This window comes from Pseudomonas brassicacearum, from assembly GCF_003732265.1.
GTDB lineage: Bacteria > Pseudomonadota > Gammaproteobacteria > Pseudomonadales > Pseudomonadaceae > Aquipseudomonas > Aquipseudomonas brassicacearum_D.
Genome location: NZ_MOBK01000005.1, coordinates 114396 through 171243, shown reverse-complemented (window position 1 = coordinate 171243; position 56848 = coordinate 114396). Strand labels below are relative to the sequence as shown.

Sequence of the window (56848 nt, the reverse complement as noted above, 5' to 3'; positions counted from 1 at the left end):
AATCACTCCCTCTTCAAAGCCAATCGTGCGGCAACGCCAGGCAATGTCGTTCTCGTTGGCAAAGCGTTTGCGGCTGGTCTTGTCCTCGGCCAGTTGCAGCGCCGCGACCATACCAACCCCCTGAATATCGCCCACCAACGGGTGATTGCCGAACACCTCGCGCAAGCACTGTTGCAGGTACGGGCCGATGTCATCCTTGACCCGCATCACCACCCTTTCATCACGCAACGCCTTTAGGTTGGCAATCGCCACCGCCGCCGCGACCGGGTGCCCGGAATACGTCAGGCCATGGGCAAACACCCCGCCCTGCTCCACCAGCACGGTAGCCATTTTCTTCGACAGGATCAGCCCGCCCATCGGGATGTAACCGGAGGTCAAACCCTTGGCAATCGACAGCGTGTCCGGCTCGAAACCGAAATACTCGTGGGCGAACCATTCGCCAGTGCGACCGAAGCCGCCGATCACTTCATCAGCGCACAGCAGCACGTCGTACTTGCGGCAGATGCGCTGGATTTCCGGCCAGTAACTCTCTGGCGGAAAGATCATCCCGCCCGCGCCCTGGAACGGTTCGGCAATGAAGCCGGCGACCTTGTCCGCGCCCAGTTCGAGAATCTTCGCTTCCAGTTGCTGCGCTGCCCGCAGGCCGAATTCCGCCGGGGTCAGGTTACCTTCGTGAGCGAAAAAGTACGGCTCGTCGATGTGCTCGATGTCCGGAATCATGCCGCCCATTTCGTGCATGAACTTCATACCGCCGAGCGCCGTCGCGGCCAGGGTCGAGCCGTGATAACCGTTCCAGCGACCGATCATGATTTTCTTCTCGGGCTTGCCGAGGATCGTCCAGTAACGGCGCACGGTGCGGATCAGCACCTCGTTGGCTTCAGAGCCGGAGTTAGTGTAGATCGCGTGGCTGTAGTGCCCTGGCAGCAGGCTGAACAGCAGCTCCGACAGCTCGATCACCTGCGGGTGAGTGGTGTGGAAAAACATGTTGTAGTACGGCAGCTGCTCCAGTTGCCGGGTCGCTGCCGCCGCCAGATCCTTGCGTCCGTAACCGAGGTTAGTGCACCACAGCCCGGACATGCCATCGAGGTAGCGCCGACCGTCGTTGTCCCACAGGTGCAGGCGTTCGCCACGAACCATCACCCGGGGGCCTTCGTCGTTGAGTGCCTTTTGATCGACGAATGCGTGGATGTGATGCGCAGCGTCGGCGGCCTGGTAGTCGCGGGTTTCACGTGGTGTGGTCATCGCCAGTTCTCCGTTTCTTGTTGTTAGCGCAATTGAAACCAGGTGGTCTTCAACTGGGTGTATTTATCGAATGAATGCAGCGACAAGTCACGACCGAAACCGGACTGTTTGCCGCCGCCGAAAGGCACGGTCACGTCGAGTGCATCGACGCTGTTGACCGAGACCGTACCCGCTCGCAATTGCCGCGCCACACGGTGGGCGCGATTGAGGTCATCGGTCCACAGCGAAGCCGCCAGACCGTAGACGCTGTCGTTGGCCAGTTGCAAGGCGTGGGCCTCGTCATCGAATGCGGTAACCGCGAGCACCGGGCCGAAGACTTCGTCGCGAAACAGCGGCATCTCCGGGGTCACGCCGGTGAAAATTGTCGGCTGGATGAAGTTGTCAGAGCCGTTGAAGATCGACTGTCGGCCACCGCACACTTTTGTCGCGCCCTGGCGTTCGGCTTGCTGGATGAACTTCATGATGCGCGCGGTCTGGCGGCTGTCGACAATCGCCCCGGCACTGCTCGACGGGTCCAGTGGATCGCCCGGCAACCAGCGTTCGGCGTGCGCCATGAGGCGTTCGACAAACTCGTCGTGGATCGAGCGCTGCACCAGCAATCGCGAGTTGGCCGAGCAGACTTCGCCCTGATTGAAGAAGATCCCGAACGCGGCTTTTTCAGCGGCCAGATCGAGGTCCTGACAGTCGGCGAACACCAGGTTCGCGCTCTTGCCGCCACACTCCAGCCACACCTGCTTGAGGTTCGACTGCGCAGAATACTGCATGAAGTATTTGCCGACTTCGGTAGAGCCGGTGAACACCAGGCAATCGACATCCGGGTGCAAACCGAGGGCTTTGCCGGTCTGCTCGCCGAGGCCCGGCAGCACGTTCAATACGCCTGCCGGCAGGCCGGCTTCCAACGCCAGTTCGGCCAGGCGCAGGGCGGAAAAGGGTGATTGCTCGGCGGGTTTCAGAATCACCGAGTTGCCGGCGGCCAGGGCCGGTGCGAGTTTCCACGCGGCCATGTCCAGCGGGAAGTTCCACGGCACCACGGCCGCGACCACGCCGAGGGCTTCACGGGTGATGGTCGCCAGTACGTTCTGCGCGCTGGGGGCGATCTGGTCGTAGAGTTTGTCGAGGCTTTCGGCGTACCAGCGAAACACCCCGGCCGCACCCGGCACGTCGATGTTGTAGGCATCCATTACCGGTTTGCCCATGTTCAGCGAATCGAGCAGTGCCAGTTCTTCGCGGTGGTTCATGATCAGGTCTGCCAGGCGCAGCAGCACCTGTTTGCGCTCACCTGGCGAACGTGCCGACCAGGTGCCGGCTTCAAATACCTGCCGCGCATTGCTGACGGCAGCGTTGACCTCTTCATCGCCACACGCAGTCACGTTGGCCAGGCAGTGCCCGGTGGCCGGGTTGATCGCGGCGAACGTCTGGCCGGACTGCGCCGAACGGCGTTTACCGTCGATCACGGCCTGGTCGGGAAACTGCAGCGCTGCGGCTTTGTTTTGCCAATATGCAAGCTCGAACACGTTCAGATGCTCCAGGGGCTTTTCTTGTGATTGGATGGTGGCCCAGCCCCGTGTCCACGAAAAATAGTAAAAATGTTTTCGCAGACCATGAAAAAACTGGGCAGCCAACCTCCCCCGTGGCGCGGTATGTGGTTATTGTTCAAGCACAACAACACCGTCGTCAGAACGGACGCAGTCGGCGCGAATATTGCCTGGATGCCTGGATCATCCACCCCGAGGTTTGCCGTGGCTGCCTACAACTTGCGTCAACTGAAATACTTCATCACCACCGTCGAATGCGGCAGCGTCGCCGAGGCCTCGCGCAAGCTGTACATCGCCCAGCCGGCGATCTCAACGGCGATCAAAGGCCTGGAAGACAGCTTCGGCGTGCAACTGCTGATCCGTCATCACGCCCAAGGGGTGTCCTTGACGCCGAGCGGTGCGCGCTTCTACCGCAAGGCCCAGGAACTGCTGCGCATGGCCAAGGAGTTCGAACAGAACGCCCTGGCCGATAACGACGTGGTCGCCGGGCAGATCGACATCGGCTGTTTTGAAACCGTCGCTCCGCTGTACTTGCCGCAACTGATTGCCGGGTTCTCGGCGCTGTATCCGGGGGTGAAAATCCGCATTCGCGACGGCGAACAGCAAGAGTTGGTGCAAGGCCTGACGTCGGGCACCTTCGACCTGGCGATCCTGTACGAACATGACCTCGACGCCACCATCCAGACCGAGCCGCTGATGCCGGCGCAGCGACCTTATGCGTTGCTGCCGGCGGACCATCGCTTTGCCCAGCTCAAACAAGTGTCGCTGCGTGACCTGTGCCTGGAGCCGATGATTCTGCTGGACGTGCAACCGAGCCGGACGTACTTCGTCAGCCTGTTCGAGGAATTGAACCTGTCGCCGAATATCGCTTTCAGCTCACCGTCGATCGAGATGGTCCGGGGCATGGTCGGGCAAGGGTTCGGCTTTTCGATCCTGGTCACGCGACCGCACTCGGAGTGCACCTATGACGGGCAGAAAGTGGTGTGCGTGGACATCGTCGAAGACGTCACTGGATCAGGGCTGGTGGCGGCGTGGCTCAAGCGCGGGCAGTTGACCAAACCGGCGCAGTTGTTTGCGGATTATTGTCGGGAGCAGCTCACCGCGAAGGCCGGCGCCCGGCCTTAAGGAAAGTCTAAAGCCAAGTGAGTTCCCTGTGGCGAGGGGGCTTGTCGGAACGCCGCATCGCCCCGTTCGACTGCGCAGCAGTCGTAGAACCTTTGCATGCGGTGTACCTGACACACCTCTGTTGCAGGCATTGGGGCGGCTACGCCACCGAACGGGGCGATGCGGCGTTCCGACAAGCCCCCTCGCCACAGATAATCGCTTCACCACAGGATTGGTGTTTAGTCTCGGGGTCACTTGCGGGGTTTGATCCGCGCAGTCGCTTCGGCCACCAATGGATCATCCGGCCAGTAATGCTTCGGATACCGCCCCTTCAAATCCTTCTTCACCTCGGCGTAGGTGCTACGCCAGAAGTTCGCCAGGTCCTGGGTCACCTGCACCGGCCGCCGCGCCGGGGACAGCAAATGCAGCTTGACCACTTGCCGGCCACCGGCAATGCGCGGGGTCTCGGCGAGGCCAAACAGTTCCTGCAAACGCACCGCCAGAATCGGCGGTTGCTCGCTGTAATCCAGTCGAATCGATGACCCAGACGGCACGCTCAAATGATGCGGCGCCAGCTCATCGAGCCGTTGCGGCAACGGCCACGGCAGCAGGTTATGGACGATGCTCGACAGGTCCAGATTGGCGAAGTGACTGAGCCGCGAGACTTTGCCCAGGTACGGCATCAGCCAATGCTCAAGGCTTTTCAGCAGCGTGGCATCGCTGACATCCGGCCACTCACTTTCGCCCTTCCCGGCCATATCCAACTGACGCAACAAAGCCACCCGTGCCTGCCACTGACGCAGCTCCGGTGTCCACGGCAACAGCTCCAGACCTTTACGCCTGACCAGATTGACCAAGGCCTGGCTGCGCGCAGTTTCATCGAGACCGGTCAAGGGTTCGCGACTGAGGATCAGTTCACCCACCTTGCGCTGACGCTCGGCTCGCAACACGCCTTCGCGCTCGTCCCAATCCAGTTGATCGACGATGCGCACTTGCTCGGCGAGCACCGAGTCGAACAGCGCCGGATCGAAGTCCGCCGCCAGATAAATCCGTTCCTCCCGCTGGCCCTGACGACTGCCGAGATCGGCGATCACCAGCCACGCCTGCTTCATCAGGCTGTCAGCCTCGGCGAACAACGCGGCGCGGCCGTTGGCCAAGCGATATTCCGCGCCTCCGGCTCGACGCTGCTGGGCAACGCGATCGGGATAGGCCAACGCCAGCAGTGCGCCGAGCCAGCGTGGGTGATCCGGATCGCTGACCGGCTCTGAGGCTTTGCCGCGCAGATAACCGCGATACTGTCGCGCCAGTTGTCGGGCCCGTTGAACGCCACCCTGAGCACCGCGCGCGGCGCGTTCTTCGCCGGACAACAAGACCAATCGGCTGTGCAGATCGGCGCCAGCGCCGCGCAAGATATCCCGTTCACCGAGCAACGCCGCGACATCGCAGGCCATGTCAGCCAAGCCGAGCGCCTGGCCGCGCAACAACAAATGCGCAATACGCGGATGCGCCGGCAGTTCGGCCATGGCCTGACCGTGACGGGTTAGCGTTTCACCGTCCAATGCGCCCAATCGATCCAGCAAGTCCTGAGCCTGGGCATAAGCGGCGGCCGGAGGCACATCCAGCCAAACCAGCTGACCCGGCATCACGCCCCAGCGACCGAGTTGCAACGCCAGGCCGGCGAGGTCCGCCGAGAGAATTTCGGCACTGGCGTAGGCCGCCAGTTGCTCGTGCTGATCCTGCGACCACAAGCGATAACACACGCCCGGTTCCAAACGCCCTGCCCGGCCCGCGCGCTGCGTGGCGCTGGCCTTGGAGATTCGTTGGGTGTCGAGGCGAGTCATGCCGCTGCCGGGGTCGAAACGTGGCACCCGCGCCAACCCGGCATCGATCACCACGCGCACACCGTCGATGGTCAGGCTGGTCTCGGCGATGTTGGTCGCCAGCACCACTTTGCGCTTGCCGGCCGGCGCCGGATCAATCGCCGCGCGCTGGGCATTCAGGTCCAGCTCACCGTGCAGCGGGCACAGCAGCACCTGCGGGCTATCGCCCAACGCATCGGCCAGTTGCTGATGCACACGACGGATTTCCGCTTGTCCCGGCAGGAATACCAGGATGCTGCCGGTTTCATCGTTCAAGGCTTCGAGGATGGTCTGCACCAGACGCGGTTCGATGAATTCACCGGGCTGGAACGGCCGACCCCAGCGCATCGCCACGGGGTACATGCGGCCTTCGCTGCGCAGGATTGGCGCATCGTCGAGCAACCCGGCCAGGCGTTCGCCTTCCAGGGTTGCCGACATCAGCAGAATTTTCAGCGGTTGATCGTCGCGAAACAGCTCCCGGCCATTCAGGCTCAGGGCCAACGCCAGGTCGGCGTCGAGGCTGCGCTCGTGGAATTCATCGAAGATCAGGAGGCCAACGCCTTCCAGCGCCGGGTCGTCCTGCAAACGGCGGGTAAGGATGCCTTCGGTGACCACTTCAATACGGGTCTTGGGCCCGACTTTGCTGTCGAGACGAATGCGATAGCCGACCGTTTCGCCCACCTTCTCACCCAGTTCACTGGCCAGCCGCTCCGCCGCCGCCCGCGCTGCCAACCGGCGCGGTTCAAGCATCAGAATGGTCTGCCCGGCCAGCCAGGCCTCGTTGAGCAGGGCCAATGGAACACGGGTGGTCTTACCGGCGCCGGGTGGTGCTTCGAGCACGGCTTCGTGGCGTGTCGCCAAGGCTTCACGCAGCGCGGGTAAAACTTCATCAATCGGCAAAGAAATCATGCTGGCTCCCAAACAGAGCGGCGAGTATAACGGCGAACTGCCCGGCGTTTATCACGGTCCTAATTCATAACGGCTACGCTTCGTTTTCCAGATGACTCAGGAGATTTCATATGCGTGTTCCCTTTCGCCTGATTGGCGGTGTGTTGGTTGCAACCCTTCTGACCCAGGTGACCGCTTGCGGCTCGATTTTCTACCCCGATCGCCGTGGGCAAATCGACGGCAAGATCGACCCGGCCATCGCCGCGCTGGATGCCGTGGGCCTGTTGTTCTACATCATCCCGGGCCTGATCGCGTTTGCGGTCGACTTCGCTACCGGCGCGATTTACTTCGAGCCAGGCAAGACTGCTCAGGTCGATCCGGAAAAACTCAAGGAAGCGATCGGCGTCGACGGCAAGGTCGATAACCACAAGTTGCAGACTATTCTCGAAACTGAACTGGGCCGCAGCTTCCCGCTGGACGACCCACGCCTGATCCAGCACAAAGGCAGCACCCAGCAACTGGCCCTGCTCGGCCTGCAACCTGCCGCGTAATCGGTGCACCCAAAGGAAAAGCTGCCCCTATGACTTCCAGCTCCGAACACGCCCGCCTGCTGCGGCTGGCGACCCGTGCCTCGGTGGCGGTGGCGTGTACGCTGATCGTCGCCAAGGCCATCGCCTGGTGGTTGAGCGGCTCGGTGAGCATGCTCGCCGGGTTGACCGATTCGGCGCTCGACGGCGTCACGTCGCTGCTCAACTTGCTGGCGGTGCATTACGCCTTGCGCCCGGCCGATGACGACCATCGTTATGGGCATGGCAAGGCCGAGTCGCTGGCGGGTATGGCGCAGGCGTTGTTCATTGGCGGCAGTGCGGTGTTGATTACCATGCAGGCGATTGAGCGGCTGCAACACCCGGAACCGGTCGGCGCGCCGTGGATCAGCATCGGGGTGATTGTGTTTTCCCTGGTGCTGACGCTGGCGTTGCTGATCTTGCAACATCGCGTGGTCAAGGCCACCGGCTCCAATGCGGTACGCGCAGACTCGCTGCATTACCGCTCGGACCTGCTGCTCAATGGCAGCATTCTGGTGGCGCTGGTGCTGGCCGGGTTTGGCTGGCATCAGGTCGACCCGTGGTTCGGTCTGGGAATTGCCGCGTACATTCTCTGGAGCGCAATTCAGATCGCCCGGGAAAGCTTCACGGTGTTGATGGATGAAGAATTGCCGCCGGATGTCAGTCAGCACATGCTGGAACTGGCGTGCAGCGTGCCGGGTGTTCTGGGGGCGCATGATTTGCGCACGCGGATTTCCGGAAACCAGTGGTTCGTGCAACTGCACCTGGAATTGCCGGGGGATTTGACGCTGTCAGTCGCCCATGGCATCAGCGATCAAGCCGCCGATGCCATCCACGCCGCTTACCCGCGAGCCGAAGTGCTGGTGCACGCCGACCCGCAGGAAGTGGTGAAAGCCGCCAAGGCTCAAAACTTGACCTGATAACCGCGACTGCCCAGGCAGTTGCCCTGGGCCTGTCGGTAGGCTTGCACTACCGAAGGGTCGGGTTGGTACGTGTCGGCGCGTGGATCAAAACCGCTCTGCTGCACCGCGTATTGGTAGCACTCGTAACCGTCCTGACTGACCTGTTCAGGGGACTGCCCGTTGGCCGGGTACGCCTCGACGTCATAGCCGTTGCTGGACGATTGCGGCAGCGGTTGCCCCGGCGGTTCGACCACGACGTAATCCTGAGTGTTCTCTTGATAGGCGTAATACGAACCGGCAGCGAGGAACAGCAATGCCCCGCCAATCCACACTTCACGGGCGTAATCAGGCAAGTAATTGACACGAATCCCGCGCGGCGGCTGCACCACCACGTAACGCGGACCTTGCGGGCGATACCAGTAGCCGCCGGAATAGAAATAATCCCGACCGCCGTAAGGCACGCGGTAATCGCGATCCGGGAAGCGATCGATCACCTGACCGGGCCGATACTGCGGACCGGGTCCCCAACCGTTGCCGTGCCCATTCGGGCGACCGGCCCAGTAATGATCATTGGGCCGTGCGCCCATGCCGCCGGTTTGCCACTGCTGGTTGTATCCGTTGTTGCGCGGATTGTCCTGATAGTAACCACGCTGCGGTTGCTGGGTCTGGCGCACGGTATCGGGCCGGCCCTGGATCGGCAGGTCGTTGGCGGGTAATTGCGGAGGTGGTGGCGGCGAGCGAACCGGGTTGTTGTAGTCGTGCTGCGGCCGTGGCTGGTTCTGGTTCTGCCATTGACCGTTGTTTTGGTTCTGGCCATTGTTTTGATGACCGTCGCGTTCGAACTGGCGGCTGTTTTCGCCACGAATGATCTCGTTGTTCTGCGCACGCGGCTGATTATTCTGCTGATCGTTTGGCGGGCGTTGCTGATTGTTGCCATGCCCCTGACCGTTGCCCTGATGGCCATCCGGCCCATGCTGTCCGCCATCGTTTCCACGGTTTTGCTGATCATCGGCCAGCGATTGCGCAGCGACACCAACACACAGCAAACCAACACCGGCCAAACGCCAGATGCGCGACTTCATGCTTTTCCTCACTGCGGGTTAGGGCCTGTACGTAAGACTGGAAAAGCACAGGCCGGTTCTGCAACAGGTTATCAGTCGCGAAACTTATTTATTGAGGGCAGAACAGAAATCGCGGGCAAAAGAAAAGGGAGACCCGTCGGCCTCCCTTTGAGAACTTCGTCCGTGCTCGACGCTTATGACGTCGGCTCACCTCACGCCGTCTTCTGGACAGTGTGCAGCTCGGGGGCCGGCACATCCCCGGTGGGGGTGGCGGCCGCGACTGGCCTGATTGGGCGAGTCGCTGCGGACTGTTTGTCCGAGCAGTGATTCTGGTGATAAGAATAGGCCTGGGGCACCGGCAGAGGATTGCGAAGATTGCTCAAATAAACATCACTTGCGCAATTTTTAACCCTGGATAGATAATCCTCCGCAATAGTTACGACAAAGGCCTGATTGATGAGCAAACTCGACCGATACGACTTGAGCATTTTGGCGGAATTGCAGCGTGACGCGCGCATCTCCAACCAGGAACTGGCCGAACGCATTGGCCTGTCGCCCTCGCCATGCTCGCGCCGGGTCAAGCAACTGGAAGATGACGGCTACATCACCCGTCAGGTCGCCCTGCTCGATCGAAAAATGCTCGGCTTGAGCCTGACCGCCTACGTGCTGATCGGCATGGACCGACACACCCCCGAGCGGTTCGAGAACTTTGAAGCGGCGATTCGTACCTTGCCGCAGGTGCTGGAATGCAGCCTGGTGACGGGGATGGATGCGGATTATCAGTTGAAGGTGGTGGTGCCCGATATGGATCACTATCAGAAATTGCTGCTGGGGCACCTGACCCGGATTGAAGGGGTGACGAGTGTGCGGTCGAGCTTTGTGTTGAATCAGGTGCTCAATAGCACTGAGCTGCCGTTAACTCATTTGCGCAGCTGAAACCGCCTTCGCGAGCAAGCCCGCTCCCACATTTAACTTCTGGCGATCACAAATGCTGTGTTCACAGAGGATTCAGTGTGGGAGCGGGCTTGCTCGCGAAGGGGCCGGCACAGGCGACGAATGACTGCGACACACCGACGCAGGTCAATACTTCGCCAATCCCCCGTGGCGTATACTCGCCGCGCCCTTTTAGCCGCGCCTGCGCTGGAGATGTTCGATGGATCCTGCAGTATTTGAAGAGTGGATGATGACTGGCCTTGTCAGCATCCTGATCATTTTCATGGGTTTCATCGTCTGGGATCTGGCGAAGAAGTCCAAGGCCGGGCGCTTTGGCTCGATGATTCTGTTCTTTGTGCTGGGTCTGGGCGTGGCCGCGTTCGTGATCAAAAGCGTGGTGATCGGCCTGATCGAATCCGGCACGTTATAAACGCGCCGGCACTTCCTTCCACTGGCCCTGATCGAGCCCTTCGATCGTCCAGTCGCCGATTCTGACCCGCACCAGCCGCAACGTCGGCAAGCCGACCGCCGCCGTCATGCGCCGCACCTGACGGTTTCGCCCCTCGCGAATCACCAATTCCAGCCAACTCGTCGGTACGCTTTTGCGAAAGCGTACCGGCGGATTGCGTGGCCACAGCTGCGGTTCTTCAAGCTGCCGCGCCTCAGCCGGCAGCGTCATGCCGTCGTTCAGTTCAACGCCATCACGCAAACGCTGCAATTGTTCGGCACTCGGCTCGCCTTCCACCTGCACCCAATAGGTCTTGGCCAGTTTGTGTTTCGGGTCGGCGATCCGCGCCTGAAGCTGGCCATCGTTGGTCAGCAGCAGCAAGCCTTCGCTGTCGCGGTCCAGCCGTCCTGCCGGGTAGATTCCGGGAATCTCGATGTAATCCTTGAGCGTCGCCCGCCCTTCGCCGTCACTGAATTGGGTCAGCACGTCGAACGGTTTGTTGAACAGGATCAGCTTCGGTTCGGCCGGCGGCGCTTTGGCGACACGGCGCGGGGCTGAGGGGGATAACGCAGGCTTCGCGCCAGGGCGGCGAGAAACGGGACGTGGTGGACGAGGCATGGGGAAAAAACATCTAACGGTCAGGGCTGCTAATGCTAGTGCCCTGACCGCCAAATGACCATGACAACCGTTAGCGGAACGGCGGCTCGTCGAAGCTGCGCAGTTTGCGCGAGTGCAGCGAGTTGAGTTCGGTGCGCAACAGGTCCACCGCCTCGATGCCGATCTTCAAGTGCTGGCTGACCGCGCGCTCATAGAAGGCGTTGGCCGAGCCCGGCAGCTTGATTTCGCTGTGCAACGGCTTGTCCGAAACACATAGCAACGTGCCGTAAGGCACCCGCAAACGATAGCCCTGAGCGGCGATGGTGCCGCTTTCCATGTCCACGGCTACCGCGCGGGACAGGTTGATCAACGGACGCTCCTGCGCCCAACGCAGTTCCCAGTTACGGTCGTCATACGTCAGTACCGTACCGGTGCGCAGGCGTTTTTTCAGCTCGTCGCCTTTTTCGCCGGTGATGTTGGCCGCCGCTTGCTGCAACGCCATCTGCACTTCAGCCAGCGCCGGAATCGGAATGTTCGGCGGCACGACCCGGTCGAGAATCCCGTCGCGGCGCATGTATGCGTGCGCCAGCACGTAGTCGCCAATGGTCTGCGACTGACGCAGGCCGCCGCAGTGGCCGATCATTAGCCAGCAATGCGGACGCAGCACGGCCAAGTGGTCGGTGATGTTCTTGGCGTTGGACGGGCCGACGCCGATGTTCACCAGCGTCACGCCGTGGCCATCGCTGGCGATCAGGTGATAGGCCGGCATCTGATAACGGTGCCAGACCACACCCGCGGCAATGGCCGAAGCTTCGCCGTGGTCCATGCTTTTTTCGATGATGACGTTGCCCGGCAAGACCATGCGCACGAAACGCGGGTCGCTGCGCAGTTGCTCCAGGCCATGGACGATGAACTGGTCAACGTAGCGGTGGTAGTTGGTCAACAGGATCCACGGCTGCACATGACGCCAGTCACTGCCGGTGTAATGCACCAGTCGACGCAGGGAAAAGTCCACCCGCGCGGCGTCGAACAGCGCCAGCGGCAGCGGGTCGGTGTTTTCCCAATCGTACAAGCCATCGGCGATGCCATCGGTGGCGGCCGACAAATCGGTACTCGGGAACACCCGCGCCAGCACGGCAGCGGTCACGCCGGAGCCGGCCAGTTCATCGCCCTGCTCGACCACGTACGGATAAGGAATGTTCTGCTGGCTGACGCCGACTTCGACGGTCACGGTGAAGTCGTGCATCAATGGCACGAGCTGTTCCAGCAGGTATTTACGGAAAGCGGCGGGATGGGTGACGGTGACGCTGTAGGTCCCCGGCAGCTGAACCTTGGCGTAGGCACGCGTGGTCTGCGGGACTTCGCCCTGGCAGTGATAGGTCAGACGCAGTTCAGGATAACGAAACATCGCACGCTGTTCGGCGTCCGGCTCGACACGATCCTTGAGGTAACGCTTGAGCGCCTGGTTCAGCGCGGTGGTTGCACGATTGTGCAAGAGCGCAAGCCGGTCCACGGCTTGCTCGGCGGTTTGAACGACAATAAAAGCTTCGGTCACGATCAGCATCCTGTGTTCTGACTTGCAGACCTTCATCTTGCCTGCATCGTCGCTTCACGGGAACAGTGGCATGCTCAATCACAGTTCCTGAGCACACCACTGATCCAATGTGGGAGCGGGCTTGCTCGCGAAAGCGGACTATCAGCCGACATCCATGCTGAATGTTAAATCGCTTTCGCGAGCAAGCCCGCTCCCACAGGGGTTCTGTGTGGTTCATGCCACCGTGGTCAAAAACCTTGCGGGGTGGACCGGGTGACAATCGCCTCTACCTCCAGCCCACGCGGCAACGCGCCATACACCCGCCCCGCCGAACCGAGGCGGCTGGCGATGAACGCATCGCTGACAGCAGAGTTACCCGCCTCCAGCAACAGCTTGGCCTGAAGCCCCAACGCGATGTCTTCGGTCAATTGCCGCGCGCGGTATTGAATGTCGCTGGTGTCCTTGAACGCCGCCTGCAACTGACTGATGTGCACGGCCAGGCGTTTGTCACCATGACCATCACCCAGTTCGCTGAACAACACATCCAGCACACCCGGCTCCTTCGACAAGGCGCGCAACACATCCAGGCACTGCACGTTGCCGGAACCTTCCCACGTCGAATTGACCGGCGCCTCCCGATACAGGCGCGGCAGAATGCTTTCTTCGACATACCCGGCGCCGCCCATGCATTCGGCGGCTTCGTTGATCATCGCGGGCGCTCGTTTGCAGATCCAGTATTTGCCCACCGCCGTCACCAGACGGGCAAATTTCGCTTCATGGCTGTCGTCCAGATGATCCAGCGCCTTGCCCATGCGCAGGCTCAACGCGAGGGCGGCTTCGCTTTCCAGCGCAAGATCGGCGAGTACGTTTTGCATCAACGGCTGTTCGCTGAGCAGCTTGCCGCCGACGCTGCGGTGCGCGCAGTGATGGCTGGCCTGGGTCAGGGCCTGACGCATCAGCGCGCTGGAACCGACCATGCAATCGAAGCGGGTCATGGCGACCATCTCGATGATGGTCGGCACGCCCCGCCCTTCTTCGCCGATCATCCACGCCAATGCCCCACGGAACTCCACTTCACTGGAGGCGTTGGAACAGTTGCCGAGTTTGTTTTTCAGGCGCTGGATGTAGAACTGATTACGCGTGTCGTCGGGGCGATGGCGCGGCAGGAGGAAACAGGTCAAACCCTTGTCGGTCTGCGCCAGGGTCAGGAAGGCATCGCACATCGGTGCCGAGCAGAACCACTTGTGACCCACCAGTTCGTAAGCCTGGCCCGGGCCGCTGGCGCCGACCGGATAGGCCTTGGTGGTGTTGGCGCGCACATCGGTGCCGCCCTGCTTCTCGGTCATGGCCATGCCAATGGTCACACCAGCCTTGTGCGCCATGCCGACATTGCGCGGGTCGTATTCGGTAGAGAGGATTTTCGGCAGCCACTGCTCGGCCAGGTCCGGTTGCAGGCGCATCGCCGGGACGCTGGCGAAGGTCATGGTCAACGGGCAACCGCTGCCGGCTTCGGCCTGGCTGTGCAGATAACTCATGGACGCGCGAGCCACATGCGCACCGGACTGCGGATGCGCCCACGGCAACGACGTCAGCCCGTGCTCGACGGCGGTGCGCATCAATTGGTGATAGGCCGGGTGGAATTCCACCAGATCGATGCGATGGCCATAACGGTCATGGCTGACGAATACCGGTTTGTTCTGATTGGCCAGGAACCCGGCCTCCATCAGCGGCCCGCCGGCCAGTGCGCCATAGGCGTCGATCCGAGACTCGGCCCAACCGGCCCCGAACCGCCGCGACCACTCCTGCAGAGGCAGGTCGATGCGGTAGAGGTTGGTGCCGTCCAGCGACGGTGGCTGGTTGGTGACTTCGTGGGTTTCGGCGAACTGATGCAGGTTCATGACGGGGCTCCTTTGGGTCAGCCAAGGGATTCAGTTAAGCACTGCCCCGAGGCTGAACAAAGTGGCATATCCGCCTAACTGTCGGCGCTTTCGCCGTGTCTTGGGCACAACACCCGTCGATACAGTGCGGCCTGCAAGTCTTCGAATTTTACCGGTTTGTTCAGGTAATCGATCATGTCGCCGGTCGGGCAGCGTTCACGATCGACGCTGAGTGCGACCACAAACACCGGCAATTCGGCGCAACCCGGCAAATCGCGGATCTGGCAGCACAGAGAGAGGCCATCCAGAGGCGGCAGCTGGCAGTCGAGCAACACCGCGTCAAAGGTTTCACGCTGCAACTGATCGAGCGCGGCCACGCCGTTATCCGCGGAACGCACCCGAAACCCGAGCTTGAGCAACATGCCGCGCATCACCAATTGGTTGACGCTGTTATCGTCGACCAGCAACACGCTGCAATCCTGAGGCAAGCGCAAACGTGCAGGATCACCGCTCATCAACGGCACGGGCGGGCGTTCTACCACGGGCACTTCAAAGTCGACATCCAGCTGGAACCGGCTGCCACTGCCCGGCTCCGACCGGTGTGTCAGGCGCCCACCGAGCAATTCGACCAGTTGCCGACAAATCGCCAGGCCCACGCCCAGGCCGCCGTATTCGCGCGTCATCGAACCGTCGAGCTGGAAGAAACGCTGATACATCGTCGCCTCCCCCAGATCGGTGAAGCCGATGCCGGTGTCGATCACCGCAAACGACAACGACAGCCGACCGTTTTCCACCGGTTTGCCGGTCACCCGCAGCGCGAGACCGCCGACCCGGGTGAACTTGATCGCATTGTCCAGCAGGCATTCCAGGCACTGCGTCAGTTTGGTGCTGTCGCCATGCAAGCGGTCCGGCAGCCCCGACGTGACGTCGACTTTGAAGTCCAGCGACTTGCTCGAGGCATTGCCCTCGAACTGCGCCCGCAAGGCATCGACCACACCGCGCAAACTGAATGTCGCCGGGGTGGCCTTGAGCTTGCCGGCCTGCAACTCGGTCAGGGTCAGGATGCCGTTGACCATGCGCATCATGTCCCGCGCGGAACCGGCGGCGGTCTGCTGGTATTGCTCCAGTTCAGGGTCCATCTCGACGGTCTGCATCAACTCCAAAGAACCGATCACACCGTTCATGGGGGTGCGCAGTTCGTGGGTCAGGGTGGCGAGGAATTCGTCCTTGAGCTTGTTACTGTGGGCCAGTTGCTGGTTCAGCACTTCAAGCTTTTGCCCGGCATCCAACAGCGTTTGCGCCTGCTGCTCGCGCATGGCGTTGATGCGGTCGGCCAAGGCCAGCGACAGCAAGGCGACTTCGATCGCCGAGCCGATCTGGCTCGAATACATGGTCAGGAACACGTTGGGCAGGTAACCCAGGACCATCAGCGTGTTGACGATGCCGCCGAGCAAAAACGCCGACCAGGCAATGATGAAGTAACGCGCCACCCGCAGGCCGCGAAGCCAGGCGCACAGCCCGGCGGCGAAAATCACCACGGTGAAGGTCAAGGCCAACGCCGTGGCCAGGCGCAAGGCCAGGGCGTAACTGGCCATCAGTGACAGCCCGATCACCACCGCGCTGAATGCAATCAACGCCAGCAGCAAGCGATCGAGCCAGCGCCCGTAAGACCCGGTCTGCAAGAAGCTGCGGGCGAACTGGCTGCCGAACAGCCCGGCACAGCCGATGAAAAACGGCGTTGCCGCGTTGGCCCACCAGGGATTGTTCGGCCAGAAATACTCCACGGCCGCGCCGTTGACCGACAGCTGATACAGGCCGAACGAGGCAATGTAGAAGATGTAATAGAGGTAGCTGGTGTCACGCACGCTAAGGTAGATGAACAGGTTGTAGACCAGCATCCCCAGCAACACGCCGTAGATCAGTCCCAGCACATAGAGACGCACCGGTTGTTCTTCGAGGAACGCGGTGCTCGACCACAAGGTGACCGGCGCCTGAATCGAGCCTTCACTTTGCAGGCGCAAGTAGACGGTTTGCGCCTGGTCAGGGGTGAAATTCAAATCGAACAGGTAATTGTTCTGGCGGATCTCGCGAGTGGCGAACGGCAGGGCATCGCCGGTCTGCCGCACCAATTGGTAGTTGCCGGTAGCATCGGGCAAGTACAGATCAAGGTGATCGAGGGGCGGATAGGCCAATTCGAGCAACCAGGTGCGTTGCGCAGCGGGGTTGGTCGGGCGGTAATGCAGATCGATTTTCAGCCAGAACACCGAACGCGAGTATCCGGCATTGAGCGTGGCTTTGTCGTGGGGCTTGAAGTTTCCGGCCGCAGCCTGTGCACGAACATCAGCGATGGTCGCCTGACCACCCGCGTCTTCGTACACTTGCATGACTCGTCCCAGGGGAAGGCTCTGGGTGAATTCGTCGAACTCGACGGCGCTCGCCATGAGGGGCAAGCAAAGCAGCAACATCAGCAAATAGCGCATTTAAGCCCCAGCGTGGCCTGTCCGGTTATCTCAGGAAGCCCCTCATTCCCTTTGAGTAGACGTAAAACCGGCATTACCTGTTATTGGTTTGGATCCACTCTAGCATAGCCGTTGATGGCCATTGAACACCATTGAAAATTTTACTGTAGAGGCTCTAGTACGGGCGTTCCAGCGACAAATTTTGCGCAAAAACAGCTTGATTGGTCAGGTTGTATCAATGCATCGGCCGTTTTACTCATTCCTGTAGCAACCGGACGCAGGCTTCGCCAGCGGCTACAGGGTCCGTCTCATGACTCGCTGGTCGACTGGTGGTAAGCTCGCGCACCATGAATATCTACAGCTCTCGCCCCGTTGTCCTCTGTCTCTCCGGCCACGACCCAAGTGGTGGCGCCGGCTTGCAGGCAGATATCGAAGCCCTGCTCGCCCAGGGTTGTCATGCGGCCCCGGCCGTCACCGCCCTGACCGTGCAAGACACGGTCAACGTTACTGACTTTCGCGTCCTCGACCGTGAGTGGGTGTTGGCCCAGGCCAATGCCGTGCTCAACGACTCCGACATCGCCGCGGTCAAACTGGGCATGCTCGGTTCCCTGGAGATGGTCGACACCGTTGTCGAACTGCTCTCGGCGCACCCGCATTTGCCGGTGGTCTGCGACCCGGTGCTGCGCGCCGGCGGTGGCGGACGACTGGGCAAGGATGAAGTCGGCTACGCCATGCGCGAACGCCTGCTGCCCCTGTCCATCATTGCCACCCCTAACCTTCCCGAAGCGCGCATCCTCGCCGAACTGCCAGAAGGCACGGCCGACGAATGCGCCGAAAAACTGCTGCCGTTCGTCAAACATCTGCTGATCACCGGCGGCCATGGCGACGAACACGAAATCCACAACCGCCTCTACAGCCGCGACGGTCGCCGCGAAACCTTTACCTGCCAGCGCTTGCCCGGCAGCTATCACGGTTCCGGCTGCACACTGGCCAGTGCCTTGGCCGGTCGTCTGGCCCAGGGTGAAAACCTCACCAGCGCCGTACAGACCGCGCTTAACTACACATGGCGAACCCTGCGCGATGCGGAGCAGCTGGGCAAAGGCCAATTCGTGCCGCGCCGTCTGCCGCTGGATTTCTGTTCGTAACTTTTGATGCGTAAAGCGCCGAGGCTTGTCCGATGAAACTACGTGGCCTGTACGCCATTACCGATAGCCAGTTATTGGCCGGTAAATTTCTTTCGTACGTGGAGGCGGCGCTGGAAGGCGGCGTCACCTTGCTGCAATACCGCGACAAGAGCAGCGACGAGGCCCGGCGCCTGCGTGAGGCCGAGGCACTGCGTGACCTGTGTGAACGCTACAAGACTCAGCTGATCATCAACGACGATGCCGAGCTCGCTGCGCGCCTGAACGTCGGCGTGCACCTGGGCCAAACCGATGGTCCGCTGTCTCCTACCCGCGCACTGCTCGGCCCCAAGGCTATCATCGGATCGACCTGTCACGCGCAGCTCGAACTCGCCGAACAGGCTGCAAAGGAAGGCGCCAGCTACGTCGCCTTCGGCCGTTTCTTCAATTCCAACACCAAACCCGGCGCACCGACTTGCAGCCTCGAACTGCTTGACCAGGCCCGCAGCACACTGCACCTGCCGATCTGCGCGATTGGTGGCATCACCCTGGAAAACGCCTCGCCACTGGTAGCCCATGGGGTTGACCTGCTGGCGGTTGTCCACGGTCTGTTTGGCGCCGAGAGCCCGGCTGAAGTGACACGCCGCGCCCGCGCCTTTAACGAATTACTTAAAGTCTGATTTGAGAGCCCGACCATGTCTCGTTCCGAAACCCTGTTTGCCAATGCCCAGAAACACATTCCCGGTGGCGTGAACTCGCCAGTGCGCGCGTTCAAAAGCGTCGGCGGCACCCCGCTGTTTTTCAAACACGCTGAAGGCGCCTACGTCACCGACGAAGACGACAAGCGTTATGTGGATTACGTCGGTTCCTGGGGCCCGATGATCCTCGGCCACAGCCATCCGGACGTACTGGACGCGGTGCGTAAACAACTGGAACACGGTTTGTCCTACGGTGCCCCGACCGCGATGGAAACCGAGATGGCGGACCTGGTCTGCTCGATCGTGCCGTCGATGGAAATGGTGCGCATGGTCAGCTCCGGCACCGAAGCGACCATGAGCGCGATTCGTCTGGCCCGTGGTTTCACTGGCCGCGACAGCATCATCAAGTTCGAAGGCTGCTACCACGGTCACTCTGACAGCCTGCTGGTCAAGGCCGGGTCCGGCGCACTGACCCAAGGCGTACCGAGCTCGGCCGGCGTGCCGGCGGACTTCGCCAAACACACTCTGACCTTGCCGTTCAACGACATCGACGCGGTGGAAACCATGCTCGCCGAAGTCGGCCAGGACGTGGCGTGCATCATCGTCGAACCCGTGGCTGGCAACATGAACTGCGTACCGCCGGCGCCGGGTTTCCTCGAAGGCCTGCGGACCCTGTGCGACAAGCACGGTGTGGTGCTGATTTTCGACGAAGTGATGACCGGTTTCCGCGTCGCCCTCGGCGGTGCACAAGCGCACTTCGGCGTGACGCCGGACCTGAGCACCTTTGGCAAGATCATCGGCGGCGGCATGCCGGTCGGCTGCTTCGGCGGCAAACGCGAAATCATGTCGCACATCGCGCCGCTGGGCCCGGTGTACCAGGCTGGCACGTTGTCGGGTAACCCGCTGGCCATGGCCGCCGGCCTGACCACCCTGCGCCTGATCAGCCGTCCGGGCTTCCATGCCGAGCTGAGCGATTACACCAGTCGCCTGCTCGATGGCCTGCAACAACGCGCCGATGCGGCGGGTATTCCGTTCGTGACCACGCAGGCGGGCGGCATGTTCGGCCTGTACTTCAGTGGCGCCGACGACATCGTGACCTTCGATGACGTAATGGCCAGCGACGCGGCGCTGTTCGGCCGCTTCTTCCATCTGATGCTTGAAGGTGGCGTGTACCTAGCGCCGAGTGCTTTCGAAGCCGGCTTCACCTCGATCGCCCATGGCGAAGCCGAGTTGAAACTGACGCTGGACGCCGCTGAACGTGCATTCGCTGCATTGAAATAATCGCAGTGCCGCTGACGTTGGCGACTGCCAGCGTCAGCTTTTACCTACATTCACACCGTTATTCCTACGCTTCTGCCAAGAATCTCCCGCAAATTGGGCGATATATTCCCCGCGCAGCAGAAAAACGAGTAAAGACTTTGTAAGGTTGGCCCTGCTTATTTCATAATGCGCGCTTATTGGATCCCCTCGATGGGTCCGCGCGCCCTTCAGAGGTAAGTCGATTCCCATGAACCGCACCGGCCGCGCCCTTGCACTGGGCTGCCTGTTGCTCCTTCAGCCCCTGCTCGCGCACGCACAAGCAGGCGGCAACTCGTTGTTAATCCCAGCGATGGGTCGCTGCACCCTCAATACTCAGCCGCAAGACCTGACGCAAGCGCTCGCCGCCTGCCAGAAAGCGTCGGATGAAGGGGATGCGCAAGCGCAATACGAGTTGGGTGAGTTCTACTACGAAGGCAAAAACGCGCCTCGCGACCTCAATCAAGCCCTCAGCTATTTCGAAAAAGCCTCGCTGCAAGGCCACGCCCAGGCGCAATTCAAGCTGGGTACCATGTTCTTTCGAGGCGAAGGCGTTCAGGCCAATAACGTTCAGGCTTACATTCTGCTGAAAATGGCTGCGGTCAACGGCGCTGAAGATGCACTGGACACCGCCGACGAAGTCACCGAGAAAATGCCGCGCGAAGAGCTGGAAGTGGCGACTCAGGTGCTGGGGCAAATCTTTCGTAAATACCTGATGGAGTTGCAGAGTGCGGATGGGCGAACGCCGTTTGCACCATTGCCCTGAATCCAACTCGGCCCCCTGTGGCGAGGGGGCTTGCCCCCGTTCGGTTGCGAAGCAGCCGCAAGTAGGTCAGCGCGGTGAGTCAGTAAGAGTTAATTGAAGTATTAAGGGCCGCTTCGCAGCCCAACGGGGCGATGCGGCGTTCCGACAAGCCCCCTCGCCACAGAGGCTTACTTTTCAGGCATCGGCATCGGAAACGGCATGACATTGCCGACCGCGCCACGGGCTTCGCTGATTTTCGGCGTGCCCAGTCGCTCTACCTCGTCGATGCGCACAATCGAATGCATCGGCACAAAACTGCGCACCACGCCTTCGAACTGAGCCTTGAGCTTCTCTTCGCTCGGATCGACGACCACTTGCGTGCGCTCGCCAAAGACGAACTCTTCCACTTCCAGAAAGCCCCACAGATCACTTTGATAGATCTGCTTGGCATACATTTCGTACACCTGGCCCTGGTTGAGGAAAATCACCTTGTAGATTGGAGCTTCACGTTTGGTCATGGTGGGCGAGCAACACATTTGGGATAAAAATGAGGGCGCGAACTATAGCATAGCCACCGGACGCACAGCGGTAGGAACCTTGGGACATGTTCCCTATAATGCGCGGTTCTTTGAATCACGTGATGACTCTGTCCATGGCCAAGAAGCTTTACATCGAAACCCACGGTTGCCAGATGAACGAGTACGACAGCTCGCGCATGGTCGACTTGCTGGGCGAACACCAGGCCCTGGAAGTCACCGCTCGCGCTGAAGATGCCGACGTGATCCTGCTCAACACCTGCTCCATTCGCGAACGCGCCCAGGACCGGGTGTATTCCCAGCTCGGCCGCTGGCGTGAACTGAAACTCGCCAACCCGGACATGGTAATCGCCGTCGGCGGTTGCGTGGCCAGTCAGGAAGGCGCTGCCATTCGCGATCGCGCACCGTATGTCGACGTGGTCTTCGGCCCGCAGACCCTGCACCGCCTGCCGGAAATGATCGACGCCGCCCGCGCCACCAAGCTGCCGCAAGTCGACGTCTCGTTCCCTGAAATCGAAAAGTTCGACCATTTGCCCGAGCCGCGTATCGACGGCCCGAGCGCGTATGTGTCGGTGATGGAAGGCTGCAGCAAGTACTGCACCTTCTGCGTGGTGCCGTACACCCGCGGTGAAGAAGTCAGCCGCCCGTTCGACGACGTGATTGCCGAGATCATCCACCTGGCCGAAAACGGCGTGCGCGAAGTGACCCTGCTGGGTCAGAACGTCAACGGTTATCGCGGTACCACGCATGACGGTCGCCTCGCCGATCTGGCCGAGCTGATTCGTGTCGTGGCCGCCGTCGATGGCATCGACCGGATTCGCTACACCACGTCGCACCCGCTGGAATTCTCCGACAGCCTGATCCAGGCCCACGCCGATGTGCCGGAACTGGTCAAGCACCTGCACTTGCCGGTGCAGTCGGGTTCGGACCGGATTCTCTCAGCGATGAAGCGCAACCACACCGCGCTGGAATACAAATCCAAACTGCGCAAGCTGCGGGCCGCCGTGCCGGGCATTTGCATCAGTTCGGACTTCATCGTCGGTTTCCCGGGTGAAACCGAGAAAGACTTCGAACAGACCATGAAGTTGATCGAGGACGTCGGTTTCGACTTCTCCTACTCGTTCGTCTACAGCCAGCGTCCGGGCACCCCGGCGGCCGACCTGGCCGATGAGACACCGGAAGCGTTGAAGAAAGAGCGCCTGAACGCCCTGCAACATCGTCTGAACCAGCAAGGTTTCGAAATCAGCCGACAAATGGTCGGTTCGATCCAGCGGATCCTGGTGACCGATTATTCGAAAAAAGACCCCGGCGAGCTGCAAGGCCGGACCGAGAATAATCGTATCGTCAACTTCCGCTGCGACAATCCAACCTTGATTGGCCAGTTCGCCGACGTGCACATCGACGCCGCACAACCGCATTCGCTGCGGGGCACGCTGCTTCAGTAACACTGAATAACCCTGTGGGAGCGAGCCTTGTGGCGAGAGGGCTTGTCGGAACGCCGCATCGCCCCGTTGGACTGCGAAGCGGTCCCAAGTATTTTGCGACTGCTTCGCAGCCGGACGGGGGCAAGCCCCCTCGCCACAGATTAAGTGCCGAAATCCGGCATCTTATTTAAGAGCTTTCGCACCCAGCCCACTGGCGTTATCCTTGATTTCATCTTAATTGCCCCAGGGCGGCTAAATACGACCTTGAACGCACCCATAGAACCGCATCGTTTCATCCTCGAGCCCTTTGAGGCTCGCCGCTTCGCCAATCTGTGCGGGCAATTCGACGAGCATTTGCGCTTGATCGAACAGCGCCTGACCATCGAGATCCGCAACCGCGGAAACCAGTTCGAATTGATCGGCGATCCTAAACACACCACATCTGCGGAAAACCTCCTGCGCCGTCTGTACCGGGAAACCAAGGGTACCGAGCTGTCGCCGGACATGGTTCACCTGTTCCTGCAGGAATCGGCCGTCGAAGAGCTGGACAACGTGTCGCCCTCCGAACCTTCCGTCGCCTTGCGCACCAAAAAAGGCATGATTCGCCCTCGCGGCTTGAATCAGCTGCGCTATGTGAAGGAAATTCTCGGCAATGACATCAACTTCGGCATCGGCCCGGCCGGTACCGGCAAGACGTATCTGGCCGTGGCCTGCGCGGTAGACGCGCTGGAACGCGAGCAGATTCGCCGCATCCTGCTGGTTCGTCCGGCGGTTGAAGCCGGCGAGAAACTCGGTTTCCTGCCCGGCGATTTGTCGCAGAAGATCGACCCGTACCTGCGCCCGCTCTATGACGCGCTCTACGAAATGCTCGGCTTCGAACACGTCGCCAAGCTGATCGAACGCCAGGTCATCGAAGTGGCACCGCTGGCTTACATGCGCGGTCGTACGCTGAACAACAGCTTCATCATTCTCGACGAAAGCCAGAACACCACCGTCGAGCAAATGAAGATGTTCCTGACCCGCATCGGCTTTGGCTCTACCGCGGTCATCACCGGTGACATCACCCAGGTCGACCTGCCGAAAGGCACCAAATCCGGGCTGCACCATGTGATCGAGGTGCTCAAGGACGTGCCGGGCATCAGCTTCACCCATTTCATGCCCAAGGACGTTGTGCGCCATCCACTGGTGCAGCGCATTGTCGAAGCCTACGAGCGCTTCGAAAATCGCGTGACCGAAGAAGCACCAAAGGACAACCGCCGCGATGCTTGAGCTTGATCTGCAACTGGCTACACAAGCGTCCGCCCCCAGCGAAGCCGAGTTCCGCCAATGGTGCGAACTCGCCCTGCGCCAGCGCACTGCCGACTCCGAAATGACCATTCGCCTGGTCGACGAAGCAGAAGGCCGCGAGCTGAATCACACCTGGCGGCAAAAGGATTACGCCACTAACGTTCTGTCGTTCCCCGCCGACGTGCCCGACGAGTTTCTGGATATCCCGCTGCTGGGTGACCTGGTGATCTGCGTGGCCGTGGTCGAGCGTGAGGCCGCCGAACAAGGCAAGGCATTGAAGGCCCATTGGGCTCATCTGGTGATTCACGGCTGCTTGCATCTGCTCGGTTACGACCATATAGATGACGACGAAGCCGAAGAAATGGAAGCACTGGAACGAACGTTGCTTGCAGAGTTGGGCTATCCCGACCCGTATGCGGACGACGAAACCGAAACATCCCCTATCGTTACAACAAAGGATTCAGAGTAATCGCTATGAGCGAAGATCGATCGAGCAACGGGCAGAAGTCTTGGCTGGGTAAGCTCACCCAGGCTTTTGCCCACGAGCCGAAAAACCGTCAGGAGCTGCTGGAGCTCCTGCGCGATGCACACCAGAACAAACTGTTGGACAGCGAAGCGCTGGCCATCGTCGAAGGCGCCATCCAGGTTGCGGACCTGCAAGTACGGGACATCATGGTCCCGCGCTCGCAAATGGTCAGCATCAAGGCGACCCAGACCCCTCGCGAGTTCCTGCCCGCCGTGGTTGACTCTGCCCACTCCCGCTACCCGGTGATCGGCGAAAGCCACGATGACGTGATGGGCGTGTTGCTGGCCAAGGACTTGCTGCCGTTGATCCTCAAGGAGAACGGCGACAGCTTCAACATCAAGGACCTGCTGCGCCCGGCCACTTTCGTGCCCGAGTCCAAGCGCCTGAATGTGCTGCTGCGCGAATTTCGCGCCAACCACAACCACATGGCCATCGTCATTGACGAATACGGCGGCGTGGCTGGCCTGGTGACCATCGAAGACGTGCTGGAACAAATCGTCGGCGACATCGAAGACGAGCACGACGTTGAGGAAGACAGCTACATCAAGCCGCTGCCCAGCGGCGACTTCCTGATCAAGGCCCTGACGCCGATCGAAAACTTCAACGAGTTTTTCGACAGCGAATTCTCCGACGATGAGTTCGATACCGTCGGCGGCCTGGTGATGAGCGCGTTCGGGCACCTGCCGAAACGCAACGAAATCACTGAAATCGGCCCTTATCGCTTCCGCATCCTGAACGCCGACAGCCGTCGGATTCACTTGCTGCGCCTGACGCCCATTGCCCGTTAAGGATTGACATGCTCCGCGTAACCCGCCCCGGCTGGCCCGGTAATTTGCTGGCCGTGGCGGCCGGTGCACTCACCACCCTGGCGCTGGCGCCGTTCGATATCTGGCCGTTGGCGTTGCTGGCGGTCGGTTTCTTTTACGCCGGTTTACGCGAACTGAGCCCACGTCAGGCCTTGGGCCGTGGCTGGTGTTTCGGTTTCGGCCTGTTCGGTGCCGGCACCAGCTGGATCTACTACAGCATTCACAACTTCGGTGGCGCGTCGGTGTTGCTGGCGGGCTTGCTGATGCTGGCGTTCACCGCAGCGATTGCCTGGTTCTTTGCCCTGCCGGCCTGGATTTGGGCGCGCTGGCTCCGTCGCAACGAAGCGCCGCTGGCAGATGCCTTGGCGTTTGCAGCATTGTGGGTCGGCCAGGAAGCGTTTCGTGGCTGGTTCCTCACCGGCTTCCCGTGGCTCTATTCCGGTTACAGCCAGCTTGATGGCCCATTGGCCGGGCTCGCGCCCTTAGGCGGGATGTGGCTGATCTCCTTCACACTCGCGCTCACGGCCGCACTGATCTACAACGCGTTGCGTCTGGTGCGCACCGGGCGTAAAGGGTTTATTACTGCGGGCGCGTTGTTGCTGGTCGGCCCATGGGTGGCCGGCCTGGCCTTGAAAGAACACGCCTGGACCAGTCCGGCGGGCCCAGCGCTCAGCGTTGCGGCGATTCAAGGCAACATTGAACAAAGCATGAAGTGGGACCCGGCGCAGCTCAACGCGCAATTGGAGCTGTACCGCGACATGAGCTTCAGTTCCAAACGCGTCGACCTGCTGATTTGGCCGGAAACCGCCGTGCCGGTGCTCAAGTCGTCCGCCGAGGGCTACCTGACCATGATGGGCAACTTCGCCGCCGAACGTAATTCGGCGCTGATTACCGGCGTGCCGATCCGTCAGGAAGTGCGTCACGAGAAACGCTTCTTCAACGGTATTACGGTCGTCGGTGAAGGCGATGGCACTTACCTCAAGCAGAAACTGGTGCCGTTCGGCGAATACGTGCCGTTGCAGGATGTACTACGCGGGCTGATCGCATTCTTCGACCTGCCGATGTCCGATTTCGCCCGCGGACCGGCCGACCAGCCGATGCTGCAGGCCAAGGGCTATCAGATTGCGCCGTTCATCTGCTACGAAGTGGTCTACCCGGAATTCGCCGCCAGCCTTGCGGCGCGCAGTGATTTGCTGCTGACCATCAGCAACGACACCTGGTTCGGCACCTCCATCGGCCCGTTGCAACATCTGCAAATGGCGCAGATGCGCGCGCTGGAGGCGGGCCGCTGGATGATCCGCGCCACCAACAATGGCGTGTCCGGGCTGATCAACCCGTTTGGCCAGATTACCGCGCAGATCCCGCAATTCGAACGCGGCATCCTCTACGGCGAAGTGGTGCCGATGCACAACCTGACGCCGTACCTGCAATGGCGCTCGTGGCCGCTGATCATCGTTTGCATGCTGTTGTTTGGCTGGGCGCTGATTGCCAGCCGGATGGCAAAAACTGTCTGAAACTGCTGAGCTTTTGTGGCGAGGGAGCTTGCTCCCGCTGGACTGCGCAGCAGTCCCAATCTTTTAAGAATCAGGGGGCCGCTTCGCGACCCAGCGGGAGCAAGCTCCCTCGCCACAGGTTATCGCTCGACAGATTTATCGGTAAAACATCGAATACCCGATCTGCCCCACCGCCTCGTTCATCAATTGCCCGGACTGCCAGATCGACTTGAATTCCGGCATCCAGCCGCCCAGCGGCCGGGCATTGTCCACGCCTAAAAAGCCCACGGGCGCAGGCACCACTTCAAACCCGGCCTTCTGGAAACTCCAGACAGACCGCGGCATGTGCCACGCCTGCGTCACGACCACTACCCGCTTGATGCCCTGAGGCAATAACACTTCGGCACTGAACTGCGCGTTTTCCCACGTCGTGCGGCTACGCCCTTCCTGCCAGCGTACCGCCACGCCGAAATCATCGAGCAGCGAGTCCGCCATCATCTTCGCTTCGGTGGGTGGCGTGCCGTAATGCAGGCCACCGCTGGTCAGAACCGGCAAGCCCGAAGCCTTGGCCAGACGCGCCGCATAACGCTCGCGCTCCAGCCCCACGCCCGTCGGCTGGTCGGCGCCCCACGCCACGTCCCCGCGCTCGCGCCCGGAACCCAACAGCACAATCGCGTCTGCACGCTGGGCCAGCGTCGCCCATTCGTCGCGTGCCAGCGGTGGTTCGCGTTCAAGCGCCTTGGCGCTCCACTGCACCACCACGGGCAAACTCATCAACCAGAAGCCACCGAATCCCAAGACAAAGCACACACTCGCAAGCCTTGGTCTTGAGCGGCGCAACCACCACGCAAGAACCAGCAGCAACAAAAGAAGACCGGGGGGTAACAGGAGTTGTTTCACAAAATATCGAAAAGGCATCGAGCATCTCCAGAGATGCCCGAAGCCTAAGTGGGTTGACGCAATGCGACAACAGATATGGAAGGACTACGCTTCACAAGAGTTAAAAAAGAAGCCGGGCCATGACCTCAAGCGCCCTTACTTGAATTGCAGAGACCGGACCTTTGCCGCGTCCCTGCCAGGTACTTTGTCCTTGAGCCAGATGATTTTGGCCGAACGTGGTGCGTCGAGTTGCTTCACTGCTGCTGACAAGCATCCCTGTGTTTCACGTTCACTGCGATCCAGATAGGCTTTGACCAATTCAAACTCTGCGGGACTAAGGCCGCGCAGCTCCAGCTCCAGGGGACGCTCATCGCGCAGCCGGCCAGCGGTTTTTGCAGCGTCCAGGGCCATTCCCAGACGATCGATCAGTCTTTCGTACAGCTCCGGTTTTGTGGCTTTTTGCTGTGACTCAACCATCCCTCACCTCATTGAAGATAAGACTCGCTCCCCATTTAGAGCTTAGCTTCCATGAACAAACCGGCTGAACACTGCGACCAACGGCCCTCGCAGCCCTTTTTGGGGGACGCGCGAGCGTAATCAGGGTTTCCCTCGGTAGAGTGCGGTCATGTATGCTACGGCGCTTCCTGTAACTCCACTTCCAGCTCGTCTGGGCACCGAAACGCCGATTTGGCGTGATCACCGTCCAGCGTCGCATTGAAGAGGATTAGGCCACCCCTATTCAGTTCAAAAGTAGCCATGCACGAACAATATCAGCCCCGTGAAATCGAAGCCGCCGCCCAGTCGTTCTGGGACGAGCAAAAGTCCTTTGAAGTCAGTGAACAGCCAGGCAAGGAGACTTTCTACTGCCTGTCGATGTTCCCTTACCCCAGCGGCAAGCTACACATGGGGCACGTGCGCAACTACACCATCGGCGACGTGATCTCCCGCTATCAGCGCATGCAAGGCAAGAACGTTCTGCAACCCATGGGTTGGGACGCCTTCGGCATGCCGGCGGAAAACGCCGCGATGAAGAACAACGTAGCGCCCGCCAAGTGGACCTACGAAAACATCGCCTACATGAAAACCCAGCTGCGCAGCCTGGGCCTGGCGGTGGACTGGTCCCGTGAAGTGACCACCTGCAAGCCGGATTACTACCGTTGGGAACAATGGCTGTTCACTCGCCTGTTCGAAAAAGGTGTGATCTACAAGAAAAGCGGCACCGTGAACTGGGACCCGGTCGACCAGACCGTTCTGGCCAACGAACAAGTGATCGACGGTCGCGGCTGGCGTTCCGGCGCGCTGATCGAGAAGCGCGAAATCCCGATGTACTACTTCAAGATCACCGCCTACGCGGATGAGCTTTTGGAGAGCCTCGACGAACTGACTGGCTGGCCTGAACAGGTCAAGACCATGCAGCGCAACTGGATCGGCAAGTCCCGCGGCATGGAAGTGCAGTTTCCGTACAACGTCGATTCCATTGGCGAAGCCGGCGCGCTGAAAGTCTTCACCACCCGTCCGGACACTTTAATGGGAGCGACTTACGTCGCCGTGGCCGCCGAACACCCCTTGGCCACCCTGGCCGCGCAGAACAGTCCTGAGCTGCAAGCGTTCATCGCTGAATGCAAGGGCGGCAGCGTTGCAGAAGCCGACGTCGCCACCCAGGAGAAGAAAGGCCTGCCGACTTCGCTGTTCGTCGAGCACCCGCTGACTGGCGAGAAACTGCCGGTATGGGTCGCCAACTATGTGCTGATGCATTACGGCGATGGCGCGGTCATGGCTGTTCCGGCCCACGACGAACGTGATTTCGAGTTCGCCACCAAGTACAACCTGCCGATCAAGTCCGTGGTGCGCACCAGCTCTGGCGACACCAACCCGGCTCCGTGGCAGGACGCTTATGGCGAGCACGGCACGCTGATCAATTCCGGCGAATTCGACGGCCTCGATTTCGCTGGCGCCTTCGATGCCATCGAAGTCGCACTGATCAGGAAAAACCTCGGCGCCTCGCGCACCCAGTTCCGTCTGCGCGACTGGGGCATCAGCCGCCAGCGCTATTGGGGTTGCCCGATCCCGATCATCCACTGCACGAGCTGCGGTGATGTGCCGGTGCCGGAAGACCAGTTGCCTGTTGTGCTGCCGGAAGACGTCGTACCCGACGGCGCCGGTTCCCCATTGGCACGCATGCCCGAGTTCTACGAGTGCAGCTGCCCGAAATGCGGCCAGCCTGCCAAGCGTGAAACCGACACCATGGACACCTTCGTCGAGTCGTCGTGGTACTACGCCCGTTACGCCTCGCCGCACTATGAAGGCGGCCTGGTGGAAAAATCCGCGGCCGACCACTGGTTGCCGGTGGATCAGTACATCGGCGGCATCGAACACGCCATTCTTCACCTGCTGTACGCGCGCTTCTTCCACAAGCTGATGCGTGACGAAGGCCTGGTGAGCTCCAACGAGCCGTTCAAGAACCTGCTGACCCAAGGCATGGTGATCGCCGAGACTTACTATCGTCGCGAAGCCAATGGCGCCTACACCTGGTTCAACCCGGCTGACGTGGAACTTGAGCGTGACAGCAAAGCCAAGGTCATCAGCGCCAAGTTGATCGCGGACGGCCTGCCGGTGGAAATCGGCGGCACCGAGAAGATGGCCAAATCGAAGAACAACGGCGTTGACCCACAGTCGATGATTGACCAGTTCGGCGCCGACACTTGCCGTCTGTTCATGATGTTCGCCTCGCCACCCGACATGAGCGCGGAATGGTCCGACTCCGGCGTGGAAGGTTCGCACCGCTTCCTCAAGCGCGTCTGGCGCCTGGCTCAAGCCCACGTCACTCAGGGCCTGCCGGGCAAACTGGACGTCGCCGGCTTGAACGACGAGCAGAAAGTCATTCGCCGTTCGATCCACCAGGCCATCAAGCAGGCCAGCCACGACGTCGGCCAGAACCACAAATTCAACACCGCCATCGCCCAGGTGATGACGCTGATGAACGTGCTGGAAAAAGCCCCGCAAGGTACCGAACAGGATCGCGCACTGGTTCAGGAAGGTCTGGAAACCGTGACGCTGCTGCTCGCGCCAATCACCCCGCACATCAGCCACGAGCTGTGGAATCAGTTGGGTCACGCTGACCCGGTGATCGACGCCGCCTGGCCGGTGCTGGACGAGAACGCATTGGTGCAGGACAGCCTGACGCTGGTTATCCAGGTCAATGGCAAGCTGCGCGGCCAGATCGAAATGCCGGCCAGCGCCACACGCGAAGAAATCGAAGCCGCGGCCCGTATCAACGAGAACGTGTTGCGTTTTGTCGACGGCCTGACTATTCGCAAAGTGATCGTCGTGCCCGGGAAACTGGTCAACATCGTCGCCAGCTAATTGGATCAGGCGCCGGGCCATGCCTGGCGCCGAGTAAAACCTTTCGGGCCGCAAGATCGGCCCACATGGTTTCAAGGGGAGCAACAAAATGATCAAACGCAATCTGCTGGTGATGGGCCTTGCGGTCCTGTTGAGCGCCTGCGGTTTCCAGCTGCGCGGCACCGGCACCACTGAACTGGCGATCAAGGAACTCGACCTGAGCGCCCGTAACGCCTACGGCGACACCGTGAAGCAAATGCGTCAGGTGCTGGAAGGCAGTGGCGTCAAGGTCTACACCGGCGCACCTTACAAACTGGTGCTGACTGATGAGCAGGAAAGCCAGCGCATCATCAGCTACGCAGGCGGCGGCCATACTGGCGAGTACCAGATCACCACCGTTCTGAACTACGACATTCGTGGCGCACATGACCTGCCGCTGTTGAGCGACAAGCTCGAAGTGCAGAAAATCTTCATTCACGACGGCAACAACCTGGTGGGTTCCGACCAGGAAGCCGGCACTGCCCGTGCAGATACCCGTCGCGAGCTGATTCAGCGCATGATGCTGCGTCTGCAGCAGATTACCCCGGCTCAACTGGACCAGCTGCAGCAGACCGCCGAAGCCAAGGCCAAGGCTGAAGCCCAGGCACTGGAAGCCGCACAAAAGGCAGAAGCGAATACTCCGCGCCAGTCGCCTGTCCAGATCCCGCAACAGTAAGACTTTCGGGGCGCTCCGGCGCCCCGATGGCCCTCTCTTATGAAACTTGCCCCCGCCCAACTCGGTAAACACCTGCAAGGTGCACTCGCGCCGGTCTACATCATCAGCGGCGATGACCCGTTGCTGTGTCAGGAAGCGGCCGATGCCATTCGTGCCGCTGCCCGTCAACAAGGCTTCGATGAACGACAGGTCTTCGCCGCCGATGCCAGTTTCGACTGGGGCACTTTGTTGCAGGCGGGTGCGAGCATGTCGTTGTTCGCCGAAAAGCGCTTGCTGGAACTGCGCCTGCCCTCCGGCAAACCCGGTGACAAGGGTGCTGCGGCCTTCATCGAATACTGCTCGCGCCCGGCCGAAGACACGATATTGTTGATCAGCCTGCCCAAGCTTGATGGCAGTGCGCAGAAGACCAAGTGGGGCAAGGCGCTGGTCGAAGGTCAGCACACTCAGTTCGTGCAAATCTGGCCGGTGGATGCCAACCAGTTGCCAAGCTGGATCCGCCAGCGTCTGTCTCAGGCCGGGTTGTCGGCCAGCCAGGACGCGGTCGAACTGATTGCAGCCCGGGTCGAAGGCAACCTGCTCGCCGCCGCGCAGGAAATCGAAAAGCTCAAATTGATGGCCGAAGGTGGGCAGATCACCGTCGAAACCGTTCAGGCCGCCGTGGCCGACAGTGCACGTTTCGATGTATTCGGCCTGACCGACGCCATCCTTAATGGCGAAGCGGCCCACGCGCTGCGCATGCTCGAAGGGCTGCGCGGCGAGGGTGTCGAACCTCCGGTCATTCTCTGGGCGCTGGCCCGGGAGCTGCGTCTATTGGCCAACCTGTCGCTGCAATACAGCCAGGGTGTGCCACTGGACAAAGCCTTCAGCTCGGCCCGACCGCCCGTCTGGGACAAGCGCAAACCCCTTATGAGCAAAGCCCTGCAACGTTACTCGGCGCAACGCTGGGCGCAGTTGTTGCTGGAAGCACAGCGCATTGACGCGCAGATCAAAGGGCAAGCAGCGGGTTCGCCATGGATGAGCCTCAGCCGATTGTCACTGTTGATGGCTGGCCAACGCCTGACCCTACCCGCTGAATAACCCGCAGTCTTTGTGGCGAGGGAGCTTGCTCCCGCTGGGTCGCGAAGCGCCCCCAAAACCAGTCACCAACTTACTCAGGTAGACCGTATACAACGGATCTGCGGCTGCTGCGCACCCGAGCGGGAGCAAGCTCCCTCGCCACAAGATAGCGTTCAGCCGGGATAACAGCGAAAGGTCCTACACAATGTGGGGACTAGACAGAAGGCTAACTTCGGCCGATGATTTGCCCCGCAAAACTCACTCACTCGCGAGAATCATCATGAGCAAAAAGCCATCGAAGCATGGCCCGAACAAGGCCAAGTCCATCATCGCCCAGCCACTGTTCCGCAGCCGTCAGGAACGAGCCGGCAAGGGCAAGGGCAGCTACCGCCGCGAAGCCTTCCAGTCTAATAGCTGGGAGGCTTCTTACTTTCTGGCTGCGTAAAGCAGAACACCCCTTCTACATGTTAAGGTCTGTACCTGATTCGTATCTTCTGGACCTGTGCATGCCCCTTAGTCTTTCCCGTCGTTGGCCCGTTCGCCAACTGATCGCTGCCTCCAGCCTCATTTTGCTTGTCGCCTGCGCGGAAAAACCGACCGCCGCCGACGCCCAGCCGCTGCAAACCCTTCCCGTCGCGACAGCCCCTGCGGTCATTCCGCCCGTGGTGCCGACCGGAGAAAATCTCGACATCCAGCCCACCCAGACGTTCGCCGAATGGCAAGCGGGTTTCCGCAAAGACGCGCTGGCGGCCGGTATCCGCGCCGATCTGTTCGACCGCGCCTTTGCCGATGTCAGCTTCGACCCGAGCGTGATCCGGGCCGACCGCAGCCAACCGGAATTTTCCCGTCCGGTATGGGAATACCTCGACGGCGCCCTTTCTCCCCTGCGAGTACGTAAAGGCCAAGCGCTGCTCAGCGAAAACGCGGCCATCCTGCAAAGCATCGAACAGCGTTATGGCGTCGACCGCCAGACGCTCGTGTCGGTGTGGGGCATGGAGAGTAACTTCGGTCAGTTCCAGGGCAGCAAGTCGGTCATCAACTCGCTGGCGACCCTGGCGTACGAAGGCCGGCGCCCGGGCTTTGCCCACGATCAACTGATCGCCGCCCTGCAAATCCTGCAGCAGGGCGACATCACCCCCGAGAAAATGCTCGGCTCTTGGGCCGGCGCCATGGGCCAGACCCAATTCATCCCGACGACTTACAATACCCACGCTGTCGACTTCGATGGTGACGGTCGCCGTGACATCTGGAACAGTTCCGCCGACGCCTTGGCCTCGACCGCGCACTACCTGCAAAGCTCCGGCTGGCAGAAAGGCCAGCCGTGGGGCTTTGAAGTGCAATTGCCGGGCAGTTTCAACTACGTTCTGGCCGATGGCACGATTCGCAAAAGCGTCGCCGAATGGCTGCAACTGGGCGTTTCGATGCCCGCTGGCGCTCGGGTTCCTCCAGGCTCGGAACACCTCTCCGCAGCCCTGCTGCTGCCGGCCGGCTATCGTGGTCCGGCATTCCTGGTGCTCGACAACTTCCGCGCGATCCTTAAGTACAACAACTCGTCGTCCTATGCGTTGGCGGTGAGTCTGTTGTCCGAACGCTTCAATGGTGGGGGGCTGATCAGCGGCACCTGGCCGAAAGATGATTTGCCGTTGAGCCGCACCGAGCGCATGGAACTGCAAAGCCTGTTGAGTGCCCAGAACTACGACGCGGGCACCCCGGATGGGATTATCGGCGCCAACACCCGCAAAGCGATCCGCAGCGCACAGCAGTCGTTTGGCTGGCCGGCGGATGGGTATCCGACGCACAAGTTGCTGGAAAGTTTGCGTAACCGCTAGTTAGCCGTATGGCTGATGTCGCCTTCGCGAGCAAGCTCGCTCCCACAGGTTTTGTGTCGTTCGCAGAACCAATGTGGGAGCGAGCCTTCTCGCGAAGACTGACTACCAGGCGACGAAATCCTAGCGCCTGACCACCACATCCTGCTCCAACAGCAACTCCTTCTTCCCCGCATCCAATCGAACCAAAGCCCCCATCGGCAATGTCAGGTTCGGATCACAATGCCCGCTGCGCCACCCGGCCAGCACCGGAATCCGCAACGGCTCGAAGGTCTGCTTGAGCAACCGTTCCAGCGCGCCCGCATCAACCCCCGCCACATCCCCCACCAGAACCCCACGCAGCTTGCCCAGCGCGCCAGCAAGCCGCAGATGGGTCAGGAGCCGGTCAATGCGATACAGCGGCTCGTTGACGTCCTCGATCAACAGGATCACGCCCTCGGCTTCCAATTCGTAGGGCGTGCCCATGGTCGCGGCAATCATGGACAGGTTGCCGCCCAGCAAACGCCCGTGAGCGATGCCTGGCTCGATCGTGGTCAACGGCAAGGCCACCGGGTGGGAAATGACGCTACCGGCCTTCACCTGGCCCCTGAGCATGTTGAAAAACGATGACTCGGTAGGCTTCTGCTTGTCGCCCAGCAAATCGGCATTGAGCAGCGGACCATGGAACGTCACGAAACCGGCATAACGACTGATCGCCAGGTGCAGCGCCGTGATGTCGCTGTAGCCGATGAACGGCTTGGCGTTGTTTTGCAGCAGTTCGAAATCGATACGGTCGAGCAACCGCGGTGTGCCATAACCACCGCGCAGGCAAATGATGGCATCCACCTCGGGATCCGCGAACGCCGCATGCAGATCATTGAGCCGCACCTCGTCACTGCCGGCCAGATAACCGTCCTGCTCATACACTCCGGGAAACACCCGCAGCGCATAGCCGCGAGCGCGCATCCAGGCGATAGCCTTGTCGGTGTCCAGGCCGGCGGGGCCGGCGGGTGCAATCACGCCGATCAACCCTTCCAACGGCAAGGCCGGAACAGGTTTATGCGGATACAGCGTGTGGGTCGGTCGAACGGTCATCCATGAATCTCCCTGCGCGAAAATCTTCAACACACAGTAGTCAGGAACGGGGACAAACAGAAGAGGCTCAGTCGCCCGCAAGTTGCAGGAAAAAACACTGGCTGGCGTAGGCCAGGCAAAAAAACGCCCGCAGAGCCTGAAAAGCCATGCGGGCGCCTTTTATGTCATAGCCAGATTACAAGGACGATATCAGCTCGGCTTTAACCAGCTTCGCTTGCTCGTCGGCGTGGTACGAGGAGCGTACCAGCGGGCCCGACGCGACGTTCTTGAAGCCCATCTTGTAACCTTCCTCAGCGAACCAAGCGAAGGTGTCCGGGTGCACGAAACGCTGCACTGGCAAGTGGCTGCGGGACGGTTGCAGGTACTGACCGAGGGTCAGCATGTCGATGTCGTGTTCGCGCATGCGCTTCATGACTTCGATGACTTCTTCGTCGGTTTCGCCCAGGCCCAGCATCAGGCCGGACTTGGTTGGAATGTGCGGCATCATCTGCTTGAAGCGTTGCAACAGGGTCAGCGACCACTGGTAATCCGAACCCGGACGCGCAGCCTTGTACAGGCGCGGCACGGTTTCCAGATTGTGGTTGAACACATCTGGCGGCTCGGCGGCGGTGATTTCCAGTGCTACGTCCATACGGCCACGGTAATCCGGGACCAGGGTTTCGAGCTGTACGTTTGGCGACAGCTTGCGGATCTCGCGGATGCAGTCGGCAAAGTGCTGGGCACCGCCGTCACGCAGGTCATCGCGGTCAACCGAGGTGATCACCACGTACTTGAGTTTCAGGTCGGCGATGGCGATGGCCAGGCTTTGCGGCTCGTTGACATCCAGTGGTTTCGGACGGCCGTGGCCGACGTCGCAGAACGGGCAGCGACGGGTGCAGATGTCGCCCATGATCATGAACGTCGCGGTACCGCCGGAGAAGCACTCGCCCAGGTTCGGGCAGGACGCTTCTTCGCACACGCTGTGCAGCTTGTGTTTGCGCAGCAGGGCCTTGATGCGGTCGACTTCCGGGGACACCGGGATGCGCACGCGAATCCAGTCGGGTTTCTTCGGCAGTTCGGTGGTCGGAATGATCTTCACCGGGATACGTGCAACCTTCTCGGCGCCGCGCAGCTTGACGCCGGCTTCAACCTTGGCACGCGGGGCCGGACGCTCAGTGACATCGAGCGTCGGGATCATGGTTTGCACTGCATCAGTAGTCATATCAGTCGATTCCGCCCGTTAGGGTCGTCTGCTCAGCATAGTCGAGGTGTTTGACGAGCTGCGCGCGCAGCCGGGCACTTACCTCGGCAAATTCAATCGGTCCTGCGTGATCGCTCAGCTGGGTCATCGCCAGCCCGGCGTAGCCGCAGGGATTAATCCGTCGAAACGGTTCCAGGTTCATGTCCACGTTCAGGGCCAGGCCATGAAAGGAACAACCGTGGCGGATCCGCAGACCCAGGGACGCGATTTTCGCCCCGTTGACGTAGACACCCGGTGCGTCCGGCTTGGCGGCGGCAGTAACGCCGTAACTCGCCAGCAGTTCGATCAGGCACAGTTCCATGCGGGTGACCAGGTCACGCACACCAAACCCAAGTTTGCGTACGTCCAGCAGCAGATAAGCCACCAGTTGGCCGGGCCCGTGATAAGTCACCTGCCCGCCTCGGTCGACCTGCACCACCGGAATATCTCCCGGCAGCAACAAATGCTCGGCCTTGCCGGCCTGCCCCTGGGTGAACACCGGCGGGTGCTCGACCAGCCAGATCTCGTCGGCGGCCTCGGTGCCGCGTTCGTTGGTGAAGCGTTGCATGGCATGCCAGACCGGCTCGTAAGCCATCTGGCCGAGCTCACGAAAGCCCAGCGTGCCAGACATCACAACACCATGTGCACGAAGCCGGTAGCCCGCAGTTCGCTGTTGATGTTGTACAGCTGGTCCTGGTCGGTGGCGACGATGTGCAACTGAATGGTGGTGTATTTGCCGTTGCTGCTTTGGCGTTCGTCTACACGCTCATCATTGATTTCTGCGTGTTTCCTGACGATGTCGATGATCTTGTCCTTATTCCCCACGCCGGTGTCGCTGATCACCTTAACCGGGTAATCATTGGCAGGGAATTCGATCTTTGGCGCCTTTACTTCGGTATCGGTCATGGCGTAACGGCCTCGTAAGCGTAAGCCGTGGCGACGGGCATGCCCCCGCGCCGGATCAGCGCGGAGTCATGCAGGTGCACACTGTATTCAGTTGAAGATGCTGTAGAAGAATAGACGGATGCTATCCCACATGCGGCGGAAGATACCACCTTCCTCGACAGCGTCCAGAGCGATCAGATCAGCGCTGTGCACCACTTTGTCGTCCAGTTTCACTTCCACTTTACCGATCACGTCGCCCTTGGCGATTGGTGCAACCAGTTGCGGATTCATGGTCATGCTGGCGGCGAGCTTTTTCAGCTGGCCTTTTGGCAAGGTCATGGTCAGGTCTTCAGCCAGGCCGGCCTTGACTTGATTGGTCGCGCCTTTCCAGACAGGGGCCTGAGCCAGCTCGGCACCTTTCTGATAGAAGGTCTGGGTTTCGAAGAAGCGGAAACCGTAAGTCAGCAGCTTCTGGGTTTCAGAGGCGCGAGCCACTTCGCTGTTGGTGCCGAACACCACGGCGATCAGGCGCATGCCATCACGTACAGCCGAAGACACCATGCAGTAGCCGGCTTCGTCGGTGTGACCGGTTTTCAGACCGTCGACGGTCTTGTCGCGCCACAGCAGCAGGTTACGGTTAGGTTGCTTGATGCCGTTCCAGAAGAACTCTTTCTGCGAGTAGATCGCGTAGTGAGCCGGGTCTTCGTGGATGATCGCGCGAGCCAGCACGGCCATGTCGTGAGCCGACGAGTAGTGTTCAGGGTTTGGCAGACCAGTCGGGTTCATGAAGTGGGTGTTGGTCATGCCCAGGTCGGCCACGGTTTTGTTCATCACGTCGGCGAAAGCGTCTTCGCTGCCGGCGATGTGCTCGGAGAGCGCAACACTGGCGTCGTTACCCGACTGAATGATGATGCCGTGCAGCAGGTCGCTGACAGTCACCTGCGAGCCAACCTTGATGAACATCCGCGAACCGCCGGTACGCCAGGCGTTTTCGCTGACGGTCACCGGGTCGTTTTCGCCGATCTGGCCACGACGGATTTCCAGGGTCGCGATATACGCGGTCATCAGCTTGGTCAGGCTGGCCGGCGGCAGACGCTGATCACCATTGTTCTCGACCAGCACGTTGCCGCTGCTGGCATCCATGAGCACATAGGCCTTGGCGGCCAGTTGTGGGGGTGATGGCATCACCTCGACCGCGAACGCGGCGGGCGAGAGGAGCAGCGGGACTAACAGGAACAGGCGTTTGGCAAAGGTGGTGATGTTCATCCGTCTCTCGAAATCGCTAATGGAAACTGCCCAAGGGCAAAACTAATCAGATGACCTTCTAACGGGTCATCGCGTGTTCAGTCGTTCACTCTATAACCCTTGCCGGGCTTTTGTTCTTCATGAGCCAACAACCAGGTCCGCCCCCCAAACCGCAAGCGAACCGTCAATCAAGTACTACGTATTACTCGGCGGTGACCAGGCTCGGCGAACCGAGATTGGCCATGCGCACGCTGTTCTGCACTTGCTGGATTTCACCCGGAGAACCGATCGGCCCCAAGCGCACCCGATGCAGTGTCTGTTGGTTGCGCACTATCGAGCTGATGAACACCGGAGCGCTCACCATCCCGCTGAGCTTCGATCTCAGGAGTTCTGCAGCGTCCGGGTTGGCGAACGCGCCCACCTGCAGATACTGGCCAGAGGCTGGTACAGAAGCGTTTTTTTTTGCATCAAGCTGAACAGGCACGACGGCCGCGGCGTGTTGCTGCGGTGGCGGCGTCCATTGCTCGACGGTGCCGGCCGAAGCCGTAATCACCGGGGCGCTATTTTGCGCGACTTGCGGCTCGTTGAGCATCAAAGGCGCCGGACGGCCTTTTTGTGCCCACCACTGTTGCGGGTCGATACCCTCGACCTTGACCCGCGCCGTGCCGATTTCGGCGTAACCGAGTTTTTTCGCGGCGGCATAGGACAAGTCGATGATGCGGTCCGAATAGAACGGTCCACGGTCGTTGACCCGCAGGATCACGCTCTTGTTGTTGTCCAGGTTGGTCACCCGAACGTAACTGGGCAGTGGCAATGTCTTGTGTGCGGCACTCATGCCGTACAGGTCATACACCTCGCCATTGGCGGTGTTCTGGCCGTGAAACTTGGTGCCATACCAGGACGCCGTGCCCGAAGCGACGTAGGTCTTGGATTCTTGCAGCGGGAAATAGGTCTTGCCCAGCACCGTGTAAGGGTTGGCCTTGTAAGGACCGCTGTGCAGGGTCGGCGTGGCGTCCGGGATGCGCGATACGTCGACATCCCACCACGGCGCGCCATCTTTGTGGGCGCGGTTGATGTCCAGCCCCGGCGTAGCACGCACGGCGGTGGACGGGGATTTCTGAGTCGGCGCGCGACTGGTCGAGCAACTGGCAAGCAGCACCGCCAACGCGGCGAAAGCCATGAGCTTCAGGGGTTTATTCATAGGCAATGCCTGCATTACTTGACGCCCCGTGCTTGGACCAGCTGTTCAGACAGTTGATGTACGGCCATGGCGTACATCACGCTGCGGTTATAACGCGTAATCGCGTAAAAATTCTTCAGGCCCATCCAGTACTCGGGGCCATTGTCACCTTCCAGGCGGAAAGCCGTGACCGGCATATCATCGCGCAGCGCATCATGACTTGACCACCCCAGCGCCCGCAACTCCCCTACGGTTTTAACCGGCTCGATGCCTGTGGTCAAACCGTCGTCCACCTGCTCGCCCCGAACGTCGGCGCGGCTGACCACCGGTTCGCCGGCCACCCAGCCGTGACGCTTGAAGTAACTGGCAACGCTGCCAATGGCATCGTCCGGGTTGTTCCAGATATTGATGTGGCCGTCGCCGTCGAAGTCCACGGCATAGGCGCGAAAACTGCTCGGCATGAACTGCGGTAAGCCCATGGCACCGGCGTAAGAGCCCTTGAGGGTCAACGGATCGACCTGCTCTTCCCGGGCCAGCAGCAAGAACTCACGCAATTCCTTGCGGAAAAACTCGGCACGGGGAGGATAGTCAAAACCCAGGGTCGACAACGCATCGATCACCCGGTAATTGCCGGTATTGCGGCCGAAAAAGGTCTCAACGCCGATGATCGAGACAATCACCTGCGCCGGCACGCCGTATTCCTGCTCGGCACGCGCCAGTACTGCTTCGTGCTGACGCCAGAAGTCCACACCACGAGCGATTCGCGCGTCGGTGATGAACATCGGCCGGTATTCGTTCCACTGCTTGACCCGTTCGGCGGGTTTCGAGATGGCGTCCAGAATCGACTGCTTGCGATCGGCTTCGCGGAACACGCCCATCAGCTGCTCACCGGCGAAACCGTAGTCGCGGGTCATTTCACCGACGAATTCGGCCACCTGGGGTGAGCCTTCGTAATCGCCGGCCAACGCGTCCTGCGCTGTGCCAAGGATGCTTACCAGGCCGACCCATGGCGCGTATCGAGTCGCCCAGCCACGCATTACTTGCATTGAAATCTTCACCTTATTCAAACTTGTGCGATCCACTTGCGATGGGTATGGATCGACATCAAAACCCCAAACGCTGACAGCAGCGTTACCAGCGAAGTTCCTCCGTAGCTAATGAACGGCAACGGCACCCCCACGACCGGCAACAGGCCACTGACCATACCGATGTTGACGAAAACGTAAACAAAAAACGTCATGGTCAGGCTGCCCGCGAGCAATTTGCCGAACAAAGTCTGGGCCTGGGCGGTAATCACCAGCCCCCGACCGATCAACAGCAGGTAGATCAACAGCAACGCGCAAATGCCCACCAGGCCGAACTCTTCGCCCATCACCGCAATAATGAAGTCGGTGTGGCTTTCCGGCAGGAAGTCCAGGTGCGACTGGGTGCCCAGTAGCCAGCCCTTGCCGAACACGCCGCCGGAACCGATGGCGGCTTTGGACTGAATGATGTTCCAGCCAGTCCCCAACGGATCGCTCTCCGGGTCGAGGAAGGTCAGGATTCGCTGCTTCTGGTAGTCGTGCATGATGAAGAACCACATCGCCACAGCCACCGGAACGGCCGCCGCCAGCACACTGATGATCCAGCGCCATTTCAAGCCACCCATAAACAGTACAAACGCGCCACCGGCCAGGATCAGCAGCGATGTGCCCAGGTCCGGCTGACGCACGATCAGGATGAACGGCAAGCCAATCAGGAACAGGCTGACCGCCACGTGCTTGAGCTGCGGCGGCAAAGTGCGCTTGGACAGGTACCAGGCGATGGTCGCCGGCATCAGGATCTTCATGAACTCCGAGGGCTGGAAGCGAATCACCCCGGGGATGTTGATCCAGCGCGTGGCACCCATGGCGTTGTGGCCCATGACGTCCACCACCACCAGCAACAGCACACCGATCACATAACCGACCGGCACCCAACGCGCCATGAATCGCGGCTCGAACTGTGCGATGACGATCATCGACACCAGGCCGATGCCAAACGAAGTCGCTTGCTTGGCCAGCAGGTCCCAGCTTTTGCCGCTGGCCGAATACAGCACGAACAGGCTGCCGGCCGCGAGGGTCAGCAGCAGAATCAACAACGGGCCATCGATATGCAGGCGCTGCAACAGCGTGGCACGGCGACGCATCACATCCTCACTGGAGAGCATGCGATCAAAATTATTCATCACGGGCTGTAGCCTCTGCGCTGATAGGGCTGGCGTACTCGGCTTTAAGTCGGCCGTCCTGGTCCAGGAGCCAGGCGTCCATGACTTGACGCACCACTGGCGCGGCGACCCCGGAACCGGACTCGCCGTTCTCGACCATCACCGACACCACGATTTGCGGGTTGTCTGCCGGCGCGAAGCCGACAAACAAGGCGTGGTCGCGGTGACGCTCCTGAACCTTGGAGCGGTCGTACTTCTCGCCCTGCTTGATCGCGACGACCTGAGCCGTACCACTTTTACCGGCGATCCGGTATTGCGCGCCAATCGATGCCTTGCGCGCGGTACCGCGAGCGCCGTGCATCACCTGCTGCATACCGTGATTGACCTTGGTCCAGTCCGACGGATCGCGCAGGACGATGTCCGGCATCGGGTTTTCATCCTTGGGCCTCTCGCCTTCGACGGTCTTGGCCAGGTGCGGACGGTTCCACACACCTTTGTTGGCCACCAGCGCCGTGGCCTGGGCCAGTTGCAGCGGCGTGGACTGCATGTAGCCCTGGCCGATCCCCAGAATCAGGGTTTCACCCGGGAACCAGGCCTGGCGACGGGTCGCACGTTTCCATTCGCGGGACGGCATCAGGCCCGGCGATTCTTCGAACATGTCCAGCGAGACCTTTTGGCCAATGCCGAACTTGCCCAGATACGACGACAATCGATCGATCCCCAGCTTGTGGGCCAGGTCATAGAAATAGGTGTCGTTGGACCGCATGATCGCCGTGTCCAGATCTACGTAGCCATCACCCGTACGGTTCCAGTTACGGTATTTGTGATCGTAGTTGGGGAGCATGTAGTAACCGGGGTCGAACACGCGGGTCGACGCAGTGACCACCCCCGAATCCAGACCGGCAATCGCCACGGCCGGCTTGATGGTCGAACCCGGCGGGTAAAGGCCGCGCAGCACGCGGTTGAACAGCGGCCGGTCGATGGAGTCGCGCAGCTCGGAATAGGCCTTGGAACTGATGCCGGTGACGAACAGGTTCGGATCGAAACTCGGTTGACTGACCATCGCCAGCACTTCACCGGTTTTCGGGTCCAGTGCCACGACGGCGCCACGACGTCCGCCAAGTGCGGTCTCGGCGGCTTCCTGCAATTTGATGTCCAGGCTCAGGACAATGTCCTTGCCAGGAATCGGATCGGTACGCTTGAGTACGCGCAATACGCGGCCCCGAGCGTTGGTTTCGACTTCCTCGTAACCGACCTGTCCGTGCAGCTCGGGTTCGTAGAAGCGTTCAATGCCGGTTTTGCCGATTTGATGGGTGCCGCTATAACTCACCGGATCCAGAGACTTGAGCTCTTTCTCGTTGATCCGCCCCATATATCCCACCGAGTGCGCAAAATGCGCACCTTGCGGATAGTGACGAACCAACTGCGCGACCACCTCCACGCCCGGCAGACGGAACTGATTCACCGCGATACGTGCGATCTGTTCTTCGGTCAGCTCGAACAGGATCGGCACCGGCTCGAACGGCCGACGCCCCTGACGCATGCGTTTCTCGAAGATCACCCGATCCTCTGGAGTCAACTCCAGCACCTGGACGATCACGTCGAGCACTTGTTGCCACTCGCCAGAGCGTTCGCGGGTCATGCTCAGGCTGAAGCTGGGCCGGTTGTCGGCGATTACCACGCCATTGCGGTCGAAGATCAGCCCGCGCGTGGGTGGAATCGGCTGCACATGGACGCGGTTGTTTTCCGACAGGGTCGAGTGGTACTCGTACTGGATGACCTGAAGGAAATACAACCGCGCGATCAGCACACAAATAAGCGTCACTACCGCAATGGCACCGAACACGACACGGCCACGCACCAGACGGGCGTCTTTTTCGTGGTCCTTGATACGGATCGGCTGAGACATGGGGGCAGAACTACTTGTGGTAAGGGTGGCCGGACAAGACTGTCCAGGCACGATACAGCTGTTCGCCGATCAGAATCCGCACCAGCGGGTGCGGCAACGTCAACGGTGACAATGACCAGCGCTGATCGGCTCGGGCACAGACTTCCGGCGCCAGCCCTTCGGGGCCGCCGACCATGAAATTCACCGTGCGCGAATCCAGGCGCCAGCGATCGAGTTCGACCGCCAGTTGCTCAGTGCTCCAGGGCTTGCCGTGGACTTCGAGGGTGACAACACGCTCATTCGGCCCGACCTTGGCCAGCATGGCTTCGCCTTCCTGACGGATGAAGCGCGCCACGTCGGCGTTCTTGCCACGGGTGTTGAGCGGTATTTCCACCAGTTCCAGCGCCAGCTCGGACGGAAGACGCTTGGCATATTCATGCCAGCCTTCTTCCACCCACTTGGGCATCCGTGAACCGACGGCGATCAGTCGCAGTCGCACAGCGGGCCCTTATTGCTGGTCTTTGTTGAGCTTGATGAAATGCTCGTGGGTGTTTTCCGGGCTGTGGTGAGCCGCGTTCAGCGCACGGCTCTGTTCAGCGCCGGACCACAGGCGTTCCAGGTCGTAGAACTGGCGAGCGGAGGCGGTCATCATGTGAACGATGACGTCGTCCATGTCCAGCAGGACCCAGTCGCTGTCGCCCTTGCCTTCTTCACCCAATGGCTTGACGCCCTGGGCTTTGACGGCTTCGCGAACCTTGTCCAGCATCGCGCCGATCTGGCGGTTGGAGGTACCGGTAGCGATGATCATGAAGTCAGTGATGCTCTGCTTTTCACGAACGTCGATGACCTGAATGTCCTGGGCCTTGACGTCTTCCAGGGCGGCTACGGCAACCTTGACCAGTTCTTCACCGCGCAGCTCCGGCCCGGTTGGCGCCTCTACTGGCAGTGGAGCGCTTTTGAATGTGCCTTTGCGCTTTACTTTAGCTACGTCTTTGTCAGTCATATAAAACTCGTTTTGCTCGTATGTTCGGGGGCTTCGATACACGTGATCACGTGCTTGAAGCGCGCCTCTTTTCAGTTCGACGCACGGTAAAGTCCGTGCGCATCGATGTAGGCCAGGACCGCGTCGGGCACCAGGAAACGTACCGACTTACCGCTGGCCAGCAGTTGACGGATCTGGGTGGCGGATACCGCGAGCGGTGTCTGCCAGACGAATGCAATCTGTCCGCTCGGCCCTTTGAGGGCCAGCGGGTCGCTCACCGAGCGCGCTGCCAGCAGGTTGCGCAAGGCATCCGGCGGTTCGCTGTCGGCATCCGGGCGTTGCAGCACCAGGATGTGGCAATGCTGGAGCAACTCTTCCCAGCGGTGCCAAGTGGGCAGGCCGCAAAATGCGTCCCAGCCCAAAAGTAGAAAAACCTGGGTCTGGGCGGCCAGTTCGGCGCGCATCAGTTCCAGGGTATCGATAGTGTAGGACGGTTTGTCCCGCTGCAATTCGCGGGCATCCACCACTAACGGCGCCACACCGGCCACCGCGCACTCGACCATCGCCAGACGGTCTTTGGCCGACACCTGCGGCGTACCGCGATGCGGCGGCCTGGCACTGGGTGTCAGACGCAATTCATCGAGCGCCAACGACTCGGCGACTTCCAGCGCACCACGCAGATGGCCGATGTGCACCGGGTCGAACGTGCCGCCCAGCATGCCAATGCGCCGAGGTCGAGGCTCGTTTGCGGTGGCTGGGGCTGTCGGGTCAAGGTCGCCCAAGTCAGACCGACGCCTGGCCGCGCAGCTGGCCATCACCGACCACGATGTACTTCTCGCAGGTCAGTCCTTCGAGGCCCACCGGGCCGCGGGCGTGCAGCTTATCAGTAGAAATGCCAATCTCGGCACCCAATCCGTATTCGAAGCCATCGGCGAAGCACGTCGGGGTGTTGATCATCACCGACGATGAATCGACTTGCGCGACGAAACGCCGTGTGTCGGAGAGGTTTTCGCTGACGATCGAGTCGGTGTGATGGGAGCCGTGCTGATTAATATGTTCGATGGCCTGGTCCAGCCCGTCGACCACGCGGATCGACAGAATCGGCGCCAGGTATTCGGTGGTCCAGTCTTCTTCCGTGGCCGCTACCGCATCGATGATCGCCCGCGTGCGCTGGCAACCACGCAGTTCAACGCCTTTTTCGCGGAACTGGGCAGCCATCGACGGCAGGAAATCCTTGGCAACGGTTTGATCCACCAGCAGCGTTTCCATCGCGCCGCAGATGCCATAACGGTACGTCTTGGCGTTGAACGCGATGCGCTGGGCTTTCGCCAGATCGGCATGCTCACTCACGTAAACGTGGCAGATGCCGTCCAGGTGTTTGATCACCGGCACGCGGGCATCACGGCTGACACGTTCGATCAGGCCACGGCCACCACGGGGCACGATGACGTCGACGTATTCCGGCATGGTGATCAGCGCGCCAACGGCAGCACGATCAGTGGTTTCGACCACTTGCACCACGGCGGCCGGCAGTTCGGCTTCGGCCAGACCGCGCTGGATGCAGGCGGCAATGGCGCGGTTGGAATGAATGGCTTCGGAGCCGCCGCGCAGGATCGTCGCGTTGCCGGACTTCAGGCACAGGCTGGCGGCGTCGATGGTCACGTTCGGCCGGGATTCGTAGATGATTCCGATCACGCCCAACGGCACGCGCATCTTGCCAACCTGAATACCCGACGGGCGGAAGCTCATGTCGCGAATCGCGCCGACCGGGTCCGGCAATGCGGCCACCTGGCGCAGGCCGACGATCATGCCGTCGATGCGTTCCGGGGTCAGCGCCAGACGTTCCAGCAAGGCAGGTTCAAGACCATTGGCGCGACCCGCGGCCAAATCCAGTTCGTTGGCCGCCGTCAGCTCGACGCGTGCAGCGTCCAGCGCATTGGCAGCAGCCTGCAAGGCGCGGTTTTTCTGCGCGGTGCTGGCACAACCGATGACGCGAGAGGCTTCGCGGGCAGCGCGACCCAGGCGGGCCATGTAGTCAAGAACGGACTCAGTCATTGTCTGCTGTGGTCTTGGTAAAGAGGAAAGCGGCAGATTATAGCTGTCGCGTCTCCCGACTAACAGCGGTGACGGGCGGATGGTCGAAATCGAGGGCAATTTGCCGACGTTCAGCCGGGATTAAGCTGCAAATTGTTATCATCACCGCTCAATCAGCCCTGATAAACGCCGTTCATCATGTCCAACCTGACTGTTCGAGCGTCCGCTGCGAGCCTGCCCACGGGGCTCCCGGATGCGTTTTTCGACCGCGACGCGCAAACGCTGGCCCGGGACCTGCTCGGCAAAGTCATCCGTCACCGGGTCGGTGACCTGTGGCTCAGCGCCCGGATTATTGAAACTGAAGCCTATTACTTCGAAGAAAAAGGCAGCCACGCCTCCCTCGGCTACACAGAAAAGCGTAAGGCTTTGTTTCTGGATGGCGGTCACATCTATATGTATTACGCCCGCGGCGGCGACTCCCTGAATTTCAGCGCTCAAGGCCCCGGCAATGCGGTACTGATCAAATCCGCCTATCCGTGGGTCGATGAATTGAGCGGGCCGGCGAGCCTGGCGCAGATGTTATTGAACAATCCCGACGCCCAAGGCCGCCCTCGTCCTTCGCAAAAGCTGTGCGCCGGGCAGACATTGCTGTGCAAGGCGCTGGGCTTGAAGGTGCCGGTCTGGGATGCCAAGCGTTTCGATCATGAAGTGTTGCTGGTTGAGGACGTCGGCCCGGCGCCTGCTCATATCATCCAGACCACGCGCCTGGGCATCCCCCATGGACGTGATGAACACTTGATGTACCGCTTTGTGGATGCGGCTTATGCGCCGTATTGCACGCGAAACCCGCTGCGACGGGGGCAGGTCGAAGGTCGCGATTATTTTTTGCTGCCTTGAGTGGTGTCTGGAAGATTGCGTTCGTCCCTCCATGGGACCAATTGAACATTCGATGGAGTTGTTTTTATGGGCCCATGGCTCGATAGCGTGACCGGCTGGTTGACGGTCAACCCGCAATGGCTGGCGGCGGCGGTGTTCATCGTGGCCTTCGTCGAGTGCCTGGCGATTGCCGGGTTAATCGTGCCCGGTACGGTTATGTTGTTTGCCGTGGCGGTACTGGCTGGCAGCGGTGCGCTGTCGCTGAGTGAAACGCTGCTGTTAGGGTTCATCGCCGGTGTGCTGGGCGATGTCGTGTCCTACTTCATCGGTCGACATTTCCATCAAAACATCCGGCGCCTGCCGGGGTTGCGCCATCATCCGGAATGGATTGCCGGGGCCGAGGCGTATTTCCAGCGTTATGGTATCGCCAGCCTGTTGGTCGGGCGCTTCATCGGCCCCCTGCGGCCGATGCTGCCGATGGTCGCCGGGATGTTCGACATGCCCTTCCCGCGATTTTTCGCCGTCAGTCTGTTGGCCGCCGCTGGCTGGAGTGTGGCGTACCTGCTGCCCGGTTGGGCCACGGGCGCGGCGATTCGCTTGCCTCTGCCGGAAGGTTTCTGGCCCGAGGCGGGCGTCGTCGCTGGCGCCATTGCGGCCATGGTCGGCCTGAGCATCACCAGCAGCATGCGCCGCCATCGCAAGGCGACGATGTTGATTGCCGGGATGAGCTTTCTGATTCTGCTGGGACTGTTTATTGGCTATCCGCACCTGAACGCGCTCGATCAGGGCGTCATGACCCTGGTACAGGAACACCGCAGCCCGATGCTTGATGAAGTGGCAGTGCTGTTCACGCTGATCGGCGAATTCCGCAACATGCTGGTGTTCAGTGCCTTGCTGGTGGCGCTTCTGCTGATCACCCGGCAATGGCGACAGGCGATCTTTGCCTGCAGCGCCCTCCTGTTCACGGCACTGGGCAACACCGTGACCAAGCACTTCTTCGCCCGCCTGCGCCCGGAAGTACTGAGCGATCCGTTGACCAGCTACAGCATGCCCAGCGGCCATGCCTCAGGGTCATTCGCGCTATTCCTGACCCTCGCCGTGCTGGCCGGTCGCGGGCAACCGCCACGGATGCGCCTGACATGGCTGCTCGTCGGTTGCATACCTGCGCTGGCGATTGCACTTTCCAGGGTCTACCTGGGCGCGCATTGGCCGACGGATATACTGGCCGGCGCGATGCTGGCTGCATGCGTGTGCGCAGCGAGCTTGTGGGTGAGCCAGCGTCAGGCGCCGCTAAACGCCATGCCCCCTAAAATCTGGTGGCTGGTGCTGCCGGCGCTGATGGCTTTGTTTGCGTTCTTTGCGTTGCGGCATTTGCCGCATGCGATGTTGAGATATGCGTACTAATCAGGCAAACAGCTCACCTTGCAACTCATCGAGCAGCGCCTGGATCGCATCCAGTCGCTGCTGCGGGTCATCGAGTTGCAGCAGGTCGATCTTGTCCACTTCTGCAAACGGCAGTAAATAAGCGAGCTGATTGGCCAGCGACTGTTGCCCGGTCGCCTCGGTGCCCATGTTCAACGCTTCGACCATTGGATGCTCGGCCAACGCCTTGAGTAGCGCCACCAAATCCGCGTCTTCATCCTGCAGCGGTTGTTCAGGCTCATCTTCCAGCCATTCGACTTCTGCGAGGGTCAACTGATCGCGTTGCACCTCGGTGCGCAAGACATGAAACCGCCGCCCGCCCTGCACCCGAATCCCCAGCAGGCCGTTGTCCTGTTGCTTGAAATCGGTGATCAGCGCTTCACAGCCGACCAGCGCATAACCCGCCGGTGCAATGCCGACCTCCTCGCCATCGAGGATGCACACCACGCCAAAGCCGCCACCCTGTTTCATGCAGCGGCTGATCATGTCCAGATAGCGCGCCTCGAAAATCTGCAAGTCGAGAATGCAGCCAGGAAAAAGCACTGTGTTCAGCGGGAAAAGCGGCAAGCTCATAGACATTTCCTTACACCACCATCGACACCGCCAACGGCAGGAACACCGCCGTGGCCACGCCCATCAGACTCATCGCCAGCGCCGCGAAGGCGCCGCACTCTTCACTTTCCTGCAAGGCCACCGAAGTGCCAACTGCATGGGCGGTCATGCCCAGCGCCATGCCGCGCGCCTCGGGACTGTGCACACCGAGACGGGTCAACAGGCTCGGGCCGAAGATCGCACCGATCACGCCGGTGATCAACACGAACACCGCGGCCAACGCTGCGACACCGCCGATCTGCTCGGCCACCAGCATGGCAATCGGAGACGTCACCGACTTGGGCGCCATGGTCATCAGGATCATATGCTCGGCACCGAACCACCAGCCCAGCAACACGCCCATGCCCGTGGCGACCACGCCACCTATCACCAGCGTAGTAAATATCGGCCAGAACAACTGCCGAATCCGTCGCAGATTGAGGTACAGCGGCACCGCCAGCGCCACCGTCGCAGGCCCGAGCAAGATGCTGAGGATCTCGGTGCTCTTGCGGTACTCGGCGTACGTCAGGCCACAGGTCACCAGAACACCGATCACCACCAGCATCGAGACCAGCACCGGTTGCAGAAAGATCCAGCGGGTTTTCTCGAAAGCGGCCAACACCAGTTGATAAGCGCCCAGCGTGATGCCGATGCCGAACAACGGATGATGAATCACCGAGTCGATTGCGCCATGCCAATCCAGGATCATCGGTCATCTCCGCGCGGGGCGTGGGGTTTGACCATGCGCTGCATCAGTACCCCGGCGAAGGCCATGGACAGCACCAGCGACAACACCAATGCGCCGACGATGGCCCAGAAATCCGCAGCAATATCCTTGAAATACACCATCACGCCCACGGCCGGCGGTACCAGCAGCAACGGCAAATAACGCAGCAGACTACTCGCCGCCAGGCTCAGCGGCTCGCCGACTTGTCCGCGTGAAATCAGGTACACCAGCAACAACAGCAAACCGATAATCGGCCCCGGCAGCACCGGTAAAAACAAGTGGTTGATGGCTGTGCCCAGCAATTGGAACAGCACCAGCCAGGTCAGGCCACGTAACAACATCCGGCATCTCCCGCACTCGCCCCACAAAGCAGGGGCCGAGCATTATAAGCACGTCAGCGCTATGGATCGGCATTCGCCAAAAGCATGGACAGTTGACCGGAGCCATTTGCCATGTTGATCTAAAGTGGTTCACAGGGAGGTCAAATCCCCCCACTCGAAAAACTATAAATCCGATGAAACCCAAGGAGAGTCTCAATGCCCCATGTTCCCGTTGCAGAGCTCAAAGATTATGTCGGCAAGGAACTCGGACGTTCCGAATGGCTCACCATCGATCAGGAGCGCATCAACCTGTTCGCAGAAGCCACAGGTGATTATCAGTTTATTCATGTCGACCCGGTCAAAGCCGCGCAAACGCCATTTGGCAGCACCATCGCCCATGGATTCCTGTCGCTGTCACTGATCCCGAAACTGATGGAAGACATCCTCATCCTCCCCGAAGGCGTGAAGATGGTGGTCAACTACGGTCTCGACAGCGTGCGTTTCATTCAACCGGTCAAGGTCGATTCGAAAGTGCGCCTCAAGGTCGAACTCAGCGACGCCACCGAAAAAAAACCCGGTCAATGGCTGCTCAAGGCTATCTGCACCCTTGAGATAGACGGCTCGGACAAACCGGCCTATATCGCTGAATCGCTGTCCCTCTGTTTCGTGTAACCCTCCCGGATGCGAAGCAGCTCACGCTGTTTCGCGACCCTCTCTATATATACGACACATAGCTGCGGCATACTCGGTCGCCTAATTGCCCGGATCCCGCTATGCGCTCACTTGCACTTCTTGCCTTGACCCTGTTGCTCACCGCTTGCGGTAACGGCGAATCGCCGCTGCCCCCCGATGCCCGCTTGCCGGATGGTGGGCGCTATCGCGGTGATCTGGTCAACGGCTTGCTGCAAGGTCAGGGTCGTATCGACTACCCGAACGGCAGCTGGTACGCCGGCGAGTTCGACAAGGGTCAATGGCATGGCCAGGGCGAATGGCATGGCAGCAACGGCGAAGTCTATCGCGGGAATTTCAACCAGGGCCTGTTCGACGGCCAGGGCACGCTCACCACACCGGGCAGCAGCTACACCGGCGGTTTCAAACTCGGTCGGCGCGAGGGCGAAGGCACGCTCAAAGAAAACGGCATGACCTATCGCGGCGAATTCAAGGCCGATCAATATTCAGGGCTCGGTCATCTCGAACTCGATGACGGCAGCTCGTACCAGGGCCAGTTCGCCCATGGCAAACCCAACGGTGAAGGCCAGCGCGGCGACGCCAGCGGCAATCAGTTCACCGGGCATTTCGTCGATGGGCAACTGGAAGGCAACGGGACCTTCAACAGCGCTGACGGCGACATCTACGTGGGCGGCTTCAAGAACAATCAATTGCACGGCAAGGGTCGCTACGAGAATGCCGACGGCGATGTCTGGCTCGGTCAGTTCAAGGAAGGCTCGCTGAACGGCAAGGGTGAGTTGATCGGCGCGGATGGCAGCCACTACATCGGCCAGTTCAGCGACTGGCGCTTCAGTGGCCAGGGCCGCTTGAACCTGCCCGATGGCAGCTTCTACATCGGCCAATTCGACAGCGACAGTTACTCGGGACGCGGCACATTGGTGCTGACTGACGGCACCGTGCAAAGCGGCACGTGGAACAATGGCCAGCGGGTGCGTGACGCCGATGGCAAGTTGCTGCCCGACAGCCTGGAGCTTGGCTTGCTGGCTCAGGGCCGCTTGCTCGACGACGCCCTGTTCAACGTGCCGACCTCGACTCCGGCCGTCGAGCTGTACACCCTGACCGTGGGCGGTGACGGCAAACAAAGCGTGTTCCTGCGCGAATCCGACTACGTCAGCAACATGCTCAGCAGCCGCTTCGGTGCATTTGGCCAGATCCGTCTGGTGAATCATCGGGACCACATGGTCGACCGGCCGATGGCCACCCGGGAAAACCTGCGCCGCGCCGCGCTGACGCTGGCCGAGCGCAGCGGCCCGGAAGATCTGATCTTCATTTACCTGACCAGCCACGGCACCGCCGAACACGAACTGGTGCTCGACCAGCCACGTATGGAGCTGTCCGACCTGCAGGCCGATGAACTCGCCGCGGTGCTCGCGCCGTTAAAGAATCGCGACAAGATCATCGTGATTTCCTCCTGCTATTCCGGCGGTTTCATTCCGGCGTTGAAAGACGAACGCACCCTGATCATGACGGCCTCGCGGGCAGACCGCGTGTCCTTCGGTTGCTCCGAGGAAGCCAACTTCACCTACTTCGGCGATGCGCTGTTTGCCCAGGCGCTGAACCAGACCGACGACCTGGAGCAAGCCTTCAAACTGGCCAAGGCCACCGTCGCCGAGCGCGAACTGGCGGACAGCTTCGAAGCCTCTGAACCGCAGATCTGGGCCCCGAAAACGGTGATCTCGCACTGGCAGTTGTTACGCAAGCAGCAGGCACGAAAAGCGCTACAAAGTGTCTCTATCGACAGCAAGGACGCAAAGAGCAACTAAGCTGAACAGTATCAAGGGGGAAACACTATGTACTTGACGCCTCAGCATGTATTGCTTGCCGGAGCTACCGGGTTGACCGGTGAACATCTGCTTGATCGACTGCTCAACGAGCCTACGATTTCAAGGGTATTGGCCCCCTCACGCCGTCCACTCGCCAAACACCCGCACCTGGAAAACCCCGTTGGCGATCCGGCGGTGTTCCTGCCGCAGTTGAACGGTCGTGTCGATATTGCCTACTGCTGCCTTGGCACCACGATCAAACAGGCAGGCTCCGAAGAAGCGTTTCGTGCAGTGGACCTGGACATGGTCGTGGCGTTTGCCAAACGTGCGCGGGAAATGGGCGCCCGCCACCTGATCGTGATCAGTGCTCTGGGCGCTGATCGCAGATCTTCGATTTTCTACAACCGGGTCAAAGGCGAGATGGAACACGCACTGCGCGCGCAGGACTGGCCGCAATTGACCATTTGCCGCCCGTCTCTGCTGCTGGGCGATCGCATCGAGCCGCGCCTGGGCGAGAAAGTCGCCGGGCCGCTGTCACGCCTGATCCCGGGCAAATACCACGGCATCGAAGCCTGCCAACTGGCCCGGGCGATGTGGCGATTGGCGCTGGAAGAGCAGGATGGGGTTCGGATTGTCGAATCGGATGAGTTGCGCAAGCTAGGTAAATAGACTGCTGACCCTGTGGCGAGGGAGCAAGCTCCCTCGCCACATTAGCCGAACGCTACAACCCTCCCGTCGCCTGAAAACTCACTCCGATCACCGTCAGCAATGACAACGGCAACAGCAACGTGTCGAGCAGCGCGCTGGCGGGCAGGTCAAGGCCGGGGTAACTCGGCGCCTCGGCGCCAAAGTGGTCCTTGGCGCAGCACCCGCCGTTCATGGCATACACATCCAGGCGCGTCCCCGCATACACCAACGGCGCACCGGGTTTGGCGGCATCAAGGGTGCGCGCCGTGGCGCAGCCGGTCAGTTGCAAGACCAGCAGGAGCGTCAGGAGCTTATTCATCGCTGCTCAAATGGTGTTCGCCCCAGCGTGGCAGCATGTCTTGCGGGATGTTCAATAGATTGAGGATCCGCGCCACGACAAAGTCGATCAGGTCATCAATGGTTTGCGGCTGATGATAGAAACCCGGCGAGGCCGGCAAGATCGTCACGCCCATGTTCGACAGCTTGAGCATGTGTTCAAGATGGATGCTCGAATACGGCGCCTCACGCGGCACCAGAATCAACTGGCGACGCTCCTTCAAGGTCACGTCAGCGGCACGTTCGATCAGGTTGTTGCAGGCTCCGGTCGCGATGGCCGACAGCGTACCCGTGGAACACGGCACCACCACCATCGCCGCGGGCGCACCGGAACCCGAAGCCACCGGCGACATCCAGTCTTCCTTGCCATACACCTTGATTTGCCCGGCCGCAGCGCCGGTGTATTCCGTGAGGAAGGCCTGCATCATCTGCGGTTTTGGCGGCAGCGTGACGTCAGTCTCGGTGGCCATCACCAGTTGTGCTGCCTTGGAAATCAGGAAGTGCACTTCGCGATCTTCACGCACCAGGCAATCGAGCAGGCGCAGACCGTACTGGGCGCCGGAAGCGCCGGTCATGGCCAGCGTGATGCGATCCGGGCCGCTGCTCATTGCAGCGCCTCGGCGAGTTTGCCGTGCAGGCCACCGAAGCCGCCGTTGCTCATGATCACCACGTGGGTGCCGGGCTGGGCCTGGCTTTTCACGCGCTCGATAATACCTTCCAGCGAATCGCTGACAATCGACGGCACGGTGCACAGCGCAGCCGTGCCGGCCAGGTCCCAACCGAGGTTGGCCGGTGCGTACCAGATTACTTGATCGGCATCGACCACGCTTTCCGGCAAGCCGTCGCGGTGCGCGCCAAGTTTCATGGAGTTGGAGCGAGGCTCGATGATGGCGATCAACGGCGCATCGCCGATGTGTTTGCGCAGGCCGTCGAGGGTCGTCGCAATGGCCGTCGGGTGGTGAGCAAAGTCGTCATAGATGGTGATGCCGCGCACTTCGGCGACTTTTTCCATACGGCGCTTCACGCTTTTGAAGGCGCTCAACGCGGCGATGCCCATGGAAGGCACCACGCCGACATGACGCGCGGCCGCCAATGTGGCCAAGGCATTGGCTACGTTGTGCTGACCGGTCATGTCCCACTCGACCACGCCTTGGGCGACGCCTTCGAACATCACTTCAAACTTCGAACCGTCTTCGCTCAGCAGTTTGACCTGCCACTGACCACCCGCGCCGGTGGTCTGCACCGGGGTCCAGCAGCCCATTTCGATGACACGCTGCAACGCCGGTTCGGTGGTCGGATGGATCACCAGGCCTTCGCTTGGAATGGTCCGCACCAAATGGTGGAATTGCCGTTCGATAGCTGGCAGATCGGGGAAAATGTCTGCGTGATCGAACTCAAGGTTATTCAGGATCGCCGTACGTGGGCGGTAGTGAACAAACTTGGAGCGTTTGTCGAAGAAGGCGCTGTCATATTCGTCGGCTTCGATCACGAAAAACGGCGTGCCACCCAAGCGAGCGGACACCGAGAAGTTCTGCGGCACACCGCCGATCAGGAAGCCCGGGCTCATGCCCGCGTGCTCCAGGACCCAAGCGAGCATGCTGCTGGTGGTGGTTTTGCCGTGAGTACCGGCGACTGCCAGCACCCAGCGGCCTTGCAGCACGTGATCCGCCAGCCACTGCGGGCCGGAAACGTACGGCAAACCTTTGTTCAGCACGTATTCGACGGCCGGGTTGCCGCGCGACATGGCATTGCCGATGACCACCAGGTCCGGGGCCGGATCGAGCTGGGAAGGGTCGTAGCCTTGGGTCAACTGAATGCCCTGAGCCTCAAGCTGAGTGCTCATCGGCGGATAGACGTTGGCATCGGAGCCGGTCACGTGATGGCCCAGTTCCTTGGCCAGAACCGCCATCGAACCCATGAAGGTGCCGCAGATACCCAGAATATGAATGT

General features: G+C 60.7%; 54 protein-coding genes (2 of these 54 only partly in view). 24 read left to right on the top strand and 30 right to left on the bottom strand.

The genetic code is table 11. The features are described 5' to 3' along the window. Both BK660_RS11875 and BK660_RS11870 read right to left on the bottom strand, forming a co-directional pair. Nucleotides 1-1242, bottom strand: partial view of an aspartate aminotransferase family protein gene (locus BK660_RS11875; protein ID WP_123433451.1) — the 5' portion only. It extends 129 nt beyond the left edge of the window; the window shows 1242 of its 1371 coding nt (coding positions 1-1242); its start codon is at nt 1240-1242; its stop codon lies off the left edge, out of view. Between the two features lie 23 nt (nt 1243-1265). Beyond that, nucleotides 1266-2756: an aldehyde dehydrogenase gene (locus BK660_RS11870; RefSeq protein ID WP_123433450.1), complete on the bottom strand. Its 1491-nt coding sequence runs from the start codon at nt 2754-2756 to the stop codon at nt 1266-1268. 225 nt (nt 2757-2981) lie between these two features. Between BK660_RS11870 and BK660_RS11865 the strand changes: the two genes are divergently transcribed. Next, nucleotides 2982-3902 (top strand): LysR substrate-binding domain-containing protein, encoded by a 921-nt coding sequence (locus BK660_RS11865; protein ID WP_123433567.1) that lies wholly within the window; start codon nt 2982-2984, stop codon nt 3900-3902. 230 nt (nt 3903-4132) lie between these two features. Here the strand turns inward: BK660_RS11865 and hrpB are convergent, their stop codons facing one another. Then, nucleotides 4133-6649, bottom strand: a complete 2517-nt coding sequence (gene hrpB / locus BK660_RS11860; RefSeq protein ID WP_123433449.1) for an ATP-dependent helicase HrpB — start codon at nt 6647-6649, stop codon at nt 4133-4135. A 110-nt stretch (nt 6650-6759) separates the two neighbouring features. On the opposite strand from hrpB, the gene BK660_RS11855 reads away from it, so the two are divergent. Together BK660_RS11855 and BK660_RS11850 are read left to right on the top strand one after the other, a co-directional pair. Then, nucleotides 6760-7179: a polyribonucleotide nucleotidyltransferase gene (locus BK660_RS11855; protein ID WP_123433448.1), complete on the top strand. Its 420-nt coding sequence runs from the start codon at nt 6760-6762 to the stop codon at nt 7177-7179. 29 nt (nt 7180-7208) lie between these two features. Continuing rightward, the gene (locus tag BK660_RS11850) at nt 7209-8114 is read left to right on the top strand and encodes a cation diffusion facilitator family transporter (protein WP_123433447.1); all 906 of its coding nucleotides are present in this window, start codon (nt 7209-7211) and stop codon (nt 8112-8114) included. On the opposite strand, the gene BK660_RS11845 is transcribed toward BK660_RS11850, so the two are convergent. Beyond that, complete coding sequence (locus tag BK660_RS11845; RefSeq protein WP_123433446.1) at nt 8099-9178, bottom strand: DUF6515 family protein; 1080 nt, start codon at nt 9176-9178, stop codon at nt 8099-8101. The two genes, BK660_RS11850 and BK660_RS11845, sit on opposite strands and share 16 nt — an antisense overlap. Nucleotides 9179-9613: 435 nt before the next feature. Here BK660_RS11845 and BK660_RS11840 point away from each other — a divergent pair, with 435 nt between their 5' ends. Together BK660_RS11840 and BK660_RS11835 are read left to right on the top strand one after the other, a co-directional pair. Then, nucleotides 9614-10093 carry an Lrp/AsnC family transcriptional regulator gene (locus BK660_RS11840; RefSeq protein ID WP_007894448.1) on the top strand — a complete coding sequence of 160 codons (480 nt, stop codon included), beginning with the start codon at nt 9614-9616 and terminating at the stop codon, nt 10091-10093. Nucleotides 10094-10310: 217 nt separating this feature from the next. Beyond that, nucleotides 10311-10520, top strand: a complete 210-nt coding sequence (locus BK660_RS11835) for a DUF2788 domain-containing protein (protein WP_027924271.1) — start codon at nt 10311-10313, stop codon at nt 10518-10520. Here the strand turns inward: BK660_RS11835 and BK660_RS11830 are convergent. From BK660_RS11830 to BK660_RS11815, 4 genes are all read right to left on the bottom strand, one after another. Beyond that, nucleotides 10515-11156 carry a pseudouridine synthase gene (locus BK660_RS11830; RefSeq protein ID WP_123433445.1) on the bottom strand — a complete coding sequence of 214 codons (642 nt, stop codon included), beginning with the start codon at nt 11154-11156 and terminating at the stop codon, nt 10515-10517. The two genes, BK660_RS11835 and BK660_RS11830, sit on opposite strands and share 6 nt — an antisense overlap. Before the next feature lie 70 nt (nt 11157-11226). Continuing rightward, nucleotides 11227-12726, bottom strand: coding sequence for an AMP nucleosidase (gene amn, locus BK660_RS11825; protein WP_185045067.1), 1500 nt, complete (start codon nt 12724-12726; stop codon nt 11227-11229). Nucleotides 12727-12917: 191 nt separating this feature from the next. Beyond that, nucleotides 12918-14567 carry an acyl-CoA dehydrogenase family protein gene (locus BK660_RS11820; RefSeq protein ID WP_123433444.1) on the bottom strand — a complete coding sequence of 550 codons (1650 nt, stop codon included), beginning with the start codon at nt 14565-14567 and terminating at the stop codon, nt 12918-12920. A gap of 74 nt (nt 14568-14641) precedes the next feature. Further along, nucleotides 14642-17026, bottom strand: a complete 2385-nt coding sequence (locus BK660_RS11815; protein WP_123433443.1) for a hybrid sensor histidine kinase/response regulator — start codon at nt 17024-17026, stop codon at nt 14642-14644. Nucleotides 17027-17352: 326 nt separating this feature from the next. Between BK660_RS11815 and BK660_RS11810 the strand changes: the two genes are divergently transcribed. From BK660_RS11810 to BK660_RS11795, 4 genes are all read left to right on the top strand, one after another. Further along, nucleotides 17353-18150 carry a hydroxymethylpyrimidine/phosphomethylpyrimidine kinase gene (locus tag BK660_RS11810; RefSeq protein ID WP_123433442.1) on the top strand — a complete coding sequence of 266 codons (798 nt, stop codon included), beginning with the start codon at nt 17353-17355 and terminating at the stop codon, nt 18148-18150. Between the two features lie 32 nt (nt 18151-18182). Next, nucleotides 18183-18806 (top strand): thiamine phosphate synthase, encoded by a 624-nt coding sequence (gene thiE / locus BK660_RS11805; protein WP_123433441.1) that lies wholly within the window; start codon nt 18183-18185, stop codon nt 18804-18806. A 15-nt stretch (nt 18807-18821) separates the two neighbouring features. Continuing rightward, the gene (gene hemL / locus BK660_RS11800; protein ID WP_123433440.1) at nt 18822-20105 is read left to right on the top strand and encodes a glutamate-1-semialdehyde 2,1-aminomutase; all 1284 of its coding nucleotides are present in this window, start codon (nt 18822-18824) and stop codon (nt 20103-20105) included. 226 nt (nt 20106-20331) lie between these two features. Next, the gene (locus BK660_RS11795) at nt 20332-20886 is read left to right on the top strand and encodes a tetratricopeptide repeat protein (protein ID WP_123433439.1); all 555 of its coding nucleotides are present in this window, start codon (nt 20332-20334) and stop codon (nt 20884-20886) included. A gap of 167 nt (nt 20887-21053) precedes the next feature. Here BK660_RS11795 and BK660_RS11790 read toward each other — a convergent pair whose 3' ends face one another. Next, on the bottom strand, nt 21054-21383 hold the full coding sequence (locus BK660_RS11790) for a DUF1820 family protein (RefSeq protein WP_007894425.1): 330 nt from the start codon (nt 21381-21383) through the stop codon (nt 21054-21056). A 134-nt stretch (nt 21384-21517) separates the two neighbouring features. Between BK660_RS11790 and miaB the strand changes: the two genes are divergently transcribed. The 5 genes from miaB (at nt 21518) to lnt (ending at nt 26958) form a co-directional block, all read left to right on the top strand. Next, nucleotides 21518-22846, top strand: coding sequence for a tRNA (N6-isopentenyl adenosine(37)-C2)-methylthiotransferase MiaB (gene miaB, locus BK660_RS11785; protein WP_185045065.1), 1329 nt, complete (start codon nt 21518-21520; stop codon nt 22844-22846). 243 nt (nt 22847-23089) lie between these two features. Continuing rightward, entirely contained in the window at nt 23090-24094 is a 1005-nt protein-coding gene (locus BK660_RS11780) for a PhoH family protein (RefSeq protein ID WP_123433437.1), read from the top strand. Continuing rightward, entirely contained in the window at nt 24087-24581 is a 495-nt protein-coding gene (gene ybeY, locus BK660_RS11775) for an rRNA maturation RNase YbeY (RefSeq protein WP_123433436.1), read from the top strand. The genes BK660_RS11780 and ybeY overlap by 8 nt, the downstream gene beginning before the upstream one ends. A 5-nt stretch (nt 24582-24586) precedes the next feature. Continuing rightward, the gene (locus BK660_RS11770; protein ID WP_027924283.1) at nt 24587-25426 is read left to right on the top strand and encodes an HlyC/CorC family transporter; all 840 of its coding nucleotides are present in this window, start codon (nt 24587-24589) and stop codon (nt 25424-25426) included. Between the two features lie 8 nt (nt 25427-25434). After that, the gene (lnt, locus tag BK660_RS11765) at nt 25435-26958 is read left to right on the top strand and encodes an apolipoprotein N-acyltransferase (RefSeq protein WP_123433435.1); all 1524 of its coding nucleotides are present in this window, start codon (nt 25435-25437) and stop codon (nt 26956-26958) included. A gap of 135 nt (nt 26959-27093) precedes the next feature. On the opposite strand, the gene BK660_RS11760 is transcribed toward lnt, so the two are convergent. Both BK660_RS11760 and BK660_RS11755 read right to left on the bottom strand, forming a co-directional pair. Next, nucleotides 27094-27855 (bottom strand): YdcF family protein, encoded by a 762-nt coding sequence (locus BK660_RS11760; protein WP_123433434.1) that lies wholly within the window; start codon nt 27853-27855, stop codon nt 27094-27096. 117 nt (nt 27856-27972) lie between these two features. After that, nucleotides 27973-28293 carry a hypothetical protein gene (locus BK660_RS11755; protein WP_123433433.1) on the bottom strand — a complete coding sequence of 107 codons (321 nt, stop codon included), beginning with the start codon at nt 28291-28293 and terminating at the stop codon, nt 27973-27975. 279 nt (nt 28294-28572) lie between these two features. Here BK660_RS11755 and leuS point away from each other — a divergent pair, with 279 nt between their 5' ends. From leuS to BK660_RS11725, 5 genes are all read left to right on the top strand, one after another. Next, nucleotides 28573-31179, top strand: a complete 2607-nt coding sequence (gene leuS / locus BK660_RS11750; RefSeq protein WP_123433432.1) for a leucine--tRNA ligase — start codon at nt 28573-28575, stop codon at nt 31177-31179. Between the two features lie 88 nt (nt 31180-31267). Continuing rightward, on the top strand, nt 31268-31873 hold the full coding sequence (locus BK660_RS11745) for an LPS-assembly lipoprotein LptE (protein WP_123433431.1): 606 nt from the start codon (nt 31268-31270) through the stop codon (nt 31871-31873). A 39-nt stretch (nt 31874-31912) separates the two neighbouring features. Continuing rightward, on the top strand, nt 31913-32950 hold the full coding sequence (holA, locus tag BK660_RS11740; RefSeq protein WP_027924289.1) for a DNA polymerase III subunit delta: 1038 nt from the start codon (nt 31913-31915) through the stop codon (nt 32948-32950). Between the two features lie 259 nt (nt 32951-33209). Beyond that, nucleotides 33210-33374, top strand: coding sequence for an alternative ribosome rescue factor ArfA (arfA, locus tag BK660_RS11730; RefSeq protein WP_003176285.1), 165 nt, complete (start codon nt 33210-33212; stop codon nt 33372-33374). 61 nt (nt 33375-33435) lie between these two features. Then, nucleotides 33436-34758 (top strand): lytic murein transglycosylase, encoded by a 1323-nt coding sequence (locus BK660_RS11725; protein WP_123433429.1) that lies wholly within the window; start codon nt 33436-33438, stop codon nt 34756-34758. Between the two features lie 120 nt (nt 34759-34878). On the opposite strand, the gene BK660_RS11720 is transcribed toward BK660_RS11725, so the two are convergent. From BK660_RS11720 to BK660_RS11660, 13 genes are all read right to left on the bottom strand, one after another. Next, a complete protein-coding gene (locus BK660_RS11720; protein WP_123433428.1) occupies nt 34879-35829 on the bottom strand; it encodes a S66 peptidase family protein in 951 nt (316 codons plus the stop codon). Between the two features lie 175 nt (nt 35830-36004). Beyond that, nucleotides 36005-37030: a lipoyl synthase gene (gene lipA, locus BK660_RS11715; RefSeq protein ID WP_027924292.1), complete on the bottom strand. Its 1026-nt coding sequence runs from the start codon at nt 37028-37030 to the stop codon at nt 36005-36007. A gap of 1 nt (nt 37031) precedes the next feature. Beyond that, on the bottom strand, nt 37032-37679 hold the full coding sequence (gene lipB / locus BK660_RS11710; protein ID WP_123433427.1) for a lipoyl(octanoyl) transferase LipB: 648 nt from the start codon (nt 37677-37679) through the stop codon (nt 37032-37034). After that, on the bottom strand, nt 37679-37954 hold the full coding sequence (locus BK660_RS11705) for a DUF493 domain-containing protein (protein WP_123433426.1): 276 nt from the start codon (nt 37952-37954) through the stop codon (nt 37679-37681). Before BK660_RS11705 ends, lipB begins: the two co-directional genes overlap by 1 nt. 87 nt (nt 37955-38041) lie before the next feature. Next, nucleotides 38042-39199: a D-alanyl-D-alanine carboxypeptidase family protein gene (locus BK660_RS11700; protein WP_123433425.1), complete on the bottom strand. Its 1158-nt coding sequence runs from the start codon at nt 39197-39199 to the stop codon at nt 38042-38044. Nucleotides 39200-39380: 181 nt separating this feature from the next. After that, nucleotides 39381-40394, bottom strand: coding sequence for a septal ring lytic transglycosylase RlpA family protein (locus BK660_RS11695; RefSeq protein WP_123433424.1), 1014 nt, complete (start codon nt 40392-40394; stop codon nt 39381-39383). Further along, on the bottom strand, nt 40394-41404 hold the full coding sequence (gene mltB / locus BK660_RS11690; RefSeq protein ID WP_123433423.1) for a lytic murein transglycosylase B: 1011 nt from the start codon (nt 41402-41404) through the stop codon (nt 40394-40396). The genes BK660_RS11695 and mltB overlap by 1 nt, the downstream gene beginning before the upstream one ends. A 17-nt stretch (nt 41405-41421) precedes the next feature. After that, nucleotides 41422-42525, bottom strand: a complete 1104-nt coding sequence (gene rodA / locus BK660_RS11685; protein WP_185045075.1) for a rod shape-determining protein RodA — start codon at nt 42523-42525, stop codon at nt 41422-41424. 31 nt (nt 42526-42556) lie between these two features. After that, complete coding sequence (gene mrdA, locus BK660_RS11680; protein ID WP_123433421.1) at nt 42557-44452, bottom strand: penicillin-binding protein 2; 1896 nt, start codon at nt 44450-44452, stop codon at nt 42557-42559. 10 nt (nt 44453-44462) lie between these two features. Beyond that, nucleotides 44463-44930: a 23S rRNA (pseudouridine(1915)-N(3))-methyltransferase RlmH gene (gene rlmH, locus BK660_RS11675; protein ID WP_007937439.1), complete on the bottom strand. Its 468-nt coding sequence runs from the start codon at nt 44928-44930 to the stop codon at nt 44463-44465. A 9-nt stretch (nt 44931-44939) separates the two neighbouring features. Beyond that, on the bottom strand, nt 44940-45434 hold the full coding sequence (rsfS, locus tag BK660_RS11670; protein ID WP_123433420.1) for a ribosome silencing factor: 495 nt from the start codon (nt 45432-45434) through the stop codon (nt 44940-44942). 71 nt (nt 45435-45505) lie between these two features. Next, the gene (gene nadD, locus BK660_RS11665; RefSeq protein ID WP_221178647.1) at nt 45506-46195 is read right to left on the bottom strand and encodes a nicotinate-nucleotide adenylyltransferase; all 690 of its coding nucleotides are present in this window, start codon (nt 46193-46195) and stop codon (nt 45506-45508) included. Nucleotide 46196: 1 nt separating this feature from the next. Next, the gene (locus tag BK660_RS11660; protein ID WP_123433418.1) at nt 46197-47468 is read right to left on the bottom strand and encodes a glutamate-5-semialdehyde dehydrogenase; all 1272 of its coding nucleotides are present in this window, start codon (nt 47466-47468) and stop codon (nt 46197-46199) included. A 177-nt stretch (nt 47469-47645) separates the two neighbouring features. On the opposite strand from BK660_RS11660, the gene BK660_RS11655 reads away from it, so the two are divergent. Continuing rightward, nucleotides 47646-48344 (top strand): DNA-3-methyladenine glycosylase, encoded by a 699-nt coding sequence (locus BK660_RS11655; protein WP_123433417.1) that lies wholly within the window; start codon nt 47646-47648, stop codon nt 48342-48344. Nucleotides 48345-48410: 66 nt separating this feature from the next. Next, nucleotides 48411-49727: a bifunctional DedA family/phosphatase PAP2 family protein gene (locus BK660_RS11650; RefSeq protein ID WP_123433416.1), complete on the top strand. Its 1317-nt coding sequence runs from the start codon at nt 48411-48413 to the stop codon at nt 49725-49727. Here BK660_RS11650 and BK660_RS11645 read toward each other — a convergent pair whose 3' ends face one another. From BK660_RS11645 to BK660_RS11635, 3 genes are read right to left on the bottom strand one after another with little or no spacing between them, the layout of a single operon-like run. Then, nucleotides 49728-50318 (bottom strand): LON peptidase substrate-binding domain-containing protein, encoded by a 591-nt coding sequence (locus BK660_RS11645; protein ID WP_123433415.1) that lies wholly within the window; start codon nt 50316-50318, stop codon nt 49728-49730. 10 nt (nt 50319-50328) lie between these two features. Further along, a complete protein-coding gene (locus BK660_RS11640) occupies nt 50329-51039 on the bottom strand; it encodes an LrgB family protein (protein ID WP_185045073.1) in 711 nt (236 codons plus the stop codon). Between the two features lie 2 nt (nt 51040-51041). Further along, nucleotides 51042-51404 (bottom strand): CidA/LrgA family protein, encoded by a 363-nt coding sequence (locus BK660_RS11635; protein WP_123433413.1) that lies wholly within the window; start codon nt 51402-51404, stop codon nt 51042-51044. Between the two features lie 195 nt (nt 51405-51599). Between BK660_RS11635 and BK660_RS11630 the strand changes: the two genes are divergently transcribed. From BK660_RS11630 to BK660_RS11620, 3 genes are all read left to right on the top strand, one after another. Next, entirely contained in the window at nt 51600-52055 is a 456-nt protein-coding gene (locus BK660_RS11630; RefSeq protein ID WP_123433412.1) for a MaoC family dehydratase, read from the top strand. A 101-nt stretch (nt 52056-52156) separates the two neighbouring features. Further along, nucleotides 52157-53875, top strand: a complete 1719-nt coding sequence (locus tag BK660_RS11625) for a C13 family peptidase (RefSeq protein WP_123433411.1) — start codon at nt 52157-52159, stop codon at nt 53873-53875. A 27-nt stretch (nt 53876-53902) separates the two neighbouring features. Then, on the top strand, nt 53903-54544 hold the full coding sequence (locus BK660_RS11620) for an oxidoreductase (protein WP_123433410.1): 642 nt from the start codon (nt 53903-53905) through the stop codon (nt 54542-54544). A 52-nt stretch (nt 54545-54596) separates the two neighbouring features. On the opposite strand, the gene BK660_RS11615 is transcribed toward BK660_RS11620, so the two are convergent. The 3 genes in view from BK660_RS11615 to mpl are tightly spaced (each overlapping or abutting the next) and all read right to left on the bottom strand, a layout consistent with a single transcriptional unit that may run on beyond the window. Further along, nucleotides 54597-54881 (bottom strand): YceK/YidQ family lipoprotein, encoded by a 285-nt coding sequence (locus BK660_RS11615; RefSeq protein ID WP_123433409.1) that lies wholly within the window; start codon nt 54879-54881, stop codon nt 54597-54599. Further along, a complete protein-coding gene (ubiX, locus tag BK660_RS11610) occupies nt 54874-55506 on the bottom strand; it encodes a flavin prenyltransferase UbiX (protein ID WP_027924312.1) in 633 nt (210 codons plus the stop codon). Before ubiX ends, BK660_RS11615 begins: the two co-directional genes overlap by 8 nt. Further along, nucleotides 55503-56848, bottom strand: the 3' portion of a protein-coding gene (mpl, locus tag BK660_RS11605) for a UDP-N-acetylmuramate:L-alanyl-gamma-D-glutamyl-meso-diaminopimelate ligase (protein ID WP_123433408.1). 4 nt of this gene lie beyond the right edge of the window; only the last 1346 of its 1350 coding nucleotides appear in the window; the start codon falls outside the window, past its right edge — the gene reads right to left on this strand; it ends in the stop codon at nt 55503-55505. Before mpl ends, ubiX begins: the two co-directional genes overlap by 4 nt.

What these genes read in the sequence shown, in the direction of transcription:
- hrpB (WP_123433449.1), bottom strand. Translation starts at nt 6,649, where the DNA reads ATGATTTCTTTGCCGATTGATGAAGTTTTACCCGCGCTGCGTGAAGCC.
- BK660_RS11855 (WP_123433448.1), top strand. Translation starts at nt 6,760, where the DNA reads ATGCGTGTTCCCTTTCGCCTGATTGGCGGTGTGTTGGTTGCAACCCTT.
- BK660_RS11850 (WP_123433447.1), top strand. Translation starts at nt 7,209, where the DNA reads ATGACTTCCAGCTCCGAACACGCCCGCCTGCTGCGGCTGGCGACCCGT.
- BK660_RS11845 (WP_123433446.1), bottom strand. Translation starts at nt 9,178, where the DNA reads ATGAAGTCGCGCATCTGGCGTTTGGCCGGTGTTGGTTTGCTGTGTGTT.
- BK660_RS11840 (WP_007894448.1), top strand. Translation starts at nt 9,614, where the DNA reads ATGAGCAAACTCGACCGATACGACTTGAGCATTTTGGCGGAATTGCAG.
- BK660_RS11835 (WP_027924271.1), top strand. Translation starts at nt 10,311, where the DNA reads ATGGATCCTGCAGTATTTGAAGAGTGGATGATGACTGGCCTTGTCAGC.
- BK660_RS11830 (WP_123433445.1), bottom strand. Translation starts at nt 11,156, where the DNA reads ATGCCTCGTCCACCACGTCCCGTTTCTCGCCGCCCTGGCGCGAAGCCT.
- amn (WP_185045067.1), bottom strand. Translation starts at nt 12,726, where the DNA reads ATGAAGGTCTGCAAGTCAGAACACAGGATGCTGATCGTGACCGAAGCT.
- BK660_RS11820 (WP_123433444.1), bottom strand. Translation starts at nt 14,567, where the DNA reads ATGAACCTGCATCAGTTCGCCGAAACCCACGAAGTCACCAACCAGCCA.
- BK660_RS11815 (WP_123433443.1), bottom strand. Translation starts at nt 17,026, where the DNA reads ATGCGCTATTTGCTGATGTTGCTGCTTTGCTTGCCCCTCATGGCGAGC.
- BK660_RS11810 (WP_123433442.1), top strand. Translation starts at nt 17,353, where the DNA reads ATGAATATCTACAGCTCTCGCCCCGTTGTCCTCTGTCTCTCCGGCCAC.
- thiE (WP_123433441.1), top strand. Translation starts at nt 18,183, where the DNA reads ATGAAACTACGTGGCCTGTACGCCATTACCGATAGCCAGTTATTGGCC.
- hemL (WP_123433440.1), top strand. Translation starts at nt 18,822, where the DNA reads ATGTCTCGTTCCGAAACCCTGTTTGCCAATGCCCAGAAACACATTCCC.
- BK660_RS11795 (WP_123433439.1), top strand. Translation starts at nt 20,332, where the DNA reads ATGAACCGCACCGGCCGCGCCCTTGCACTGGGCTGCCTGTTGCTCCTT.
- BK660_RS11790 (WP_007894425.1), bottom strand. Translation starts at nt 21,383, where the DNA reads ATGACCAAACGTGAAGCTCCAATCTACAAGGTGATTTTCCTCAACCAG.
- miaB (WP_185045065.1), top strand. Translation starts at nt 21,518, where the DNA reads ATGGCCAAGAAGCTTTACATCGAAACCCACGGTTGCCAGATGAACGAG.
- ybeY (WP_123433436.1), top strand. Translation starts at nt 24,087, where the DNA reads ATGCTTGAGCTTGATCTGCAACTGGCTACACAAGCGTCCGCCCCCAGC.
- BK660_RS11770 (WP_027924283.1), top strand. Translation starts at nt 24,587, where the DNA reads ATGAGCGAAGATCGATCGAGCAACGGGCAGAAGTCTTGGCTGGGTAAG.
- lnt (WP_123433435.1), top strand. Translation starts at nt 25,435, where the DNA reads ATGCTCCGCGTAACCCGCCCCGGCTGGCCCGGTAATTTGCTGGCCGTG.
- BK660_RS11760 (WP_123433434.1), bottom strand. Translation starts at nt 27,855, where the DNA reads ATGCCTTTTCGATATTTTGTGAAACAACTCCTGTTACCCCCCGGTCTT.
- BK660_RS11755 (WP_123433433.1), bottom strand. Translation starts at nt 28,293, where the DNA reads ATGGTTGAGTCACAGCAAAAAGCCACAAAACCGGAGCTGTACGAAAGA.
- leuS (WP_123433432.1), top strand. Translation starts at nt 28,573, where the DNA reads ATGCACGAACAATATCAGCCCCGTGAAATCGAAGCCGCCGCCCAGTCG.
- BK660_RS11745 (WP_123433431.1), top strand. Translation starts at nt 31,268, where the DNA reads ATGATCAAACGCAATCTGCTGGTGATGGGCCTTGCGGTCCTGTTGAGC.
- holA (WP_027924289.1), top strand. Translation starts at nt 31,913, where the DNA reads ATGAAACTTGCCCCCGCCCAACTCGGTAAACACCTGCAAGGTGCACTC.
- arfA (WP_003176285.1), top strand. Translation starts at nt 33,210, where the DNA reads ATGAGCAAAAAGCCATCGAAGCATGGCCCGAACAAGGCCAAGTCCATC.
- BK660_RS11725 (WP_123433429.1), top strand. Translation starts at nt 33,436, where the DNA reads ATGCCCCTTAGTCTTTCCCGTCGTTGGCCCGTTCGCCAACTGATCGCT.
- BK660_RS11720 (WP_123433428.1), bottom strand. Translation starts at nt 35,829, where the DNA reads ATGACCGTTCGACCGACCCACACGCTGTATCCGCATAAACCTGTTCCG.
- lipA (WP_027924292.1), bottom strand. Translation starts at nt 37,030, where the DNA reads ATGACTACTGATGCAGTGCAAACCATGATCCCGACGCTCGATGTCACT.
- lipB (WP_123433427.1), bottom strand. Translation starts at nt 37,679, where the DNA reads ATGTCTGGCACGCTGGGCTTTCGTGAGCTCGGCCAGATGGCTTACGAG.
- BK660_RS11705 (WP_123433426.1), bottom strand. Translation starts at nt 37,954, where the DNA reads ATGACCGATACCGAAGTAAAGGCGCCAAAGATCGAATTCCCTGCCAAT.
- BK660_RS11700 (WP_123433425.1), bottom strand. Translation starts at nt 39,199, where the DNA reads ATGAACATCACCACCTTTGCCAAACGCCTGTTCCTGTTAGTCCCGCTG.
- BK660_RS11695 (WP_123433424.1), bottom strand. Translation starts at nt 40,394, where the DNA reads ATGCAGGCATTGCCTATGAATAAACCCCTGAAGCTCATGGCTTTCGCC.
- mltB (WP_123433423.1), bottom strand. Translation starts at nt 41,404, where the DNA reads ATGCAAGTAATGCGTGGCTGGGCGACTCGATACGCGCCATGGGTCGGC.
- rodA (WP_185045075.1), bottom strand. Translation starts at nt 42,525, where the DNA reads ATGCGTCGCCGTGCCACGCTGTTGCAGCGCCTGCATATCGATGGCCCG.
- mrdA (WP_123433421.1), bottom strand. Translation starts at nt 44,452, where the DNA reads ATGTCTCAGCCGATCCGTATCAAGGACCACGAAAAAGACGCCCGTCTG.
- rsfS (WP_123433420.1), bottom strand. Translation starts at nt 45,434, where the DNA reads ATGACTGACAAAGACGTAGCTAAAGTAAAGCGCAAAGGCACATTCAAA.
- BK660_RS11660 (WP_123433418.1), bottom strand. Translation starts at nt 47,468, where the DNA reads ATGACTGAGTCCGTTCTTGACTACATGGCCCGCCTGGGTCGCGCTGCC.
- BK660_RS11655 (WP_123433417.1), top strand. Translation starts at nt 47,646, where the DNA reads ATGTCCAACCTGACTGTTCGAGCGTCCGCTGCGAGCCTGCCCACGGGG.
- BK660_RS11650 (WP_123433416.1), top strand. Translation starts at nt 48,411, where the DNA reads ATGGGCCCATGGCTCGATAGCGTGACCGGCTGGTTGACGGTCAACCCG.
- BK660_RS11645 (WP_123433415.1), bottom strand. Translation starts at nt 50,318, where the DNA reads ATGAGCTTGCCGCTTTTCCCGCTGAACACAGTGCTTTTTCCTGGCTGC.
- BK660_RS11635 (WP_123433413.1), bottom strand. Translation starts at nt 51,404, where the DNA reads ATGTTGTTACGTGGCCTGACCTGGCTGGTGCTGTTCCAATTGCTGGGC.
- BK660_RS11630 (WP_123433412.1), top strand. Translation starts at nt 51,600, where the DNA reads ATGCCCCATGTTCCCGTTGCAGAGCTCAAAGATTATGTCGGCAAGGAA.
- BK660_RS11625 (WP_123433411.1), top strand. Translation starts at nt 52,157, where the DNA reads ATGCGCTCACTTGCACTTCTTGCCTTGACCCTGTTGCTCACCGCTTGC.
- BK660_RS11620 (WP_123433410.1), top strand. Translation starts at nt 53,903, where the DNA reads ATGTACTTGACGCCTCAGCATGTATTGCTTGCCGGAGCTACCGGGTTG.
- BK660_RS11615 (WP_123433409.1), bottom strand. Translation starts at nt 54,881, where the DNA reads ATGAATAAGCTCCTGACGCTCCTGCTGGTCTTGCAACTGACCGGCTGC.
- ubiX (WP_027924312.1), bottom strand. Translation starts at nt 55,506, where the DNA reads ATGAGCAGCGGCCCGGATCGCATCACGCTGGCCATGACCGGCGCTTCC.